Consider the following 57,671-nt stretch of genomic DNA (forward strand, 5'->3'; position numbering starts at 1 on the left):
GATGGACAATACCATATAAAAAGGAGAATTAAAACATGAAGTTAAAAGGTTTATTCATCGCCGCTATCCTTCTTATGATTGTTGTGGCATGCGGGGCGAAAGAAGAGGGAAGCTCCGCACCAGAAAAAGAAGAATTAATACCAATTACGGTCGCCAACTGGAGCCAGCTTATTACTGAACAAACGAATATGCTCGTAGATGAACAAAAAGGTTTTTTTAAAGAGAAAGGGATTGATGTGGAAGTGATACCCGGAGCCGGCGGCGGGGATGCCATCAAAAACATTCTTTCCGGACAAGCCGACATCGCCTTTACCGATCCAGGCTCCATTTACTTTGCCTTGGACCAGGGGGCAAAGCTAAAAGTGATTTACAATATTTATCCGCAAAATGTTTTTAACGTTGTATCGCTGAAAGAAAGCAATATTACCAAGCCGGAAGACCTAAAAGGAAAAACGATTGGCGTTTACAGCCTGTCAAGCGGAACCCGCCAAAATTTATTGGTCCTTCTGCATAATGCAGGGCTTTCTGAAAAAGATGTCAGGATCGTTGAAACCGGCCTCCTGAACTTTGCGCCGCTCATGCAGGGCCAGGTAGATGCAACAGCGGCTACCGATACAGGTTTATTTCTTGGCAAACAAAAAGGACTGGGCGAAGTGAATGTCATGGAGATAAAAGATTACTTGAATGTGCCAAGCGATGTATTTGTTGTCACCGAGGAAACTTACGAAGAAAAAAGAGCCGAGCTCAAGGCATTTTTGTCCGCTTATCGTGACAGTGCACAATGGATGCTTGAAAATCCCGAAGAAGCAGCTGCGCTTGCGAAAAAATATGCGATTGACGGCAAAGACGAAAAACAGAATCTGGAAATCATCAAACTGCGCAATGCTTCCAGTGTTTCACCTGATACAGATAAACGGGGATTAGGTACACTTGATCCAGCCATCTTGCAGGAAGGGGCCGACACATACCAGCAGCTGGGCCTCGTAAAGAATAAGCTTGATCTGGAGAATGTTGTCACGGAAGAGCTGTTGGAGGAAATAAAAAAGTGAAAAAATTTGAAGGAAAAGTGGTTCTGGTAACTGGAGCGAGCCGCGGGATTGGAGCGGCCATTGCTCGAGCTTTTGCCAAAGAGGGCGCCCTTGTCATCGTCAATTACCTCCAAAATGGAGAAAAGGCAAAACAAGTGGCTTCAGAATGCATTGCGCTTGGCGGCGACGGCTGGGCCGTCCAGGGAGATGTGACTTCAGAAGCAGCAGTAAATGAAATGGTGGAACAGGTAGTGCTGGAAACAGGGAAAATAGATGTAGTTGTCAATAACGCCTTTCGCCCTTTTCACTTTGATCCCGAGCAGCGCAAGCTGGCTTCGGAATTAAAGTGGGACGACTACCAGGCGCAAATTGACGGCGCTGTCCGTTCGGCTCATTATATGTGCCAGGCCGTTCTGCCGCTCATGAAAAAGCAAAGCCAGGGAAGCATCGTAAATGTGATCAGCAACCTGGTCGAAAGGCCGATCGTTCCGTATCATGAATACAATACGGCCAAAACTGCTCTTATGGGCTATAGCAGGAATCTGGCTGCAGAAACAGGATCTTTTGGAATAAGGGTCAATTGTGTGGCACCCGGTCTTGTCTATCCTACAGACGCCAGCAGAACGACAAAGGAAGAACTTAAGGAAATGATCATCGCCCAAACCCCTTTGAGAAGAATTGCCAGCCCTGAAGATATCGCTGGACCAGTACTATTTCTTGCCTCCGATTGGAGCCAGTTTATGACAGGGCAGACTTTGTATGTCGATGGAGGGTTTGTGATGTGAGCTGGATAATCAGCGAAGAAGCGACAGGACGGTTTTTATATCGGACATTCGGAAGTTTTGTAAGAAAAAAGGCATAACGAGCTTTAATCAAGCTCGTTGTGCCTTTTTATATTTCTTGGGTTTCCACCCAAACCCGCTAAATTTTTGATTGCCAGAGAAGAAAGAAGTCGCGGTTTTAGCCTATGGGGTTTCAATTTTCCAGTTTTCAATTTGTAAAAAACAGGGGAACGGTCTTCACAACTTCCTTTGGAAACAGAAAAATCTCCTCATGCTTCTTGTTTTATTCAGAAAAATATGTTAATTTTATAAAAAATGAATTTTAAACTTCATAATTGATAAAAATACAGCACAAACTTCATTTTTGTAGGTGAAACCAGATGATTTTAAAAGAAACGATAGAAAAAGAGTTTAATAAGCTCTCTAAAGGCCAGCAGAAGGTAGCTATGTATCTGCTGGATCATTCAAAAGATTTTGCGGTGAAGTCGGCGGGGGAGATTGGGAAGATAATCGGTGTCAGTGAGACAACGGTGATCCGCTTTTGCTATTCGATTCATCTTTCCGGGTTTTCCCAGCTGCAAAAGGTGGTTCGTGAGCAGCTTCTGCAAGGCAATAGCACGCTTGGCCAGTATTTCACAAGCAAGGTGGAACTTGCGGAGAAGCCAAAATTCTTTGCAAGTGTGATGGAGAAGGATTACATCCATATTCAAGAAACCATCCAGAATATCCATGAGGAAGATTTTGAAGCTTTTGTGGATCGTCTGATCGAGACAGATAAAATGTATGTGTCTGGTTTACGGTCGTCTTTTTCGGCAGCAAGCTGGCTCGCGTTTACATTGGGAGTTGTCCGGGGGGATACAAAGCTGATCCGCCCGGATACGGATGATTTGCTGTTAACCATTAATGAAATGGATGAAGGATCGACGTTTATTGCGATTTCATTTGACCGCTATGTGAAGGACACAATCAAGCTTGCGGAATTGGCGAGAAAGCAGGGAGCTTTTGTGATCGGGATAACGGACTCCAGCATTGCGCCGATCAAGGAGCATGCAGACTTGCTTTTTCATATCCATTCATCAGAGAAATCGACAATTGATGCGGCACCAGCACTGTTCTCATTTTTGAATGCGGTCATCGCTGGTGTATCCGTCAAGGATCAGGACCGATTCCAAAAAAGGAAGGAACAATATGAAAGACTGGATAGCAACCACTTTTTTATCAAGCCGGGAGGGAAGATGGATTGAAACACTACATCGAAGAGTTAAAACAGACCATTGACGAAGTCTATAACCATCTGCATGAAAATCCGGAGATCAGCTGGCAGGAATATAAGACGACAGATTATTTACAGGCATTCCTGGAAGGCAGGGGATTTAATGTCCAGCTGTTTGGCGAGTGTCCGGGTCTTGTTGCCGAAATTGGGAAAGGCAGCCCCTGTGTGGCGGTGAGAACAGATATGGATGCACTTTGGCAGGAGGTGGAAGGCAAGTTCCAGGCCAATCATTCCTGCGGGCATGATGCCCATATGAGCATGGTGCTAGGAGCGATACTACTTCTTCAAAAAGCAGGCTTTCCTTCGAAAGGGAAAGTGAAATTCATTTTTCAGCCGGCTGAGGAAAAGGGGACAGGCGCACTGCGGCTGGTTGAGCTTGGCGTTGTGGATGACGTCGATTATCTATACGGTGTTCATCTCAGGCCTATTCAGGAGATGCGGCATGGGGAGGCATCGGCCGCCATATACCACGGAGCCGCCACATTCCTGGCCGGTGAAATCATCGGGGAAGATGCCCATGGAGCTCGTCCGCATCTTGGACAGAATGCGATCGAGATTGGAGCATCGTTTATCCATGAAATGAAGAACATCCATCTGGATCCGATGGTCCCATACACAGCGAAAATGACAAAATTCCATGCAGGCAGTGACTCAGGCAACATCATACCTGGCAAAGCCTCGTTCAGCCTCGATCTGCGGGCTCAAACCAATGAAGTGATCGCTGCACTGACCGAAAAAATCGAGGAGATTGCGGAATACTTGTCAAAATTGCATGGAGTAAAGATTTCGCTGGAGATGAAAGCGCATGTTGCCGCTGCAGAGGTAGACGAGGAAGCACGGCGCTTTATGGAAAACGCCATTATCGATGGTCTTGGTGAAAATCAGCTGAAGGACCCGATCGTTACCTCAGGCGGAGAAGATTTCCATTTTTACACGCTGAAGAAACCGAACATAAAAGCAACGATGCTTGGATTAGGCTGCGATTTGCAGCCAGGGCTTCATCATCCGAACATGACATTCAACCGCGAAGCAATTTACTCGGGAATCGAAATCTTAGCCCGGACGGTAATGTATACACTGGACGGAGAGGAGGCGGAGTGGTGACAAGTGTCATTGAGGTAAGGGTTCTCAAGACAGCTTCAGATCTGAAGTTTATCCAAAAATTGGAGCGGGAAATTTGGAATATGCCTCCGCTTCCCATTCATCAAACCATAACAGCAGCCCAGAACGGCGGCCTGCTGCTGGGGGCTTTTTATGACAATGAACTGATGATTGGCTTCAATTACGGGTTTGCCGGTTTTGACAAAGGCAAAAGCTATCTTTGCTCCCATATGCTTGGCATTCATCCGGACCACAGGGATAAAGGATTGGGCGCACTGCTTAAACAGAAGCAGAAAGAGAGCGCTTCAGAAATGGGCTACGACTTGATCACATGGACATTTGATCCGCTTGAAAGCCGTAATGCCTACTTGAATCTTTCCAAGCTGCACGCCATTTGCTCTACCTATGTCGAAAATTGCTATGGAGATATGGAGGACAGCTTGAACCATGGACTCCCAACAGACCGGTTAAAGGTAGAATGGTGGATTAATAGTTTTCATGTGAAGGAATCATTGCAGGTTGAAGCGGAGTCTGCGCTAAATCCGTTTAAATGGGGCGTGTCGGATGACAGCTTTCCAGTTCTCCTAAGTACAGGTTGGGAGGGAGCAAGTGACCCGGTGCTTGTCCCGATTCCGGCAAACTTCCAAACTATTAAGAGCCAAAATTATGAATTGGCCAGGGACTGGCGCTATAAAACAAGAGAGATCCTCCAGACATTATTTTCCCAAGGCTATGCACTGGTTGATTTTATAAAAGGAAAAGAAGGACTCGTGCATTATTATGTATTGGTTCAAAGACACGAACTTCAACTCAAGCAGAAAAGGTGGGAACAGATTTGAAAGTCACAGAAGTGGTATTGCGCCATATGAAAATGAGAATGAAATCTCCTTTTACAACAAGCTTCGGAACGTTCCAGGATAAGGAGTTTCTCTTATTGGAAGCGAAGGATGAAAATGGAGTGAGCGGGTGGGGCGAATCCGTTGCCTTCCATTCACCCTGGTACAATGAAGAAACATTGAAAACGAACTGGCATATGCTTGAGGATTTCATCATTCCGAATCTATTAAACAAGGAAATGAGCCATCCCGATGAAGTGTCAGAAACACTATCCTACATACGGAAAAATAATATGGCAAAAGCAGCCTTTGAAAGTGCTGTATGGGATTTATATGCCAGGCAAAAGGGCATCCCGCTGGCTGCAGCTTTAGGAGGTACGGGCAGCGAGATTGAGGTGGGAATCAGCATCGGCATCCAGAATACGGTCGTTGATTTGCTCAACCTCATTGATGAGTATGTGACTGAAGGCTATAAGCGAATGAAAGTGAAAATCAAACCAGGCTGGGATGTGGACGTTATAAGGAAAGTCCGAAAGCATTTCCCGGAAGTTCCGCTTATGGCTGATGCCAACTCCGCCTACCGGCTGAAAGATATTGATTTATTAAAGCAGCTGGATCAATTCAACTTGATGATGATTGAACAGCCACTTGCATCAGACGATATTATCGACCATGCCGTGCTACAAAAAGAAATTAAAACCCCAGTTTGTCTGGATGAAAGCATTCATTCCTATGAGGATGCGAGAAAGGCGATCGAGCTGGGAGCCTGCAAGATTATTAATATCAAAATTGGCCGTGTTGGCGGGCTGACAGAGTCGAGGCGAATTCACGACCTTTGTCAGGAGCGCGGTATTCCTGTATGGTGCGGCGGCATGCTTGAATCCGGAATTGGCCGGGCCCACAATATTGCCTTAACGACCTTGTCCAACTTTGTGATGCCAGGCGATACAGCAGCGTCGTCCCGTTATTGGGACAGAGATCTAATTCAACCCGAAGTCACCGTTGACAATGGAATGATTAAAGTTCCAGAGAAACCGGGACTAGGATATGAGCCGAATATGGAAGCAATCAAGCAATTTACGGTTTCGGAAAAAAGCTATTCTTAATGAGAAGAGAGGATTCTCTTTTTCTCTTTTAGGGTGAATTTTTTAAAAATTTTGTATTGACTGAATCCAGCTCGATAGTAGATATGAAAATATTAGGCATCGATTCCATCTAGCCAGAATGAAAGAATTTACTAAATATACATAAGAGGTGAGTGAACAGAATGAAGATTATCGTAGGCCAAGTCACACATGAGACAAATACCTTTGCTTCTGATGAAACAACGAAAGAGACATTCCAGCTATGGGAGTGGTGCAGTGGAGATGAAATCCTCCAAAAGCACCGGAAAGTCAGGGACTATCTGGGAGGCATAATTGACCGGGCTGAAGAACTCGAAATCGGCGTCGTTCCCAGTTTTTCTGCGATGGCCTATCCTTCTGGCCTCATTAACCGCAAAACGTATGAAGAACTAAAGGACGAGCTTTTTAAGCGGATAGAGGGAGAACAAGCTGATGCGATTTGCTTAAGTCTTCATGGTGCAGGCGTTGTCGATGGAAGCGATGATATGGAAGGCGATCTTTTACATGAATTGCGAAAGGTAGTCGGCTATTCCATCCCAATCATTTGTACATTGGACCTGCATGCCAATCTGACTGAAAAGATGGTCAAGGAAGCGGATGTATTATTAGGGGTTAACTACTATCCTCATACTGATTCCTATGAACGCGGAAAGGAAGCTATTGATGTTGCTGTCAGGGTGGTCCAGAAAGAAATTCAGCCTGTTATGAGTCTTGCTAAATTGCCGCTTATCATTCCTACCTCAACCACGAATCTGTCTCCAGCCAAAGATATAAATGAATTATGCTGGCAATGGGAGAAAGATCCGAATGTCATTGACTGTACCTTCTTTCATGGGTTTCCATACACCGATACCGCAGATGTCGGCGTGGGGATTTTAACAATCACCAATAATGACACTGAGCTTGCCGAAAACATTTCTAATAGCATTGCGGAAACGATTATGGAAAGAAAAGAGCAGTTTTTTCCGCCAGCACTCGCTCCAAAAGAAGGCATCGAAAAGGCATTAAGGGTAAACGGAAACCCAATCGTGATCAACGAGACCTCCGATAATCCCGGCGGCGGAACTCCTGGCGATGGGACATACCTGCTAAGAACGATGCTCGAGATGAACTTGGAGAACGCCTGCTTTGGCTACATATATGATAAGGAAGTTGTCCAGATTGCTCATGAAGCTGGAGTGGGTTCAATGATCAAAGTTGAGCTCGGAGGAAAAACCGACTCCTTGCATGGCAAGCCGATTGCAATCACTGCCTATGTGAAAAGTTTGACAGATGGTCAATTTATCCAGTCTTCTCCAATGTGGGGCGGATTACGCGTAAACCTTGGAAAAACGGTAAGGCTGCAAGTCGGCGGAGTGGATATCATTGTCTGTTCCGTAAAATCACAGGTATTGGATGAACAGGTATTTTTGCTTCATGGAATCGATATCTCCAAATATAAAATTGTTGCACTTAAGTCAAGCCAGCACTTCAGAGCAGCCTTTGAGCCTTTAAGCAAGGAGATTATCACAGTAGATTCTCCTGGACTTACGACAATGGACTTTACCACATTCGATTTCAAAAAGCTTCAACGGCCCATTTATCCATTGGATGCCGTTGTGAAAATCTAAAAAAGATTTCAACATGATAATCTGAGGAGGAAGGGTATGTTTACAGCTGCTATATTAATTTATTTAGTGTGTATTGTGGGGATCGGGATCTATTTCAAACGCTATGTCAGTGGGGTGGAAGACTTTGCACTGGCGGGCCGAAGTCTTAGTCTGCCGGTATTAGTCGGTACGTTATTTGCAACTTTCATCGGCGGTGCGACCGTTGTCGGCTGGACGGGAAGTTTTTATCTCATGGGGATTGATTGGTGGTTTAGCGGGATCGGTGCACTATTAGGGATTATGGCAGCAGGTTTAGTGCTGGCAGAAAAATTCCGGAAAGCGGAGCAGTTTACGGTCCCTGATATGCTGGCGATGCGTTACGACCAGCGGTCCCGATATGTAAGTGGATTTATGATCATCATTGGGGATATTGCTGTTATCACGGTGCAAATACTTGCGATGACCGGAATCTTGGTGACGTTCATCGGATTGGACCGGCTGCCTGCGATGCTCATTAGTGTTGTATCCTTTACATTGATTTCCTATTTTGGAGGCAGGAAAGGAGTCGCCATCACGGATAGTCTGCAGGCATTCCTTATCTTTGGCGGCTTGATGACGGGAGTCGGAGTCCTCTATTATACGGGAGGCGGCGTCAGTATGGTTTTTCAATCTCTTCCGGATGACTATTTTCAGGTAATGGCGAAAACAGACGGTTTGGGTGTTTTTAATATGGCGATTGCCACTTTCGGGACATGCGCGGTATCACAATCGATGATATTTTCCAGCATCTTTTCTGCTAAAGACAGCAAGACGGCAAAAAAGGGACTATTTTGGGTCATGCCCCTGGCGTTTTTCGGCTACTTGTGTGCAGCTGGCTTAGGTTACGGGGGAAGAGGAATCCTGGGTCCCGATGTAGTTCCCGATCAAGTGTTTGCTATGATTGTAACATCCGTACTGCCGCCTTTCGTTGGCGGACTGTTGCTGGCTGTTGTCTTAGCTGCAATCGTAACATCTACCAATTCCATCCTGCTAAGTGCCAGTATCAATTTTACCCGGGACTTTTATCAGCAATTGATGAAACGGGAGGTTTCGAGTATAGAGCTTCGCAGGGCAGGCCAAATCGCTGTTGCTGTATTTGCGGCTCTTAGTTTCCTGCTTGCCTTCCTGATGCCAAGTATTGTTACAGCCATTGTGTTTGCCTATACTATGTACACAGCAGGCCTGCTCATTCCAATGTATGTAGGATTCATGTGGAAAGGGGCAACAGCAACAGCCGGATTTTTAAGTATCTTGGGAGGGGGAGGAACTGCCCTTATATGGTATATTTTAAACCAGCCTTTTGGACTACCTCCAATGGTTCCGTCGCTGATAGTCTCATTATTAACGATTACACTAGTCAGTGCTTTCACGAGAAAACCATCAGTGGAACAGTTGCGAGTGTTTGATGCATAAGGGGACGGTTCCCGTTGCTTCCAGAATAAGCTGAAATAAAAAAACCTCCTTTGGTTAGTGCCAAAGGGGGTCTTTTAGTGTATCTTAAGCTTGTACTGGATATGCGTGAATTTTTTAACATCAAATAAGCCCATGTCTGTTAATTTTAGGTCAGGAATAACAGGAAGTGCCAAGAAAGAAAGGGTCAGGAAAGGGTTGAATTCTTTTGATGCCTCTATAAATTTTAATCCTTTTTTCAGTTTGAGTAACTCGCTGTATACCTTTTCGGCTGGCTCACCAGATATTAAGCCTGCAATTGGCAAGGCTAAAGAGGCGATTACTTTTTCACTTTCGACAATTACTAATCCTCCGCCCATCTTTTTTATCGTTTCTATTGCAAATAACATATCCTTGTCATTCGTTCCAGCTGTAATAATATTATGCGAGTCATGAGCAATGGTAGTTGCGAGTGCACCCTTTTGCATACCTAATCCCTTTACGATTCCTAAGCCTATATGTCCGGTCCTGTGATGCCTCTCGATAACGGCGAGCTTCAGCTGGTCCCGCTCGATTGAAGGCTGGAAGCACTTATTTATAACTTCAACCTTTTCTACCAGGTGTTTCGTGACTAAACTATTTGGGATGATTTCAATAACATGAGCCGAGTTACTTTCCTCCAGCTGGATTTGCAGCTGTTCTGAAGTAACCTCCTCCATTTTAATACTGCTCAGTAACGATTGGCCTGGCTTTACTTCATAACCATCCTGATCTAGGTATTTACCGTTTTGGGCAATTATTTTTCCAGCTGAATAGACTTCCTCGATTTCAACCTGAGTTAAATCTGTTAACAGTAAAAAATCTGCATCATACCCTGGAGCAATTGCCCCCTTGTTCTGCAATCCATAACATTCTGCAGCACTAAATGAAGCCATTTGGATCGCGGTAATGGGATCCACTCCATGTTGAATAGCCATTTTTACATTGTGGTTTATACTTCCTTCGTACAGTAAGTCATCTAAATGTTTATCATCTGTTCCAAATAAACAGCGCCGGGCATTTTTATCCGTAACTACATCAATCAATTGTAAGCAAGTCTTTAGCTACTGATCCTTGTCTAATGATCAGGTACATTCCTCTTTGCAGACGGTCCTTGGCTTCACTAACAGATATAGCTTCATGATCCGTTTTGATTCCTGCGGTCGTATAGACATTAATGGCATCTTGATCTAATCCTGCAGCATGACCATCTATTTTAACTCCTCGTGCCCTGGCAGCTTCTAGTTTTTTTAACATACTTTCCTCTGCATGGGAGACAGAAGGAAAATCCATAACCTCACCCAGGCCTAAAACTCTTGGATGGTTATAAAATGGAGCTAAATCTTCTGCAGTTAAAACTGCAACAGCATGTTCAAAAGGTGTTGCTGGTACACATGAAGGTACCATGATGTATAGATTTAGGGGGAGATTTTCCGAACTATCCAACATATATTGAATCCCCTCAGCCCCTGCAACATTCGCGATTTCATGAGGATCGGCGATAATCGTTGTCACACCGTGAGGCAACACGGCCTTAGCAAATTCCTTTGGTGTAACCATGGAGGATTCGATATGTACGTGGCTATCGATAAATGAAGGACAAATATATTTTCCTTTTGCATCAATAATTTGTTCGCCGTCATATTCACCAATGCCTACAAAGACACCGTCTTGGATAGCAATGTCAGCTTCAATTATACCCTGATTGAATACATCGATAATTTTACCGTTCTTAATGACTAATTCTGCTTTTCTTCTTTTGGCTGCAGCTTCTATCCTGCTCTTTAAACGTTCCTTCGATTCCTTCTGAATATATTGGTTTTCATCCATTGAAAAATGTTCCTTTTTATGTGTTATCAAAAAACACTCAGTTATTTCTTCTTTCTTTTAAGTCATAGGATAGTCCAATAAGCTTTTTGACATCTAACGTTGAGTCTAACTAATTTTATTGTCTTAACTTATAGTTCATTTAATCATTATTCATTTAGTAATACAAAAAATAGTATAAAGACAGCTGTTTTAGTTGTCCCCGAGCCTTTTAAGAAAACAATCTTGTTCACTATCCAACGTGTTGATGGATGTGGTGCCGGTCAAGCTGGGAAGCGAAACTTTGAACAAGATTTGCCAGTTGAATGTAACATAAAGGAAAGCTCACGCAATAAGTGAGCTTTCCTTTTTATTTGCCAATATTACTGTCAGATTCAGATAATTTATCACCATTGAACGCTTATGTGCCCCATGCTAAAGGCCTCCATTAAAAGTATAATCATCCAGTAGCATAGGAAACCTATAGAGGGATTGCTCCTGACAATGCTGGTTTCCTCCCCTTTAAGGGATTTGTCTTTTCCAACGCATAGGCCACATTCAATACATTTTCCTCCTTGAAAGCCGGCCCCATGATTTGCAGTCCTACAGGCAGTCCATCCTGGATCCCGCAAGGAATGCTTATAGCCGGAAGCCCGGTCAGATTTCCAGGGCCGGTGAACCGGATAACCTCGTCAAGGAAACTCAATTGTTTGCCATTGATGCTTACCGTACTCTCGCCAATATTATTAGGAAGGAATGGGAGTGTCGGTGTGATCAGCACATCAATGCCCTCAAAAACTTTGGCGAAATCATTGTCCAATTGGCGGCGGATTTGCTGGGCCTTCAGGTAATCTACCGATGAGATCAGCTCGCCGAACTCCAATAGGAAGCGGACATCATCCCCGAAGTTCGCTGGCTGTTTGACCAGGTTGTCATGGTGGATTGCGCTGGCTTCTGAAGTGATCGTGACCAGTTCGGCAAATTCAGAGAATTGCAGAGCCGGAAGTTTGACTGTTTCAATCCTGGCACCTAATCTTTCAAGTACATGTATGGCTCCTCGTACTGTATCCTCGACTTTTTTATCAACGTTTTTGAAGAAATATTCTTCATTGATGCCAATCACGGTGCCGTTTAGGTTTTCGGATAATAAGGATGTAAAGTTCTTTGATGGAGTATTGACTGAAGTCGGGTCTTGAGGGTCATAACCTGAAAGAGTTTCAAGAAGCAAGGCAGCATCGTAAACGGTTTTTGTCATTGGACCAATATGGTCTAGAGACCATGATAAAGGGAAGCAGCCATATTTGCTTATTCTTCCATGAGTCGGCTTCAGGCCGATGATCCCACATGCTGAAGCAGGGATTCGAATGGAGCCTCCCGTGTCTGTTCCAAGGGAAGCGATGGTCATGTCGGCAGCAACTGCAGCACCCGAACCGCCGCTCGAACCGCCTGGAATCTTGGTGAGGTCCCAAGGGTTATGGCAGGCGCCAAAATGGGGATTCGTTGTGGTTGCACCCCAAGCGTATTCATGCATGTTCAGTTTGCCGGTGAAAACAACGCCTTCTTGTTTCAATTTGGATACAACAGTTGCATCATAGTCAGGAACGAAGTCTTGATGGATTTTCGACCCGAGAGTCACTCTCTCTCCCTTGAAGTACAGGATGTCCTTTAAGGCCATTGGGATGCCGTGAAGAGGGCCTCGATAATCGCCATTCATAATCTCGCTTTCTGCCCTAGCGGCTTCCTGGATCGCTTTTTCCCGATCGATTTCAATATACGCGTTGACCTGTTCATTATTTGATTCTGCCTTGGTCAAGACAGCATTGGCAAGTTCGACTGGTGATATCTGCTTATCGCGCAATAAGGGAGATAATTCCTGAATCGATTTTGCTGGCAATTCCTGATTCATGATTGGTCACCTCCGGGTACATGTTTTAGGCCAATGTCATAAGCAGCGCCATTGGCTTGATCCAAATTCTTTTTCATTTGCTGGAAGGCTTCCCACTGTGCTGTTAAAAGGCCAATGTGGTGTTCAGGTACGGTTAAGCCTTTGTCTTTCAAGGTTTTCAGGATATGCTCCGTCATATAAGTGCCTCCTTTGAATTTTATTGTATGCCCACATTCCTTCAATCGGTCTCAGTCCAAAGTAGGTCCCTGCGAAGCTCTTTAGGACCATGTAACACTTTTAATTGTTTTGTGCTTCAAAGCACGATCATTCCTTCTTGCATAATGGATTAGCCTTACGATTTATGTAACAATCTTGCAGCTTTGTATAAGGCTTCAATGTAGTGAATGATTGCCATCGTCACTCAGTGCGTACAGTTTTTTGGACGAAAATTCCCAAAGCGTTAGTTTCAATCAAATGTTGTGAAAAATTTCCACACATTCTTTTGAGTCTGCTCCATGTTTCAGCTATCCCCCCCTTTGATTCCTTCAATTTATCCAAGTTGTAAAAAATAATATGTTTCCATCATGTATTATTTTAACTGAAAATTCTGATTTTTGAAATGATTAGTTCGTTAATATAAAAAAACATTTCTTCGTTCTTAAGAAATTACCGAATGCACTTTGTACTGCTATATACTAAGCGACCGCCTGACTTTCAGTTGATATTATATGCCCACGAATAATAATACTTATTTTGATGGGAAACAAATAGTAAAAGGCCTAACAGCTCCTTTTTTCCGCCAAAGACGAAAAGAGCTACTGTGAATAGGAACTATTTGCTAAGTAAACACTTTGTTAGGGGTTGGAAAATCTGTATTGATAGTAATGTGTCGTTTATATTTATTAATCTTACTAGTAGTAGGAGAAATCGTCTCTTTTATTTAATAAAATCACCCAATAAACTTCCCAATCAGCTCAATCAGCCTCAGCAACTCTCTTCTAAACGTTTAGTAATCATTGTTGTTGACTCAATTATGGATGAAGCGTTACAGTCTATTCTTCAGCAAAATAAGGTACCTGCCTTAAACCTTCTGATACAACTCCACCACCGGTTTTAGGATCATATAAGTTTCTAGTCATAAAATTATCCTCCTAAGATCAAAATACGCCGTTCTGATCACAAATTTGGATTCTAAAAAGTTGAAGAACGCTTGGGGATTCCCCCAAACGGGTTTGGGATTATCTAAACTATCTATTTGAGATTTATATTCGCTCCTTATCGAATGTTTATGGCTAAGGGGCTGTCATTCGACATTTGCAAATGTTTCCTTTTGAAAAGCTATTTACTCACTAGCACGTTAGTTAGTATACTGAGTATATTCCGAAATAAAAAGTACGCACTTGTATCCTATATAGTGCTAAAAAGTATACTATTGGATAAAATAAGAGGGGAGGTGAAGTGAATGCCGAATTTAGGAGAGAAAACTTTCAACTGTGAAAAAGAATTAACACTTTCAGTGATTGGTGGTAAATGGAAATTGTTGATTTTATGGCATCTAGGCAAAGAAGGAACAAAACGATTTGGTGAATTAAAATCCCTTATGCCGGGTATTACCCAAAGAATGCTTGTTAATCAATTACGCGAACTTGAAGATCATTTAATAGTACATCGTGAAGTTTACCCTGTAGTTCCGCCGAAAGTTGAATATTCACTGACTGAGCATGGAAAAAGACTTTTACCGATTATAGAGGCTATGTATGAATGGGGAAAAGATTATATTGAGAATGTATTGGAAAAGGAATCTGAGGATCGATCAGCTGTTAAGTAGAAAAAAGTTTCTTTTCATCCTGTACGACAATCATAACTTGGGTGTGAAAAGGAAACAGTGACAGCCGGCTTTTCTTCTTCAACTGAAGGGCAGGTTGAAAATCTTCCTGTGTAATATATTGAAGTGAAAAATCAGCTGTTTAATTGCAGTTGATTTTTTATTGCATTAAACATACGATACAACCACTGTTGATTCTCTCCTATGAGGCGTTCAAATGTATCAGTGACAAACAAAAACCCAGCCATTAACTTTAAAGTACTTGAACTGGGTATTTGTTTTATTATGGTTTTAACACAACTTTAATACAGTCTTCCATTTTTGTATCAAAAACTTCATAACCATGCTTGGCCTGATCTAATGGAAGAACATGGGTGACAACGTCACTAGGGTCGACTTTGCCAGAAGAAAATAAATCGTATAGGAAAGGCATATAAGGAATAACTGGGGCCTGACCTGATTTAATGTCGACATTTCGCTGGAATATATCACCTAATGGGAAACCGTTATAGCGGCCGCCGTATACGCCGGTAATTTGAATGGTACCGCCTTTCCGGACTGCCTGACTGGCGATTACAATGGCTCCCATTGCTCCGCCATGAAGCTTTAGGCCGCTTGCCAGAAACTCCATGGGTGTCCACTTGCCATCCATTCCTACTGCATCAATAACAATATCGGCTCCGCCTTTGGTGATTTCTTTCAGGTATTGACCCGTGTTTTCATGCTGTTCAAAATTGACAATTTCAACCTTGTTTGTGCGTTTCGCATGCTGTAAACGGTAATCAATATAATCAACAGCAATAACCCGCTTAGCGCCTTTATACCAGGCAAATTTTTGTGCCAGTAAGCCCACTGGGCCACAGCCTAGTATAATGACAGTATCACCCTCCTTCACCCCCGCATGGTCAACAGACCAGTAGGCGGTTGAAGCAGCATCAGCCATTAGTACAAGTTTCTCATCTTCTACTTCACAGTTTTCCGGAATCTTAAATGGGGTGAAATTCCCGTAAGGGACCCTCATATATTCGGCCTGTCCGCCAGCATAACCACCTGTGGTTTCTGAATATCCAAAAAACCCACCCATGTCGCCATGAGGATTGGAGTTGTCGCATTGGCTTGTCAGCTCATGCTGACAATACCAGCAGGAGCCACAGCTCACATTAAAAGGAATGATTACGCGATCCCCTTTTTTCAGGTTTCTTACATCTGGTCCAACTTCCTCCACTACTCCCATCGGCTCGTGTCCAATAACGAAGTCTGTTGGCATATTGGGAATCATTCCGTGAATTAAATGCAGGTCAGAACCGCAAATAGCAGAGGATGTAATTTTTACGATAATATCATCAGAGTTCTTAATTGAAGGATCCTTTACCTCTCTTACTTCTACATTTTTTATCCCTTGGTAAGTAACAGCTTTCATCTCATATCCCTCCTTTTATTGATTTGGTGTTGCAAACATTCCGCCCCGGTCCGTATCGTTAGGGAAGAGAGTCATCTGCCCAATTTGAACTGCTGTCTCTGCCCCTTTTAGGTCAATAGGGACCTGATCTTTAAAGTTATATGGATGAAGCCATTTATTTTTTATCATGAGCTCGGAAATCTCTCCATGCAAGTCGATGGCGGCTTCCAGTTGTTTCGTTAATACTCTTCTTAGTTCAGGACTTGCTGTTTCTGTAATAGCAAATCCGTAATTGCGTATCCCATTTTTTACAGATAATAAAAAATCCATAGCAAATGTTGAATCTGCTAAATTTGGCATGCCCTCTGAATTTCTTGGATCAAGGTAATCCTGCATTTATTTCACCTCCACTTAATGTATTACATCGCTTTGCTTATAAAAAGGCAGCAGTTCATTGATATCTTGAATGTTTTGCTTCACATCTTTTTCCATAAGCTGTTTAAGCTCATTATTGAAGCAAATTCCCGTCATCAATTTCGATCTAAGCAAACAAACGGTTTTAAAGTTCAGGATTTCATGTGTTTCCAATGTTTCATGCAGCGCTAACTTTTCCTGGTCCACATACTCACCTCCATTAACTTGACAAATGTATTATGGCGAAAACCTCTTTCATCTATGCAATGTTTTAACTATCCATGAATCCAAGAAAAGTGATGAATATAGAGCCAACCTATTTGAAAACATAAGAGGGTAAAATACCAAAATAAATGGAGTGACGAAAATGGTAAAGTATTTAGGATTGCACGAGACTCTTGACGTACATGAATTATTGACCTTTAAAAACATATGCTTGACCAAATCATCTACGATGAGCGCATTGGCACAGGACGAGGAATTGAAAACCATACTTGCAACTGATGTTACGGCTGGACAAACCCATATTGCGCAATTGCAAACATTTATAACGAATCGGGAGGCAGAATAATGAACCAATTTGTTCAAAATATGGTGGGGATGGGCGGAATGACCGATCAGGTGATCGCAACGGACTTTTTAATGTCGACAAAGGCTGGAGTCAGAAACTATACCATTGCTATCACAGAATCGGCTACTCCAGAATTGCGTACAGCGTTAAGAGAACAATTGCGCGCTGCCATTCAAACTCACGAAAACATCACTAATTATATGATTGCAAAAGGATATTACCATCCACATGAATTGAAGGAACAGCTGCAGGTTGATTTAACTGCTTCCAACACCGCCCTTAACATCGCACAACAATCAAACAGTTAAATAAGAATTAAGGGGTTAGGCTAACAAAAGCTAGGAGTTAACAGTAAAAAAGGCAATCCCCAACTTAAATATGGGGTTTGCCTTCATTATAAGACATTCTTTTTTCATGAAATTTTTCATATCATCTGGCATTCAAAAAGGGGAGCAGGTCATATTTATTGAGAATGAAAAAATTTTTTCTAAGCTATTAAAGAGTTTTCTAAGATCCTCACAAAAAATAATTGGCTACGTCCAATTCATCAATAATTTTGATTATTACTTCAGCGGTGGTCGATAGAATTTTACAATGAAAAAGACATTCTGTTTTAAAGAATGCCTTTGTTATAATTGATTTATTTCCAATTTCTCTTTTCCGGCAATATCCTGCACGATATCCTTAATGCTTACATTTCCTAATACCTTTTCCATAGCCAATTGAGCTGCTGACAATACAGGGGCGATGGAATCCTGAATATTCCTTCCCACAGGGCAATCTGGGTGCGGATTTTCATGCACGCTGAATAATTCTTTTTCCTGGACAACGTCGACGGCCCTATAAACATCAAGCAATGTTATATGTGAGGGGTCCTTTGCCAGTTTTGCCCCTGCAATGCCAGGCTGGACTTGAAGCAATCCTGCCTTTTTTAGCATCCCCATTATTTTCCTTATTAAGGTAGGGTTGGTGTTTACGCTTCCTGCTAAAAATTCCGAAGAGCTTACCCCATCCTTATTTAAATCAATCAGAGCTAATATATGAACACCAACGGTAAATCGGCTGCTAATAGATATTTCAATCACCTGCCTTATTTTTGATAACAAGATATATCATCCAAGCTGTATTATTTAATTTGGTTACCAGGTATTATACAGCAAAATACGTAGAAAATAAAAAAGGTTTATCAAATTTGTTGACAAAACTACATCAAGTATCTATGATGAATACAGGTATTCAAAATTAATACAAGTTAGGAATGGAATTTTTTTAAATATAATTTGGAGGAACAACCAATGAAAATTTTAGTTACGGGAGCAACAGGAAAGCTTGGAACAAAAGTGGTGGAAGCATTACTGAAAACTGTCCCATCTGAACAATTAGCTGTCAGTGTTCGTAACCCAGAGAAGGCAGAAGCTATGAAGGATCGTGGAGTAGAAGTCCGTCAAGGAGATTTTGATCGTCCGGAAACATTGGAGGCGGCTTTTGCAGGAATTGACCGACTTTTAATTATTTCAGCAGACGGTGATAATGAAACAAGAATTCGCCAGCATAGCAATGCAGTGGCTGCCGCAGAACGTGCGGGAGTGAAATATATTGCCTATACCAGCATCGCAAACGCACAGGAAAGCAATAACTTCCTGGCGCCGACACATAAGGCAACAGAAGAAGCAATCCTTAATACAGGCATACCTTATTCCTTCCTCCGCAACAACTGGTACTTGGAGAATGAAATCCCAAGTATTCAGGGGGTAATGGCAGGAGCACCGTGGGTGACTTCTGCAGGAGGCGGAAAAGTTGGCTGGGCTCTGCAGCAGGATTATGCAGATGCTGCTGCGGCAGTTCTATCCAGCAGCGGGCATGAAAACACAATCTACGAGCTCTCCGGCAAGCTGTTGACCCAGGAGGAATTTGCATCCGCTCTTGGAAATGTATTGGGCAAAGAAGTGCAAGTACAACAAGTCAACGACGCTGCCTACGCTAAAATTATGAAAGATGCCGGCCTGCCGGAATTCCTCATTCCTATGCTTGTCTCCATCCAAAAAGACATTCGTGAAGGTACACTGGAAATCGAAAACAGTGATTTCGAGAAACTTCTTGGCCGTCCAGCGACATCAATTAGTGAGGGATTGGCTCAAATCGTAAAAACTATTTCTTAAAACAGTTCATTTTAATAAAACCGGCTTTCTTTCATAGGAAGGCCGGTATTATTAGGAAGCAGAACATTCGCCCTCTGATTTTATGTTGTTAGCGGTTCAAGCTCTATACTGCAGTCTACTTTGATTTTTGCACTCTTCCAGAATGTTAGCCACTCTTCCGCTGACATGGACTTTGAAGCCGGTGTCAACGTCTGCCGCCCAATTTCAAGGGGGTCCACTCCTAACTCCTGAAATGTATTCAGCAAACTAACTGTGCCCTCTTCCAAATAATCTTTTATCTCGTCTGTCAACTCGTAAAAATCGGCCTGCGAGTTCAGGTCTTTGGATCCCCGGTATTCATCAATTCTTCCCTGATACTGAATTTTTAAAACAACAGTATGATCCTTCAAATTTACGTGTTTCTTCACTAAGAGAAGGAAAGGAGCTTAACGGGTGGACGAACCTGCAGCTTTGGTCCGGTGCGCTCACTTATTTGCTCATTCCATCGCTCCTCCTTGCTGCGGTGTGCCGTAAAAGAACAGGCATGCCATATTCAGATCCCTATATGCCGTTATTTAATATAGAAAATAATAGCTTCAGCTATGAGGGAACTGGATTTTTCAGGAACGGAAAGCTAGAAGGGCAGACGGAAAAGAACAAGATCAATTTTTCCTGCTTCTAAGCAAGTCCAAATTTCTTAAAAACGTCGTTATTGAACCATTGGATGTATCCCTGGGGGAGGTTCATGCAATGGCAAAAGGCGAAAAGCCCGTTAAAAAACAAAGGCAGCGGTTTGGGCAGCTCCGGATGCTGTTTATTGATGAACAGATTGCAAAAACTGGAATTATAAACTTGTTGGACACGCTCCTAACCGATCCGGAAGTTTCCCCACGGCTTTTTCTCGTATTGTTCAAGGGGGATTTCGAGGCGTACGCCAAAAATCAGATGCAAAAGCAAAAAGACCTGGATTACTATCTTTACAGGATGTTTAAACATTACGAAAAAGAGAACCAAGGAGAGATTACGGTCACTAATATTCATGAGTTTATTGAAAAAACGTATACTTATTTCCCTGTAATATTTCAAATTAAATTGCCTTCATTGAGATATTTATCCACTGCAAATGGTATTTCGGTTTTCTTGTATATTGTATTATTTATTACTTGGGAAAAATCAGTTTTCCGGTTCTCAATATGATCCGATACCCTCAGACACCTGTCTTTGAAAGAATAGAAATTGTGATGATATCCATGCAAATGTTCCAATATGTTTTCCTGGCATCCTTTTTGCTGCTCAGCTTATATGGCGCCATTCGGATTTCTGCACGCTCAGTACATAAAGAGACATCCCGGAAGGACAAAAAAGCTTACTCCATATAAACCTTTGTCTTCTGTCTGGGATTAATCCATGGCAATGCGAGAATTATATACTCCGGCCCTGATAAAGATGACCAGATCATTAACATCCCTTTCCAGGCGGGCTCTTCCCGACCAGCAGCAGGAATAAGCGGATATAAATCACGCACATCAGCTTCTGGAGGAATGAAATATGGAATGTACAGCAAGATCATTCAAAACGTACAAAAAAATGCGATAATACCGAAACGCAGAGTTTTTTCCATCCCCTGACTGGCTATATAAGTGCATATAAGCATTATGAACAGAAACAGCCATGAGGGCTGCATGGATGGAAAAATAAATTGATGGACGATTTCAGCGTATCCAAGAACAATAAAGCAGAGTTTGATTAAAATGACGGCAATTCCCGCAAAGGCGATGATGCGAAGATTACGATGTCCAAACAGCTTGGCGAACCCATTGTAGCCTTGCTTTGAATCCATATAAGACAAGCTCTTTGATAAAATAAGCAAATTAAGTTGGGAAAGGATGCCTACTGCCAATATTCCAAATAATAAATACGACTGCTGCAACATCTTGGGCAGGAACAAGACAAAATAGAGCAGCTGGGATTGATGTACAAAAGCGATGATAAAGCCGTTTCCGAGCTCAGCTGTCTTGTCAAACAATTTATAATCCCCCATTTACCCGTCTCCCCGGTTATATCTCGATTTAAAGAGAGCATCTGCCTGTTTTGGACGCTTTTTCATCCATGAAATTGGCGCCCGGAAAAAAAAATCCATCCAATCTCTCCAGTAGAGCGGTGCAATCGGAGCAAAATATGGCTGCTTCAGGCTTGTGAGGCCGTTAAGGTGGGCCAGCATGTGGATTAAGCCTAACACAATTCCTGGTATGCCAAGCAAGGAAGCTAAAATCAAATAGGCAAATTGAATGAGAGTGTTTGTTTTGCTTAATAAATAGTTGGGAACTAAAAAAGATGCAACGGCAGCTACCCCTACTAACACAATTAATATCTTGCTGACAAAACCAGCTTCGACGGCTGCCTGGCCAATCACAATACCAGCAATCGTCCCCAGGGTAGTGCTCGTTTTATTAGGCATCCTTAAACTCGCTTCCTTAATGATCTCCAATACAACCAGCATTAACAGCCCCTCCCAGAAAGGACTAAAGGGCAGTTTGCTCCTGGATTCCAATAAAACAAATAAAATCTGAAGTGGAATGATGTGATAATGATAGGTGGTTAAAGCCACATAGAGAGGAATCAACAAAATTGAAACCATGTAGCTGACATACCGGAGGCTGCGAAGGAAACTCGCAACAATCCATCGATGGATATAGTCTTCCGGTGATTGAAATAGATGGAAAAATGTGATTGGAGCAATTAATGCAAACGGTGTATTCGCTACAAGAATGACAATTTTGCCGAGTCCGAGAGAATATGCACATTGATCCGGGCGGTCTGTCTGCTGAAACTGCGGAAAAACGGAATGAATATGATCCTCCATGAATGCGGCCAAATTGGACTGTTCAATAATCATGTCGAAATTGATTTTAGATATTTTTTTACGGGCAATATCCACAATATCCGGATTGGCTATTCCCTCTACATACAGCATGACAACCTTCGTTTTAGTAAGGTACCCTGCAGAAAATTTTTCCGTCTTAAGTTCTGTCAGCGGAAGCCTCCTCCTAAGCAAGGTTATGTTTTGGTCGATCTGTTCCGTAAAGCTGTCCTTGGGACCATACAAAATGGTCTCCGATTGAGATTCTTCAACGCTTCTCGCTAAAGGATTTTCCAGCGGAACAGCCCATAGGTGCCCCTTATCGTCATAAATAAGAACATGTCCCTGCATCATCAACTTCTGGGCATTATCAAGCGTGGTAACGGCGACAGTCTTTTCAGAGGAAAGGCAGGTATGGATCATTTATTCCGAACAATTTTTCACTGGCTGAATAATGGATTCATTTAATCTTTCCGGGTTGATCAACGTTTTGATGTAAACAATCGTGATTTTTCGGTTTCTGCTGATACTGTGTTCGATTAATTCTCCATCGTCCATATTTGAAATGATTACCTTAAGTGATTCAATCGATAAATCCTCATTTTTTTGAGAAAGCTCGTTGCCGTCTTTTTTTTCGTAGCGGATTTTTTTAATCCTCTTATTCCAAAACATATTCCTCAAAACGCCTCATCCTTTTTACTCTTATTGTTGGTTAAAAGCCTCCATCTAGGAAAAATCGTATTTATTATTGAAGAGACGTCTTATAATAGACATTGAAAACCTGACCAATAAAAAGGAAAAAGAAAGCGAATAAAAAGTGGTTTTCCAATTCCACCCCTTTTTATATTTAACAAGCTGTGTATTTTTTTCTAGCCATAACTCAGTAATAGTCATCGGCACACTGAAATATAGAACTTTTAAAAGGCACTGAAGGATGCGGGAATCCTTAGTCAGTTGATTATAAAAGACACATGTAATTGGGAAAAGTATATAATCAAACAACACGCTTGTATTAACTTGTTTTGGAAATTTTGTGGGATATTGAACATAACCTTTATTTACAACCAGTTTATCGACCAATGATGCATAATAACCTTTTATAAAGAAAACAAGGAGCCAGTCCTTTGCAAGTGGTTTTTTAATTAAGTAAATAAAGGAACTAATACCAAAGAAATAAAGCAATTTTATAATGTTTTTTTCAAATTTTCGACCCATGTTTAACGCCTCCATAAGATAGGATATCTCTGATGCAGGTGGTTATACTTAGGAAATTTGAAAAATAGATAAGTAAACAGATAACCAGGCCTTAATACCTGGAGGTTATCTAACACATACCTTTCTGTTCTAGATATTTTAAGCCTTAATCGTCTATCACAGCTTTTCCTTGTTCACGCAACTTTTTCAGGGATGCACACATATGATTTATTTCATCATCGGAATGTCTTTCCCATGAACTTAATTCTGCGACTATTTTCAATGGAGACATAGACCTGTAAGAACGTGTTGGGTTTCCAGGGAATCTTTTGTCAGTTAAGTTCGGATCATTTTCAAAATCACGTAATGGTTCTACAATGAAGATTCTTTCTTTTGACGTTGATGCAGCTAATTCAGCACCCCATTTAGCTGCATCCAATGTGGCAGTAAAGCTCTGCCTTCGTACCGTGAAAAAAAGGACCTTTATCCAAGACATTTTTTTTGTCATTCATACTTGGTACACTCCTTAAATTGTTGATTTTTGTATTACAGTATAGTATGGGATTGGCTAAAAGAGTAGTCTATAAATGAATTACAAATCGTTGTATAATATAAGTAGAGGGAAGGATCGATCGAGAATCCGTATTTTACGACATAGTAAAGAATCCATTTTGATAAGGCTAATCAAAATGGATTCTTTTTTCTCATTTAAGTTATTTTTTGTTTAATCGTGTGCTAAGCAGTTGTCCATATTAGGGAGCAACAATACACCGCGCAGGTAGTACATAATCAATATTAATTGAAATGGAGGGAAAAACATGTCAGAGATAATGAGGCCACGAAGAATTCTTTTAGATTTAGCCGCTACTTTGGACGGATTTATAGAAGGGAAGAATGGAGAAATTGACTGGTGCATATGGACTCCGAGATGGACTTTATCCATTTTCTAAATCGAATCGATACGATATTATACGGAAGAAAAAGCTATGATTTATAGGGCCAATATGCTGCGGAAAACGATGATGTGGATGACATGTGGAACATCATCCACCAAAAAGAAAAGTATGTGTTTTCCCGAACCCAACAGGGAAGTGGATAGGGAGCACACTTCGTTAATGGAAACGTGGTTGAAGAAGTTATTAAATTAAAGAATCAGCCTGGTATAGATATTTGGCTCTACGGCGGAGCGAGCCTTATAACAACTTTTATCAAGTACAATCTTGTCGATGAATTTAGATTATTGTTCACCCTGTTATTTTAGGAGAAGGAAAACCATTGTTTATTGATGTAAAACAGAGGGTGAATTTAGAACATGTTGACACAAGAACGTTTTCCTCTGGAATTGTTCAATTATGCTACAGGCTGAAAAATTGATGATTACAAAACTAGTTTAAAATTTAACGTCAAAGGCACGCCCCGAATTTTCTCGTTTCACAAAATATGTTCCAAAAGAATAGGGAGGAGCTCTCTTATTCAAATGTGGAATCACCCTACATTATTTTGAACAGTACATTCCACTGCTCTGCCAAAAAGAACCAATCACGATGACAGTTTTCATCGTTTAACTTGATGCCAATTTAGTCAAGGAATTCGTACCGAAGATGACCATACAGGAAGTATGTCTCATTGTGTTTGGTATTCTATTCCGCGGGGATTCAGTGGTTAGCAAAAGCGATACCGCTCACCTGTTAATCGACTGAGGACATCGAATGGTTGCAGCTGATCTTGTCTCGTTAAAAAGGCTAAGAGCCACGGAGATGTGACGAAAAACTAAAGAATTCTTGGCTCTTGACAGCTTGGTTTGTTGAATATCGTTCACTCCTATGGGCAAAAACTTTTCTCATTATTGTAAAAGGGATTCATTTAAAAAGAATACAGATAGGTATACTAAAAGAAAAAAGTTAGGAGGGATATATATGGGTTTATTCGGTAATCGAAGAGAAAAAAGACGAGAGAAAAAGATTCAAAGGGGAATATGTCCTGACTGCTCAGGAAGGGGATTTTTTTCTTCAGGATTGGAATCCGTTCATGTCCATGATTGTGATTCTTGTAAAGGAACAGGAAAAGCCAAGTAGTGCAAGGAAGATAGAGCGAGTGTTAGACTCATATGAGTTGTTAAGCTAAATGCTGCAAGAGTTGAAGTAAGGAGCTGTCATTTATGGCAGCTTTTCTTATTGTGCAAACGAAGCAGAATTGTTGTCTAAAATTTTGGAAAGGTTTTTCCTATCAGAATTAGCTTTATCCTTATACAAAAAGTAAAAATTTTTTAAGCTTTAGGATGGAAGACTTAATTTATGAAAAATTTACAGAAACTATCTCGCGAACTAATATTCTCCTATGTAATTTAATCGTAAGAACAATGGAAATATGCTTCTACTATTATTTTGATGAATGCACTGCATTTAGTACCTGAGTATAGTAAACAAGAGATGATTTTTATGACACTGAAGTTGATTCCGTATTTAGTAATGAATGGGAACGCCAGGGAAAAGACTAAATATAAATATATGAAGGCAATCTTGAAAAAACGTTGACGAATGCTCAGGAAGCAAAGGGACGACCATTTGCTTCTTTTAATAAGTGTAGGTTAACGGACTGTTCGATCTTATTGGGAAAACGTAAGCATAGGATACGTCCCCACGCTTCTCATGTTTGAAGCCAACATGTCATTATCTTGGCCATAATCACACACATTTTTTTCAGTCATTCATTTTATCTTAAGGAGTATCCTATTTAGGTTTGTGTGGAGTGGTTATAACTGTGCTCTCATTCAACATTTTTTGTATTTGGTTATTCAATTTTTTCTCGGGCATTGGACAGGAAAGACATGATGCAGAATTTTCTTCTTTCACATAGGATTATAAAAACCGCTTTCTTTTAGCTTTAAATAAACTCTTGTTTGGTGGAAATCGATGAATATTGAGGACATGGTTGCAGATGAATTGCAGTGTATGTTTTTAGAAGAGAAGCTATGTGGAGTAAAGGAAGAGGAGTTAAATAGGATAACCAGAAAAATAAGAAGGCGAGAAATAACGATAAGTGAATTAATAAGACAACATCCTATGATGAAAGAAAAGGTCAAAGATGCCATGCTTCGAATAGCTGCCTATGCTCCACTTCATTTAAGCTGAAAGTTTAAAAATGGATTTTTGTTAACAATATGAATTAGTTTAAGCAAAAATCCTATAGAATGGTACGATTTTATATGTGATAAGTTAAAGCTAACCGACGTATAGGTTAGCTTTAACTCTAAAAATGGGATTGAAAATTTCATGTATATCATTATTAACGCCCTATATCCATCCAGTAGAAGTCCCGAATAGCATTATAAAGAAGATTAACCTATACAAACATCTGAAAGGTTCAAGTGATTGATTAATGACAGGCAATGACAATAATTTTTCTGCTAAAAAACCATGGATATTTATAAGTTCCAAAGGTCTTTATTTAAAGGGACATATACTTTTTCCCCTTGGATTTCTCTATGGATAATCAAATTTTGGTTGTGGTCATTTCCTGTTTTCAATTCTCTTGGCCGTGCTCTAAAGCTAATCCCTAGAATTTCCTCTATTTGTTTTTTTCCAATAGATATAACACATTCCCCCAATAGATTTTGATATCAATATTATGGCTTTTGTCTCTTTTTTAATGTATGTAAAATCAAAAGGGACTACTCCTGCTTAAAAGGTGTTTTAATGAGTGAATATCCATAAGTAAAAAGCTAACGCAAATGAGGTTAGAGTTTTACAGTAAGTTCAATTCATGACTTTTTTATAGTCAATTAAAAATTTTATATGGATTTTTTTAAAAGTTATACATTTTAGGCTCTATTAGGGAAAAATGAATGGTAAAAGGTGGGAATCCTATGAAAATCCATCGTAATATTTTGTTTTTACTTGTTAATCTTAGCGAGATGTTGAGCCAGCTTGTCCTGTTAATCCAGTTAATTGCTGTTGAGCTGTAGCAACAAGGCGCTTCGTGATCTCTCCACCTACTGAACCATTTGCACGAGCCGTTTGGTCAGCACCCAGTTGTACACCAAATTCAGAAGCGATTTCATATTTTAACTGCTGAAGTGCTTGATCTGCACCTGGCACTAATAGACGGTTACGTCCACCACTACGGTTTGACATATGTTTTCACCTCCTTGTGTATATAATCTGTTTTTATTAAAAAATGATTCATCACAAATTTTGGAAACATAATGTATCGGAAACGCCCTTAATAAGTTTTGTTGAGAGTGGCAAACAAGTTCTCACAGCAACTCCTGGTAAAAAATTATTTGTTTAGCGGGTTTGACATCCAGTCAAGTCCTTTTTTTCATTAGGTAAAATACCTTTAAAAAGCCGCCCTGTATTTAGTTCACGCGCAAATTCAGTTTTAACCTGCATGGCCGCAATAACCGACCACATTCATGCCCGCACACTGCGTCCATGCTACTTCAAACTCCATGTATGGATTCAATCCCTTTTTTATTTATGCGCCCAGGCAAGCATTGATTACTAATTGGTGAAAGTTCAATCTGAGTAACAGTAGCTGACAGGCAGCTGGTAGAGAAATCATAAGGTTGAAGTCCTGTGCCAGTAACCTTGTGGGGGCAAGCAAAAGGAAGGCAGCTTCCACCCGAGCCCGGTCCGAAGGGTCCGCATCCCGAAATCAGACCGCTTGGCAACCCGACCATCAAAGACCGTGTTGCCCAAATGGCAGTCAAAATGGTCAATGAGCCTCTTTTTGAGATTTCCAACTGTTCCTACGGATTCAAACCAAAAAGGAATGGACATTAGCCAATGACATAATAAGGAAAGCCAGCAGGAAGTCAAACGGGGTGCTTGATGTGGACATCAAAAGTTTAATCAACTAAATGGCGCTATTCTGTAAAAAGAAGAATAAAGCGCTTATTTTTCATTTTAAAACTAGGGAGGGTAGGCGTTCCTATAGATTTACAATGATAACAAAGAAAAAGTATTCATCATAGATTCTACGGGTATAGTTTGCGCGTGTTTTTGCCTACATGGATATCATTGGGATTTAGAGAGGATACGGATAACGGAGGCTTTCCTATGGCCAGGTTACTTGAATAAATTTGTCCCTTAAATGAAATGGGTATCTACCATGCTGAAAAGGAAAAGATAAATTAAAGTAAAAGAACGGTAAATAGCTACCTAAAAAAGAAAAATCACTTTAACACCAGTGACTTTTCTTTTTCTTTTTTATACCATATTTCATTATTATTCCTTGTATTCTCAAAACATAATTCATGCTCCACATAAAAAACCAAGGATATAACAGCAACACATCTTTCATAGATTCCTTCCCACTTTTTCTCTTAGCATCTGAAATCCGTACAAAAGCAAAGACTTTACAAAGAATAAAAGCGATAATTGATATTTCTTCAAACGTACTAACGAGGCTATTCCAAGTCCAAGGTCTTTCAGCATATCCACAAATTTATAGGTGAAAACTGTATCAACAACAAGGTTCAACAGCAAATACAACATGAATTTACCGTAAGTAAACCGCAAAATCCATATGGAGCCGATTAAAAATGGTCCCCAAGTTAAAGGAAAACGGCCTGATAACTTAGGCTGGATTTTAACATAATACCACCACCATTTTCGCTTTTTAGCTAATTCACCTTCAAACCAAACTACAATTGCCATCAAAAAACTTGCAGGCAAAAAACGTTTAATGGCTTTTTTTTTCAAGCAAGGGAATCGTAAACCAGGATAACACCATCATCGCCGGCAATAATGCTTTCGCAACGTTGAGCTTTCTCATATGCAACCTCCAAACCCAAACGATCAGGAATATTTTCTCCAAAATAGGTGATTTTATTTATAGCAATAAAAATATCCTTCTTAAAAATTTCCTTTTATCATTCCATTCAATGGTTTTATATAATCAAAATTGTTGGGGGAATGCTCCTGACTTTTAATGTTTGTAAAGCAATTTTTTCCGTTATCCATTTCAACTCTTGTTATGCCCTATATCATAATCCAAGTATGCTTTGGTTTCTTTGTCAGATCATTTATTGCAGAAAATACTCATCAAACCGATTTGAACTTTTCAGACAAATTCATAGATTTACCAATAGAGCGATGCTAAGAAAGTATCGCCTTTTTTAGGGTTAAGTAACAAAAAAGAATACAGTAATTTACTAAGCGAAAGGGTCAAAAGATGAAATAGGAGTTGTCATTTATGGTGGCTTTTCTTATTGCGCTAACGAAGCAGGTTATTTTAATCAGAACAGTAGCTTAATTCTCAAGAACAAAGAAAAAATCTACCCCGGATTTGGAAAGGATAGATTTTTTCCTGCTTATTCAAATTTTTGCTAATGCTGCGCAACATCAAACTTAATTTGTACAATAATGACGTTAATTATGCGATTATTTTTTAATTATTGGACTGTCAGGCTAGCATTAAAAAACTGTTCCTTGCTAAAAGGGACACCAAATAGTGGGATATCTTTATACAAGGTATAATAGTAGTGTTTACCAACTATAGATTTATACGCGTAACAATTCACAATTTATGCCTTTTTCTGTGGAACATACTATTTTTATGAAAAAAGGGTGCTCTTTCGTTGCAATATCATTACAATACATACCAAAAGGAGCTTGAAGATCCAGCTCCTTTTATTGTGTCTCCTCTTGATAAAACCCTTATAAGGATCTTGTTTAAATAGTATTTAGGTTTTTTATTTACATCATTTGTATTTGAAATGACCAATTCATATGGTAGCCTGAATTGGCAAAATTCAATGTTAGCGTTATATGGAGGTGAATAAAATTCTATCGAGAAAAATTATTTCGGCATCTATTTCAGGTTCTTTGTTTGCTATTTTGTTAGGTTTAATCGTGCCAAATCCATTTGGTGAAGCTATTACATCAATATCAGATTATTTATTTGCTGTTGTATTAACCACACCTCTTTATTTGATGTATAGTTTTCCAGCTATTTTAATTTATGGAGTGTTAACTTCTATCATTAGTGATAAAGTCAGCCAAATGATTTCAACAAAAATAGGGAATGAAAAGTCTGAAATCATTATTTCAGCTATTTTGCACGGTGTTTTTGGTCTTATCCTATTATTGTATAGTTTAGGTGCTTCGATGTTGTTCTTTATTACCGATCGACTTCTACAAAAGAAAAACAACAATTATAAATGGTTCCTAGCCATTAAGAGTTTGGCCATTCCATTGGCGGTTTGGCTCATTTTTATGGGGATTGTCTATTTAGAGCATATTGTAGTAGGCGGATAAAATCGATTGGGGAACCATCATTAAAGGAACGAGGCAGTTTAGTTTAATAATTGTCATTACCTTATTTTCAACAACCGGGCCAGATTGTGGAGTAACTCATGTATTAGGTAGTAGACACAAACTATGTAATGAGATTCACTATTTTTTGAGAAGGGATGTACTTAAGTTAACCGTAGTAAAATTTAATCGAAACACTGGATTTTAATAGTAAAATGTAAAGGACAGTAGAGAAAAAAGTGAGTTTTAAAGATAATTAGTTGATAAAGAAGTGTTATCTATATAATTTAAAATGCTAAGGAAAGCATCACTATAGGTAGATTGATGTTAAAGATGATTAGTGCAATTAATGACTTTGAATGTGAAAATATGCTTACGAGACAATGTTAAGGCATTGCAGTAGCTAAAGCAGAAGGGAAGTATAAAGGAAGAAAAGAAGTAACAATCCCAGAGACTTCGACAAGCAGCGGTAGATGAAACGAGAAGTGTCCAAGACTAAGCTAGCAAAGGAACTAGGATTATCAAGACCAACACTAGATAAACTAATAAAAGAGCATATAGCAGTTGGTTGATAAGGGATCCCTCAAGGGGTCTCTTTTTTAGTTCGAGGGGTATGGGGCGTAATTCCCACATTCTAATGTGGGTCATTAGCGGTGATTACCCTATGTCGCTTCAGCAACACATCACTAAAAAATTGAGACTTAACGGGATTCCCCCCTTAGGTATAAAGAAGTTAAATTACGAAAAAAATTCAGTTTTCATTCTAAGAATGTCGAATTACTTTATGTACTTATTAGGTATTTATATTAAATATAAGCATTTGTATTTGTTTGTCGAAACTTAAGGAACTAAATTCCTGATTATGATATAATTGGAATAGTTGGAATATTGGGTTTTTGTGGAGGGAATTGAATGGCTAGGCTGAGTATTACAAGTTATTTAATCAAAGAAGAATACTATGATTTTAGAGATGTAGTAAGAGAAGACATAGAAGTAGAATATTATCAATTAAATGAAGAATTTAACCTAGATGGTTTAATTGTTGTAGGATACACTTCAAAAAATTCCCCTCAATGGTTACAGTTATTGCAAAGTGGTTCAAATAGTGATTTGCCTGAGTTACTTAATAGCTCGTCAAGAGCAATATTATTTGTTAGAAGTAATAATCGTATTTTTGCATTTCCTTTTGGATTTGGAAGATACCTATTAAAAGATGAAGCAATTGTTAAGGATTTTGGAATAAAAGTTGTATTGAACAGCGTTGATCCTCAAAAATTGAGAAGTATTGATACAGCGACTATAAGTGAAATGACAATACACTCAAGAACACAAACCAGCAGAACTACAAATGTTAATACATTTGGAATCGATGTTGTCAAAGACTTTCTGAAATCGGTTACTGGTGAGCCAACCAATGAAGACTTTGGAACAGTAATTACTGGTAGAGAATCCGTCCAGTTCAGCTATGACTTTGAAGATAACTTCAGGAAATTTGGAGTAATATGTACCATTTTAGAAGAAAAGTATAACAGTAATAGTTATAGAGAGAATTTTAGCTGGGTTGATAATTTACAAATAGTAAATGATAGCGTTTTGAAGGGACAACTTGATCAGAAGTTGATTAATAATATTAATGGTCGAGAAGAGAACAAATTGCATCTAGCACCACCAGAAATTATTGACTGGAACGATATTGGAGGTTTTTCATTTACTGAACATGGTAATAAAATAAATGACTTGAGTATTGAAGAATATTTCAATTACATCACTAAATTTGACGAATTTGATTTAGAAAAGTTAAAGCGTCACTCTGTCTATACTTGGGATAACATTAATGAAAATAGAGTAGCAAAATGGAAGCTATATGACTGTGTAGTATTTGAAACAGTTTATGAAGATGAAACATATGTCCTTACTGTAGGAAATTGGTTCAAGATAAATCATGACTTTGCAAATTCAGTAGACGAATATGTTAGGAATATACCAACTTCTTCAATTGACTTACCTCCTTGTAAACAAGAGGAAAAAGAAGGGGAATATAATCTTAGAGTTGGACAAGAAGTCACAAATATGATTACCCTCGATACAAAGAATGTTATGTATCAAGGAAGTAAAATTGAAATCTGTGATTTAATGAGTAAAGAAAAGCATCTCATTCATGTAAAACCTTGGAAAAGCTCTTCAACATTAAGTCATTTGTTTTCTCAAGGTAAGGTATCTAGTGAGAGTTTGTTTCAAGACGTTGATTTTAGAAAAGCAAGCAGAGAAAAAATATCAGAAATTAATGAGGACTATGTTGAATACATTAGTGAGGATCAATATGATCCTTCTGAGATTGAAGTTGTTTATGCAATTATTGATTCTAGTGATAGAGAACTTCATGAAAGGTTACCATTTTTCTCTAAATTAAATATGATACAATCTGTAAAGCACTTGCGCAATATAAGATACAAAGTAACTCAATTAAAAATCAGAAGAGAAATAGAAGATAGTGTTGATACAAACAATGAAGAAGTTGTCGTTGGATAGTAAAATCCCTTTAACAAAAACGTTTGTATACACCAGATTCTCCACCCAATGTGATTTTTCTAGAACTTTCATTTCTACTTTTAGTATTGACTTGTCAACTGAATGTACTGTTGAACACGCATCTAACCAAGTTATGATTAGATGCTTTTTTTATGGGGAAAGTTGAACCCTGCATATTTAATGAAATATCGATATTATTACCTTTTTTTAATATGAATTACTAATTAGCGACAATGTCATTCGAGATGATTAATTCATTCCAGTGAATAACGCCGTCGCCATTGCCATCCGCCATCTGCAGAGTATTAGGATGGCTGCAACTAAGCTTGCACAGTCGCCAGCTTTCGTTTAATCCCACATCTGGGTAAACGGAAAAATTCCGGCTAAATTGGGAAATATCCATATTTCCTTAAAAATAAGAGGAGTTTTTCCGGTTATATGATCCAAATCCTTGGATTTTTATATGATTTAGTGCAGTTAATCGGAATATTTCCGCCTATCTCCTCTTATTAAGCATCCCCTAAATACAATAGCAGGAAATTCACCGCCTATGAATTCTCATAGGGGGAGCAGTTTGCAATCTGAAGAGAGCAAATAGCAAGGGATCACCCCACGGGGCGTTGGTCTAGGCAGGATTCACCGCCTTTTTTGTAGAAGTCTTTATTGAACGAACAGGCAGGTTAGCGGATATAGAACTTGTAAAATTAAAAACGTGTGACTTATAGAAAAAAAGAGATATTAGGAGGTTGGTAATGACTCTACTTATCATGGCAAGTAGGTTTATTTGCGAAATCTTAGCTCTCATCATTTTTGGTATCTGGGGCTTTCAGCAAGGGAAAATGATTGGAGCTATTGGAGTACCCTTAGTGGTAGCAGTTATTTGGTCTATGTTGGGTTCCCCCAATGCACCTTATAAACTGCAAGGTTTTTATGGTTCTATTTTAGAGTTAGTCCTTTTTTCAGCAGCAAGTTTTCTCCTATATAGTCTGGGACATACATACTTAGCTTTCATCTACTTCATCATTGCATTTGGAGTATCGATGCTTATTCATTTTATGGATATATAGTATAAAAGGGCCTTTATCCACGATAGGGGGATCACTTCTGTATTAATGGATGTACATCAACTTTTTTTGTTTTTATAAAAGAAAGCATTGATTAAAGAAAGATTTATGCCTATTAATGTTGAATTTCTTATGGAATAAACGGGGCAGTATAGGGAGCGAATCTAGGAAGATATTTTATAAAAGCTAAATACATGTCATCGAATTTATTACAAGATAACAAGAAAATAACAAAAAAAGCAGTAAACAAAAATGAGGAGGTATTGTAGTGAACCAACCCCAAATCCTAATTACTCAGTATAATCCAAAGTACGCTGAACAAACAGTGAAAATGTGGCGAAATAGTAAGGAACGGGCAATTGGTCAGAAAGAAATTCATAGTTTTGCAATCACGTTCATTTTTTAAATAAAATATTACCTGAACAGTTTCAAATAACTTTAGCGTTAATTGACGATAGAGTAGTTGGAATGATTGCTTCTAATGAAACGGAAATAAGCCAACTTTATATATATAGATTATCAAGGAATGGATATAGGTCAAACAACTAGATAAAGTAAAAGCAAAATCAAGTGGGAGATTAACATTATATACATTTGAAGTAAATGAGAATGCACAACGATTTTATGAAAAGAATGGATTTAAAATCATTGGTAGAGGCCACGAAAATGAAGAAAATTTACCTGATATTCACTATGAATGGATATCAAAATAAACAATCCTAACGGAGACTACAGGTATTAAAAAGCTATAGGAAAAGCAATGACTTAACGAATGAATGTCGGTTCTTTTTGGTGTTGGTTGAAACACTAGCCCAAATTGTGGAGTGATGTACTTAAACGAACGGGTACAAGAGTTGAAGAATGGAGCTGGCTGTCATATTGGCGGCTTTTTTATTGTGGTAACGGGCAGGATTGTTTAATCTAACAATTATATATAATTTTCGGATAAACGAGAGGAGGTGAATAAAAGAGATAAAATGGATATTAGGAAACTTAATAAAACTGATAAAGTTCCAATAGAAATTGTTGTTAGTGGCGGATCCCTCAAGAGCGATTGTTGAGGAATATGTTAATAGCAGCGAATGTTTTGTAGCTGAAAATTGGACAGCAAATTATTGGAGTTAATGTATTACTTCCAACAAGACCAGAGACAGTGGAACTTGTGAATATTGCAGTGGTAGAAGAGCAGCATCAGACAGGAGTTAGGTATTTTGATATCGTCTAAAAGATGACCATAGGGCCAGCCTAATAATGAATAATTTGAATAATCAGAAATTATGTGTATTTTACGATCTTGTTGGTTATAATAAAACTTGGAGTACTTACTCCAACGAAATCAGAGGAGCTGATAAAACGCAATTTATTCCTTATTTACAGTTGAACGGAAATACAAGAGAAGCCATTGGATTTTATGAAAAGGTATTCCATGCAGAAACTTTAGGAGTTATTACATTTGGAGAAATGCCTACTTCCCCAGATTTTCCTTTACCTGAGGATGCAAAAGACCTTGTTGCACACGCTACGATTAAGGTTGGAGAGTCAGTCATTATGTTTTCAGATACATTCCCTGGTCAACCAGCTCAAGAGGGAAACCTGGTAACCATTTGCATTACGTTTGACAATACAGACAAAGCTCGACAAGTGTTTGATGCATTACAAGATGGCGGACAAGTTGAAATGCCACTTTCAGAAACAAGTTTTAATCCTGCTTACGGGGTCATTAAAGATAAATTCGGTGTAACATTTCAATTTTACAATGAAGGATCTCAAGGTTAGTACATACGATGATAGTAAAAAAAACGGCTTTGTACGGATGACAAAGTCGTTTTTTAATGGTTCCCTTACTCACAAAACTGACCGTAAAAGTTTGGGAGTATAACAGGGAGCAATAGGTATCCTTTACTATCTGCTAATGTTCATGAAGGAGTTTCATTTCTAAAAGAGAATAAAGTACCTTATCATTTTTATTAGAGGAGATTTGATGGATGTTAGAAACGCTACAATAAACGATGTTCCTATATTGGTTCCTTTGATGGAGCAACTTGGTTATCCAACCTCTGTTGAAAAGTTTGCAATTAAGCAGAAAGTTAACAAGGTGCCATTTCAATTGTTTGAATAGCGGAAATCGGTCAGAGAGAAAAGATGCCCACCAATTCTATTCAAGTATGGGCTATAAAGCTAAAAGTATCGGATTCGATGTAATTCAGGCTATGTTTTCAGTAAAACAGTTCAGTCTCGGATTTACTAAACATATCTAGATGAGAATATTAGTAATCATAACACTTTAGTCCAAGCCGAAATGCAAAAAATCAAATAAGCCTGAATAAATTTGAAAAGGCCAAAAGAATTTGGTGATCATTCAGTTACCTAGTTAACTACCATGAAAATAAACTTCTGTAACTAAAGGAAAAAGGCAATACTTAAGAAGACGCAGCTCATTCATTTTTTTAAAAAGGGGAGAGCGCCTGATTTATTGATCTATTGTAGGAATACGGACTGGATTATGATGCTTCAGGTTCTTGTAATGTTACTGAGTATCCCAAACTTTCAAGTCTGCGTAGGGAATGCCGAACAATTGACTGTTGTCTCTGTTTATCAAAGTAGTCTTCGCCTAAGTCTACATATATTTTTTTACGCGTTAAGAGATAATAAGCAATTCTCAACATGGCATGAGCCACTACTATTCCTGCACGTTTCTTTCCCTTTCGTGATGCTGTACGCCGATACAGTGCTCCGAGATAGTTTTTAGATCCTCTGACAGAATGAGCTGCTTCTGTTAATGCTGACCTCAAATATTTGTTTCCTTTTTTAGTTTTAGATGATTTTCTTTTTCCCGCACTTTCGTTATGTCCAGGAACCAATCCTGCCCAAGAACACATATGAGCTGCACTTGGAAATTGATTTTTAACATCTGTTCCGATTTCGGATAAAATTTGCTCAGCCATTCTGGTAGCTATGCCCGGGATAGAGTCTAAGCGTTCAACGTCTTCTTGATGGGAGCTAACTCTTCCTGCTACTTCGTGATCGAGCATCTCGATTTGTTCAGTTAAAAAATCAATATGCTTCAAAATTGTTTTCAACATTAGTCGTTGATGTGAATTGATATAACCTTTAAGGGCAAGCATTAGTTCATCTTTTTTCTTTTTCATTGTACGTCGAGCGAAGTTTGCTAGTTTTTCAGGGTCCTCTTCTCCTTCGGCAATAGCGTTAAGCATATCCCGAGCTGAAACGCCCATAACGTCTGAAACCACAGAGCCTAGCTTAATATTTGCACCCTCTAATACCTTTTGAATGCGATTATGTTGCCTAGCTCGTTCTTCAATAATACTCCTGCGATATCGAACCAGTTCACGTAATTCTCGTTGATTACGATCAGGGATATAACTAGCTTTTAAGAGTCCATGACGAAGAAGTTTGGCAATCCATTCTGCATCTTTGACATCAGTTTTACGTCCTGGGACTGCCTTCATATGTTGGGCATTCACAACAAGAAACTCAATATCTTCCGCTTCTAGTAAATTAACAATAGGCTTCCAGTAAACACTTGTACTTTCCATTGCAACATGGGTACAATTATGCTCTTTAATCCAGTCAACCAACTGTATTAGAAATACAGTTTTAGTTGAAAAAGTTTGAATCTCCTTTCCTTCTGGTGTCATAATACAAGCAGTAATATTGTCCTTATGAACATCCATACCGCATGCTCTTTCAATGACTACATCCATTGAAAACATCCTTCCTACGGCTCTGAATATAATTGGAGGCTGGTGCAGCAACCAGAATGGGATTAATCTACCATGTGTGCTTCCCGTAAGGGAGCGACAGTCAGTGGTGCACCGTGGTCGTTGGAGTCAGACTAACGGATGGGCTCTAACGCACCATAGTTAAGCGACCTTCCTCTCCCAGCCGTAGAATCAGTATTGACGGTTCTTAACCATTTTCATTCTCTGTGGTGAAGCGCTGATTTTTGCGCTTCATGGATGGCTAACGGGTGCAAGAGTTAAAGTTTCAGCTGCCATTAACTGGGCAGCTTTTTCTTGTTGGGCCAATGAAGCTTGTAGTTTAGAGCGAAAAATGCCGTATGCGGTACACTCTTCAAAAAGGGATTAATAATGGATGAAAGTTCAAGGTGTTTTAAGAATATCGATGTATTATATTTGTTCTGTCGTTGCAATGGAAAGTAACTGTATAATATATTAGTGAATAATTTAGTTCCTTTTTTAGGTACTGACGAAAGGAGATCACCATTGAGTTTTATATACAATACTAAGGATATTCTAGAACGAGTATCCGATGGATTTTATTCGTTAAATAATGAATTAAAATTTGAATATATAAATAATGTTACAGAAAAACTTTTACAAATAAAACGAGAAAATGCGATTGGACAATATATTTGTGATGTATTACCACACAGTGACTTGCATAAATTTGTATTACACTATAAAAGGGCATTGTCCGAACAAGTACCTGTAGAATTTGAAGAGTTTTTTAATAATAGATGGTATGAAATAAGGGCATTTCCTTCGAAGGAAGGCTTGTCTGTACTTTTTAGAGATATTACAGAAAAAAAGAAAGAGTTTCAAGACATTAATTTTCTAGCTAATTACGATGTTATAACAGAAATACCGAACCGTATTTACTTTTATAAATACTTAAAACGCAGGTTACAATCACAATCTATTGTTGGTTCATTTGCTGTTTTATTTATAGATATAAATAATTTTAAAAATGTAAATGATACATATGGTCATGGAGTAGGCGATTTGGTATTAAAACAAATCTCAAGGCAAATTGAGAAAAAAATAAATCAATTTGGTTGCATAGCTCGATACTCTGGAGATGAATTTCTTCTAACGTTGGAAAACCTTGACGATAATGAAATTTCATCTGTGATTAAACGAATAATTGATTCATTTTCAAGTCCATTTTGTATAAATGGGTTTGACATAAGAATTTCAATCTCTGTTGGGGTTAGCCAGTTTCCTAAAGATGGACAAAGTGAAGAGTTATTAATAAAACATTCAGAAAACGCAATGTATCAGGCGAAAAAAGAGGGGAGAAATAAATATAAGTTCTACGCCTTTGAAGAAAATGAAGGAAGAGTAGATGCTTTAAAATTAGAGTTAGAGCTCCACAAGGCGATAGAAAATAATCAGTTATTACTTCACTATCAACCTAAAATCAATTTAACTACTGGGAAAATTGTGGGTGTTGAGGCATTACTTCGTTGGGACCATCCAGAATGGGGAATGGTATCGCCAGAAACATTTATACCTATTGCTGAAGAGACAGGTTTAATTTTACCTATTGGAGAATGGGTTTTGAATGCTGCCTGTAAACAAAATAAAACTTGGCAGCAACAAGGGTTTTCAACAGTTGTTTCCGTCAATTTATCAGCTATACAATTTAATCAGACAAATATTATTAATACCATTGAATCCATTCTTCAAAAAACAGGAGTAGAACCACACTTTTTAGAAATTGAGATTACTGAAAGTATGACAGTGGATATTGACCGTACAATATTATTATTACAACAGCTTAAAAAGATTGGAGTCCATGTTAGTATCGATGATTTTGGTACAGGTTTCAGTTCATTAAGTTACTTAAAAAATTTTCCTGTTGATACCTTAAAAATCGACCAGTCTTTTGTTAAAGAACTTCGAAACAACCCAAATGGTGAAACCATAGTTAAAACCATTATCTCAATGGCTCATAATTTGAATTTGATTGTAGTGGCAGAAGGAATAGAAACAAAAGAACAACTAGTTTTTCTACAACAACATTTATGTGATGAAGGACAGGGATATTTTTTAAGTAAGCCTTTAACAGCATTCCAATTACAAGAAAAACGGTTTGAAATAGAAAAAATAGTTGAAAAACATGGAATCCCTAAAGATATTAATGAACAATTGTTAATGAAAGAATTATTGGAATCAGCCCAAAGAGAGTTACACGATACGATTCGTTTGCAGCAAGGGATGATATTTAAGTATAAGAATATTAATGAACGATTTATTCATACACAATGTGACGGGGAATTATTATACCGACTTGGAATGATTCCTTCTCAAGTTATAGGAAAAGAATTAGCTGATTTTCTTCCTTATAGAACTGCCCTCGATAAAACTGCCTACTATAAGATGGCATGGGAAGGAGAGGAATTTGTTACATATGAGGAAGAGTTAAATGGAATTAATTATCTTACAACTTTGCGTCCTATTAAAAAAGCTGGAGAAGTAGTACAAGTCATAGGTTCATGTATAGATATAACGAAACGTAAAAAAGCGGAGAAAGCATTACAAGAAAGCGAGGCTAAATATCGGCTGATTTCGGAAAACATGACGGACATAATCATGTTATTGGATATATTTGGAACGATACAGTATGCATCACCTTCCCTTGGAAAAGTAATGGGTAACCCATTAGAATCCTATATAGGTAAAAGTTCGTTTGATTTAATACATCCTGATGACAAGCAAAGCGTAATAATGGGATTTAAAAAAGTACTAAACACTATGAATCCATTAAGGCTGGAAGCTCGTTTTGTGAACATTGTTGGGAAATCGTTATTATTTGAAGGACTAGGTACCCCAGTCCTTGGAGAAAATGGCGATCCTGAACATTTTATAGTAGTGGGGAGAGACATTACTGAAAAAAGGGAAATGGAAGAACAACTCTCAAAATCAGAGAAATTATCAGTTGTGGGTCAACTTGCTGCAGGTGTTGCACATGAAATCAGAAACCCTATAACTTCCATAAAAGGATTTATTAAGCTTTTAGAGGAAGGAATCATGAAGAAAGAATTTTTCGAAGTAATTTCCAAAGATTTTAAACAAGTTGAGGAAATTCTTGAAGAATTTATTAATCTTGCCAAACCAAAAGAAATTCAATTAAAAAAGGTTAATATTAAAAATATACTTAAAGAAGTTGTGACATTAATAAAACCAGAAGCAAATTTGAAAAGCGTAGAAATTTTCCAAGAGTATAAACAAAATCTTCCTCAGATTATGTGTGATTCAAACCAAATAAAACAAGTTTTCCTAAATATAATAAAAAATAGCATTGAAGCCATTCCTAAAAATGGGTTTGTAGAAATCCAAGGGAGTATAGAAGGAAAAAATGTCCTGATAAAAATAATCGATAATGGAATAGGGATAAGTGAGGAGCGAGTTCAGAAATTAGGTGAGCCCTTCTATAGTAATAAAGAAAAAGGTACAGGTTTAGGTTTAATGATATGTTTTAGAATTGTTCGGGAACATAACGGGTCAATAAAAGTAAATAGTAAAGAAAATGAAGGTACCACGGTTGAAATTCGGTTACCAATAAAAACTTGTTAAAAGGAAGAAACCTGATGAATTAAACCATATTATAGCTAGATAGGAAAAGAATATGCAAGAAGGTAATGCAACGCCATTAAAAACAAACAGAAAAACTCCCAATGTGCTTATTCGTTTGTTATGAAATTAATTTGCCCTTTTAACAGTTATCTAAACTCAATCCCCATCTTACATACAGGTGGGGATTATTTGCCGTTTACCATCAAACAGTTAAATAAAAAGCCTTTTTCAGAAAATGCGGATTCTATCCACATTTTTAGCTGAACAAAATCAAACCAGTATAATTCATCTCACTTCTGGAAAACTATACCACGAGAGGAGATGACTGGTCATGAAATTACTTCTAAACTTAAGAAAAAGAAAAAAATTTAAGCTATCAGAAATGCTTGATTCTTTTTCTAATGAAGAACCAGATAAATTAATTAGTTCAGACCTTTCAGCCAATGAACGATTTTTGCGAGACATTTTTCATCAATGTTCTGATGTTGTGTTTCGTGTTGTACCTATAAACGATAAAACAAGATTACTTTTTGTCTATATTGATGGTTTATGTGACACAAAACCTCTCGATGAGATGGTGTTATGTCCTGTTAGGGCATCTGAAAAAAAATGTGAAGTATTTATATTTGAAGAATTTGTTGCAAATCAGCTTCGAGCGGTTGCTCAGATAAAATCAACCAAGAATGTAAATGAATTAATTAATGGGATATTAACGGCAAATGTCGCCGTTCTTGTCGAGGGAGAAACAACTGCTTTACTTGCAGATTTAAAAGGTTTTGAAAAACGGTCAATTGAAGAGCCTTCCTCCGAAACCGTCATACGTGGTCCAAGAGACGGGTTTACAGAAACATTACGTGTGAATACAAGCTTAATCCGTAGACGAATTAGGAGCTCTAGATTGAAGATAGAGTCATTTACAATTGGTAAACTTTCAAAAACAGATGTAGCAATTATATATATTGAAAACATTGCAAGTGATTCTGTTATTGAGAAAGTACGTAAGAGACTTGAGTCAATTGAAATTGATGGAGTTATCGAGACTGGTTTTATTGAAGAGTTTGTTGAAGATTTTCCTTTTTCTCCATTTCCGCAAGTTCAAAACACCGAACGCCCTGATATTGTTTGCGGCAGTTTACTGGAAGGGAAAGTATCCATATTGGTGGACAATACTCCATTTGTTCTAATTGTTCCCATGACCTTTTGGTCGGGGTTGCAGGCCGCTGAAGACTACTATGAACGGTTTATTTATGTAACCTTTATTCGCTGGATTCGCTATACTTTATTCAATATTTCATTACTGCTTCCCTCTATATACGTTGCAGTAACAACTTTTCACCCACAGTTAATTCCAACAAATTTGTTAATAAGTATAGCATCTGCACGAGAGGACGTCCCATTTCCAGTGCTGTTTGAAGCTTTTATGATGGAGCTGATGTTCGAAGCTTTACGTGAAGCGGGGATACGGCTTCCAAAGTCAATTGGTTCAGCTGTTAGTATTGTAGGAGCCCTTGTTATTGGGGAAGCTGCTGTACAGGCTGGTATTATCTCTGCTCCCATGGTTATTGTGGTAGCAGCTACAGGAATAGCATCATTCGCGATACCGCGCTATAATTTCGGCACTGCATACAGGATCCTTCGCTTTCCTATACTTATCCTAGCAGGACTATTTGGTCTCTATGGAGTTATTCTGGGAATGATTGCCATCCTCATTCACCTTGTTCATCTTCAATCCTTTGGGGTTCCCTATTTAAGTCCCATTGCCCCGCAAAATCCAAAATATCTTAAGGATGTTTTGGTCCGAGCACCTAGATGGAGCATGCATCGTCGACCTATAAGAGTAGCTGGTCAAGATAAAACTCGTATTCCTAAAGGGCGATGGAGGAAAAACTGAAGGAAGGAATGAATGATGAGATGATCAAAAGACTAAAAATATGTCTTATTCTACTAGTTTGTATGTTTTTAACTACCGGATGCTGGGATGAAAGAGAAATAAATGATCGGGCCATCATATTGGGGTGGGGTTTCGACCAAAATGAAGAAGGAGATTATATTGGCAGTGCTCAGATTGTTGTTCCAGGGGAAGTTGGTGAGAGAAGTAGTGGTCAAGGCAAAGGATATATAGTTGAAACTGCTACAGGGAAAAGTCTTTTGGATGTAACTCAGAATTTGCAAAGAAAGCTCTCAAGGGAAGTTTTTCTAAGTCATCAGAAGGTCATAGTAATAGGGGAACGCTTAGCCAGAAATGGGATATCGAACATCCTTGATGTATACAGTCGAGAACCTGAACTTCCCATACGAACGAACTTTTTTGTTTTAAAAAACGGTGAAGCATTTGATTTTCTGGAGGTACCTTATAAGATGGAAGACATGCCTTCAACTGCTGCACTGAAAATGTTCCAAAGTACAGCAGGACCAGAAAGCACTACGTTTAAGGATTTTTTGGAAGGTGCGAGTTCAGAGGGAATTAGTCCTACAGTACCGATTCTTGAAATTATTAATTCTAAAAAGGAGAAAGAAAAGGATACCGAGACCTTCCGGCTTGGGGGGAGAGCTATTTTCAATCAGGATCTTGAGTTGGTTGGATTTTTATCCTATCGAGAGTCAGTTGATAGATTGTGGATTATTAACAAGTTAAATACTCATAAATTAACCACAAATTTATTAGGGGAAGAAGGAAATGTAGGTATAATGGGTATGAATTTTAAAAGTAAAATCCAACCCATTATACAAAATGATCAAGTGGAATTTCATATAACGCTTTCCGGAACAGGGGTGGTTCGTGAAAATAATACAGCATTAGATCTAAAGCAGCCAAAGAACCTTCAAATAATAGAACGTACATTTAATAAGAATTTACAAGATCATATGATAAGTACCATTACAAAAGTTCAAAAAGAATATAAAACAGATATTTTGGGTTTTGGACAATCCATTCATAAGAAATACCCTCGAAAATGGAAAATTTGGAAAAAGGATTGGAGTAAGAAATTCTCGGATGCAGATATTACAGTTAAAGTGGATATAAATATTGAGCGAACTGGGGTAACTGGTTCTCCATTACATTTGAAAGAAAGTGAGATCCAGAAATGAAAATTTCCAAGTACCAAATATTTTGGATCATTGCATCTCTAGAAATTGGAATGGTTTTGTTACTGACACAATCCCCTGCTATCGAGGAAGCAAAGCAGGACGCTTGGATCTCATTTGTTATTGCTGGGTTTGCAGGAATAGGAATCACCTTTGCTGCAGGAAAACTAAGTCTTCTCTATCCTAACAAAACATTCATTCAGTATAGTCAAAGCATATTAGGGAAATGGTTAGGGAGAATAATAGTGATTCCATATTTTATCCATTGGCTTTCTGTGATTGGAGTTATTTTTCGTCAATCATCAGAAATAATCCAAATGACTTTATTTACACAAACCCCAATATTTATTTTAATTGTACTTTTATTACTTTTAGTCATTTATGTGAATTATATAGGGGGGATTGAAAGCATTGGGCGGTGTAGTGAAATCATGGGCCCGTTGATATTATTAATGGTTATTATTACTTTGGTCCTTAATTTTAATAATTTAGAATGGGATAAGATTCTGCCCGTTTATACTGACTCAGGATTAAAATCTATTTTAAAAGGAGGTTTAACGCCTGTATCGTTTTATGGTGAGTCGGTTTTAATAATGATGCTACTCTCTTTTACAGAAGAACCGAAAAAAGGAGTAACTTGTGCTATATGGGGTGTAGGAGTTGTTGCTCTTTTAGTGACTATTTCAACTCTAGAAATTCTAATGGTATTTGGAGCAAATTTGTCTTCAAGACTATGGTACCCATTTTTTGAGATGGCGAGATACATATCGCTTATGCGGTTTATACAAAATTTGGAAATAATTGTGACTGTTATATGGATCTTCAGTATATTTATAAAATTGTCCATTTATCTATTCGTATCTAGTTATGGGATAGCTCAATGGTTAAATATAAAGAATTGGCGAAAAGTTATTTGGTTTGTAGCAATAGCTTCAATAGTACTTTCTTTGATTTATCCTAATAATAACGTAGCGTCTGTTTCTTATCTTGAACAATATTGGCTTCCATTTGTTCTCCCTGTAAATATGATACTGATTCCCTTGCTCCTTTGGGGGATTGGGGTTATTCGTAAAAATTCAAAACAGATTGATAAGTAATCATACAGCAAGTGTAAAATAGGCTCCATCTTATAAAGAGATGGGACCTATTTTATCCTTACTTATAAATCCACGGCCAGGAGACTCTTTAAGACCTTAACTTTTAAACTAAGGCTTTCTTCTCTTTTTCTCCCTCATAATGAAAAGCCAATGCTCTTCTGTCCTTATCCGCTACCCAAGCTAACTTTTCTTTAATTTTGTGAAGAAACTAAAATAAAATTCCATGGTTGCTAAAACCCTAATGAGGGTACATGATGAGCAGCATTTAGTATTTTATGTATTGTATTTTCTGGGGTAGGACAAAAAACTCCGAATGTCTTTTCTATGAAAAATAACCTAATATCCTTCTTATTCTTCCTTAGAAATCATATTTTCTCTTTCTTGTAAAAAATTAAAATGTTATTGTTAATTCATATATTAACAATAAAAACTATTGCTATCCGTCTCTTAATCAAATGTTTTTATTTTTTTATTGCTCCTTTTATTTTACTTAAAACTCATGTATACTAAAATCAAACTAAATAGAAATAACTAGGGGAGTCCAATAAGTTGGGCTGAGAGAGAAACACGTTAAAGTTTCTTGACCCTTTGGACCTGATCTAGATCATACTAGCGTGGGGAAGTTAGAAAATTTGAATAAACTTCTACATACTAAGCCGGTCCATGCTTTTTGGATTCGGCTTTTTTATTTAATTCATTTCTATAAGTCCTCTTATATTGTCTAGAACTCGTCCTTTAATTTAAAAAAAGGGAGAGATTTACTCTATGTCAACAACTTCATTAAACGAAAAAAACATTTCCATCATGTCTAGTTTTTCAGGTAGTAAAAAAGTTTATGTTGAAGGCTCAAGACCCGATATCAAGGTCCCAATGCGTGAAATTGAACTAAGTCCAACAACGGGTACCTTCGGTGAAGAAGAAAATCCACCAGTACGTGTCTATGATACAAGCGGACCTTATACGGATACTAATTATGCAGTTGATATAACAAAAGGTCTTCCTCGTCTTCGAAGCACATGGATTCTTGAACGAGGAGATGTTGAGGAATATGAAGGAAGAGAAGTTAAGGCTGAAGACAATGGATACAAGAATGAGAATGACCCTCGTGCGAATCAGAATGTGTTCCCGGGTTTAAAGCGTAAACCATTACGTGCAAAGAAAGGTGGAAATGTCACACAGCTTCATTATGCAAAGAAGGGCATCGTCACTCCTGAGATGGAATTTATCGCAATAAGGGAAAATATGAAACCTGAATTTGTGCGCGAAGAAGTTGCAAGAGGTCGAGCAATTATCCCTTCTAATATCAATCATCCAGAGGGAGAGCCTATGATTATAGGACGTAATTTCCATGTTAAAATTAACGCAAATATTGGGAATTCTGCTGTTTCATCCTCCATCGAAGAAGAGGTCGAAAAAATGACATGGGCCACACGTTGGGGTGCTGATAGTATTATGGACCTATCAACGGGTAAAAACATTCATTCAACAAGGGAATGGATTATTCGCAATTCAGCTGTTCCTATAGGAACCGTTCCTATCTACCAAGCTCTTGAAAAAGTAAATGGTGTTGCCGAAGATCTTACATGGGAGGTTTACCGAGATACTTTGATTGAACAAGCCGAGCAAGGCGTGGATTACTTCACCATTCATGCTGGTGTTCTATTGCGATATGTTCCGTTAACAGCAAAACGTTTAACAGGTATTGTATCCCGGGGTGGATCTATTATGGCTCAATGGTGTCTTCACCACCACAAAGAAAACTTTTTATATACTCATTTTGAAGAAATCTGTGAGATTATGAAAACTTATGATGTCGCATTCTCTTTAGGAGATGGTCTACGTCCAGGTTCAATTGCTGATGCTAATGATGAAGCACAATTTGCGGAATTAGAAACTCTTGGAGAACTAACAAAAATTGCTTGGCAGCATGATGTACAGGTAATGGTTGAAGGTCCAGGTCACGTACCTATGCATCTTATTAAAGAAAACATGGACAAACAACTTGAGGTTTGTAAGGAAGCGCCTTTCTATACTCTAGGTCCACTTACAACTGACATAGCTCCTGGTTATGATCATATTACATCTGCGATAGGTGCAGCCTTGATTGGTTGGTACGGTACGGCTATGCTATGTTATGTTACACCAAAAGAACATTTAGGTTTACCAAACCGAGATGATGTCCGTGAAGGTGTTATAACTTATAAAATAGCTGCACATGCTGCTGATCTAGCAAAAGGGCATCCAGGCGCACAAAAAAGAGATGATGCCTTATCAAAAGCTCGTTTCGAATTCCGATGGAGAGATCAGTTTAATTTATCATTGGATCCTGAACGCGCTTTAGAATATCATGATGAAACGTTACCCGCAGAAGGTGCAAAAACAGCACATTTCTGCTCAATGTGTGGACCAAAGTTTTGTAGCATGAGGATCTCTCAAGATATTCGTAATTACGCGAAAGAAAACAGGCTTGATACAAAAGAAGCAATAGAAAAAGGAATGAAGGAAAAAGCAGAAGAGTTTAAGGAATCTGGTGGTAAATTATATCAATAACCTGCTGTAGGAGGTTTACGTTGGTGTTTCAAATAATTGTATAGAAATGTTATTTTATATAAATTCCATTAAAGGACTAGTTTAATTGAAGATAAAGAAACCTTGCCTCTTTAAAAGAGATAGTATTAGGGGTAAGGTTTTTTTTAGCTTTATTAGATTTCTACTGCTAATAGAATAAAACATTTACTTTATTCACTTGATACATGTTCATAATATTGATTTCCTTGATCCCTCTAAATAGTAACTTATGCCCTTCATGATAGAAATCATGTTGCTGTAATAGTTCGCACTTCAGAGAAGATAAAAATAAATAGTGAAAATTAAAAATTATTCAAGGGAATGTTTTAATAAAAATGATTAGTGCGTGCAATGAGTGGGATTGTTGTAGTTAAGTGCACTAAATACTGATGGTACAACCTCTTTAACAGAAAGTATGCCACTTATTATCGAAGCGCTGGGTAACGAAGATATGAAACGAATAATAACAATAGGAACTGCGGGTATTCTGCAAAGTAGAATCACGCCAAAATTTTTCGTTATCAATCAGTAATCAAAGCAGAAGTCAACCCGTCCAGCGAAAGGACATCATAAGGTTTATGATCTGCTTAAACAATCAACCTGAATGGACCATTATATGTCCAACGTATTTAACTGATGGACAAAGGTAAGGTAAATACCACGTAGAAAGTGATCTTTTGTCAGTAGATGGAGTTAAAATAAATGTATCAGATTTAGGACAATTTACTTTTAAACAGATAAAATCAAGTATTATATAAAACCACGAGTAGGTATCGCCTACTAATAATATTCTCTTGCATTATTACTTGCTGTCAAAAGGTTAAATTTATAGTTTGTGAAAAATTGTACTGTGCGAAACGTTTCCTTATAAGTGCCGAAGCACGAAATAGGAGGATTGCCGAAAGGCAACTACAACTGATTTACTGAAATTCGGAATGAAAGCCGTCATGTTGAGCTGAAACGAATTGTCTGATACTCCTGCATGCACAGAACGGTAGTAGCCCGACGTGTATGAAGCCAGGTGAAGTCGGCTGAAATGTGCCTAAGTTCTTAAACGGGATATGGTGCCTGATAGGTCGGGATGCTACAAAATATCTATGGTGAGAATGTCCAACTGGACTGACGAACTTGCGAATGTACGGGTCTAGAAATTAATACGCTCGAAAGACGTATGCTGTAAATGCAGTGTCAAACACCGAAAAGTACGATTAGTACATAGGAACCTCGGAATATCTAACTAATGAGGATATAGAATTGACAGGCTTAAAGTAAGCACCTACGGATATATGTTAAAGCTAGGTTAATCTGAACGTTGTAAGTAAGAAACATCCACTAACGACTACTATCGGGATGGTGTCTATAAGATATGTAAATATCGAAGTGGCTTTATTCTTATGAAAGTAGGGACGTAGTACCGTTGAAGCGAGTAATGATCGTGGAGGGATGGTCCCAAGTCTTTTTCTTTGAAACTAAGTCACTTAAATGAAACTCACAGGGTCGAGTAAGATGATGGGACTTTCCTCAAGGAAGGAGAAACAATCCATCGGTGAGTACAGCTTTACGACATGCAGAATATTATGGCATGCAAGACATATTTGATGACCTTTATGAGCGAAGTAAAAACAATGCCACAAAAGGTTCAAGGCTATATGAACATATCATATAGACAATATCTTATTAGCCTTTCGGAATATTAAAGCGAACACAGGCTCAAAAACAGCTGGAACTGATGGAATCACGATTGGCCAATACAAGATTGAAAACGCTGATGAATTTATTGAAGAAATTCGAAAAACCTTAAGGAATTACAAACCTCAAACGGTACGAAGGGTTGAGATACCCAAAACAAATGGAAAGAAACGTCCGTTAGGCATCCCAACTATGAGAGATAGACTAATTCAACAGATGTTCAAACAAGTATTAGAGCCAATTTGTGAAGCTAAATTTTACAAACATTCATACGGGTTTAGACCAAACAGGTCAACTCATCATGTAATGGCGAGATGTCAGTTCTTAGTCAATAATGTGAAGTTGCATCATGTAGTAGACATTGATATACAAGGTTTCTTTGACAACGTGAGCCATTCAAGGTTAATTAAACAAATGTACAGTATAGGCATACGGGACAAGAGAGTCTTAACGATTGTCTCGAAAATGCTAAAAGCACCAATAAAAGGCATAGGTGTTCCAACCATAGGAACTCCGCAAGGAGGAATCCTATCACCTCTTTTATCAAACATTGTTTTAAATGATTTAGACTGGTGGATAGCCAATCAATGGGAATGCTTAAAAACAAAGCATACTTATGCAACCAATAGTAGGACTAGAGCGTTAAGGAAAACGAACCTGAAACAAATGTATATCGTTAGATATGCCGACGACTTTAAAATCTTCACAAATTCTCATGAATCAGCCAGTAAAATATTTCATGCCACCAAAGAATACCTGAAAAATCAACTCAACCTTGATATATCTTCCGAGAAATCAACGATTACCAATCTAAGAAAGAGAAAATCCGATTTTCTAGGCTTTTCTCTCAAAGCAGTATCCAAGCGTAATAAATATGTTGCCAATACGCACATTATGGATAAGAAGAAGATTAATATATTTGAAAAACTTAGAAATTTAATCGGTGAAATTCAAAATAAACCAACCCCAAAAACGGTCTTGGATTATAACGCTTATATTCTTGGAATTAAAAATTACTTTAAGGTCGCTACTCATGTCAATATAGACCTTGGAAAAATAGCCTATCATCTTACGAAAATCATGTACAATCGTCTTAAATCAATTGGGAAGTATGGAAAACCGATTAATCCATCCGAATCATACAAGAGACTTCATAAGAATAATTTTAAAACATATAAAATTGCTGGTTTGTATTTATTTCCCTTAGGAGATATTCAAACAAGCAACGCTATGAACTTCAGTCAGGATATATGTGACTATACAAAAGAGGGAAGGTTTAAACTTCATCAAAATCTTAGGGCTGACATTGCCATAGAAATAAACAGGATGTTACAAATACCTTACGGTAAAGACAAACTGGATTTTGTAGATAACAAAATATCAAGGTACTCTATGCAACTGGGCAAATGTGCAGTAACAGGGGTATTTTTGACATCCGATAAGCTGCACTGTCACCATAAGTTACCCCGACATATGGGCGGAACCGATGAATTTAGCAATCTTGTAATTGTGCACGAAGGTGTACATAGGTTAATCCATGCCACTAATGAAAAGACGATTGAACGATATAGGAACATTCTTCAATTAGATGGAAAACAATTGAAGAAGCTAAACCAATACCGTAAGGTTTGTAATTTAATTGCTTTAGTCTAAAAGAATAAGATGGAACGCCTAATGCGGTGAAAATCGCACGTTGGGTGTGGAGCAGGGGAAAAGAAGGCGATTACATCAAGTTCTTACCTATTGCTATTAAACTAAAGGGGCAAGAGTTGAAGAATGGAGCTGTCATTTTGGCAGCTTTTCTTATTGTACGAACGTGCAGGTTTGTTCAATAAGAAATCACAAAAGGAAGAGCATTTACGATAAAATAAGATTTGGCGTATTCATGTCTAATAAAAAAGTAATGCCAAAAATTGAGAAGATGTACACGACAAAAATACTAATAGTTGGAGGTTAGGAATGTTTATCCTATTTGGTGTTATTGCAATAGTAGCAACTTTTATAAATCTATATATGTATAAAGCAGGAAAGGATTATAAGCTTGCTATGGCAATAGGACTATCATTTACAGCGTTAACACTATGTTCAGAATATAGTCTTGTTTCTCGGTGGGTAAAAGTGGGAGATTGGTCAGCTTTAATGGATGTAGTCCCTGGTATGGAAAGGGCATTATGGTTTTTGACCATTGTTTCTATCTTACTAAATATCGCACCTATACTTTTAGAACGAAAAGGGAAGATTAATTCGTTTTTTTAGAAAAGCTATGTTAAATAATATTGTTGTTACATGCAAACAGATAAGGGAACCATAGAAAGGTTCCCTGTAGTAAAGACATTACGATATAGTTTAATAACCAAGTTCTTTTTCTTCGTATTCTTTCTTCATTTTTTTAATACAACGTGTAAGAGTGTATATGAATGCAAAAATAATTATGATAGATGAAAAAAGTTTCCAATCAATATCGGGTAGAATAAAAAACGCCCTAAATATAACACTACTTCCAAATATCATTAAAAACAAAGTTAGAAAATAATAAATGCGCACATAACTACTATATTTTAGTAGACTTATGTTCCACCATTTTCTTCTTTTTTCCATAGAGAGATCACCTTCAAAAAATTTTTTATTATCTATTAAACTCATTTAGTAAATTCTGACAGTGTCATTTTATCATATGTTACATTTATAGAACATAAGCTACTTTCATTTTTCTAATTAGTAAAAATCTCTTACAAACGGTATTGCTCTGTTGTACTTAGTTTGCTAATTACATCTATGATTTCCTTATGTTTACCTATATTAAAGAACGTAATTTCGCACATATTAAATACCAACAGAGTTCTTTAACATAGCTTTTAGTAAAAATAGAGGTGGTGTGTCCAAAATATAGGGAATATATTCATAATTTTTAATATTTTGGAAACCAAATCCAATCGTAATCGTATTATTTAAATTAAGGCTATTTTCGTAAAGATTGTTGTTAAAATCCTAAATCTGATTTTAACGCAGGATAAGCCATTTTGTGCGTTTATAATAAGTTTACTGGCTCTTTTCTCCTGATTTAAAGTTGATGTCCAGTGAAAACAAAGCTAATTTTTTTCTCTTTATATCTAAAAGCAACAAAGTTTGAGAAAAGAGCCAAATATAAAGAAAAATAAAGGAGGGGAAGTTCCTATTGGTGAAAAAGATATTGGCAATTGTTCTTACATTATTCATATTAATAGGTTTAAGTTTCGGATTATCCCATTATCTTCAATCGAATTTCTTTGATTATTCATTTTTTGTAGGTTTAATTGTTACCGTAGTTATTTGGTTTTTCAGTTCAAAGGGAGGGGTTACCTCTCGGAATCTTGATATGAGAGTTCAAAGTACAATGGGGATGAAAACCTCACAAGAAAAATTTGAATTTTCACCAAACCTTGCTTTCGTCACTTCGTTGTTATATACCATTTTTACCTTTGCTGCAACTCTCTTTCAATACAAAGACTACTTCTAAAACAGGAATAGATATTAACAGAGCTTGGGAATCTAAACTCTTTTCTTGTTAAACGACCGGGCAGAATAGTGGTAGAAGCAACCGCGTTTTTACTAGAACGATATAAAATAAGATATAAAATAAATAGATGTAAATTTGTATTTATGTAATTTGTAACTTTTGATAAAATATTGATATATTTAATGAAAAATGGTGGTTTACTTGAATCTGAAAATCCAGTCCCTAGACATAGACTTTCACCAACTAATTGAAAACTCTCTTAATGCTATTTTGATTCTTGGAAAAGAAGGAGAAATTCTCTACTGTAATAAAGCTTGTTTGAAATTGCTCAAGGTAGCTTCTCCTGATGATATTTTATATAAAAATTTGTGCGTTTTTCTCCCTCTTGACTTCCATCCAATTTGTAAAGAACGGTTAAGAAAGGTAATGAAAGAACAGGAAATCTTAAAAAGTATAGAAGCAAAAATGATTAAAAGTGATGCGGAGATTATTGATGTTGAAGTAAAGACTGCACCTTATCTTCTGAAGGGGAAAGTCTATGCTCAAGTCATTATCCAAGACATTTCAGATCGCAAATTAACAGAAAAGCTTTTGTATGATAGGGAAAAATTAGCTTCACTCGGTCAAATAGCAGCTAGTATCGTTCATGAAGTAAAAAACCCTCTTACAGCCGTGAAAGGATATTTACAATTATTAAAGGAATCCCAATCACATAACTATTTAGATACGATGGAAACTGAATTGGAAAAAGCACTAGAGACTTTACAAAATTTATTACAGGTTTCCAAGCCTGATTTACATGATGAACCGTTTGTTTCCGTTGATTTATGTAAGGAATTAGAATCTCTATTGTTCTTATTTCAAGAAAAACTATATAAGGTGAAAGTAGAATTGGACTTAAAAGATCCAGAAAGAAAAGTAGTTGGCAAAAGAAATTTATTACTTAAAGCTTTTTTTAACTTGATAAAGAACTCAATTGAAGCCATTCCTGACAAGGGGAAAATAAGAATTGAACATTATTATGATAACGGGTCGATTCATATAAAAGTGAGTGATACTGGGGTAGGAATATCTGAAGACAAAGTAAAAATGCTGGGAACACCGTTCTTTTCTACGAAGAGTGATGGAACGGGTTTGGGTCTAACTCAAGTGTTTACGACAATACATGAACATGGTGGCGATGTCTCTATTCAAAGCTCAATTGGAGAAGGTACTGTATTTCATGTCCGACTACCTACTAAATAAAAATTGTTGATAGATGTAATAACTTTTCTTATCCTAGCATAGAAAGTGTTTTTTAATATTTGTCTCTTTTCTCAAACATTGAAGAGAAATCACTCTATTTTCACTTGAAGAGACTTTTTAGATTAGGAGAATAGTGCCAGCAAATTTATACGAACACATAAAAATGGCTTATTCTGGGTTAAAATCGGCTAAAGGATTTTAACAACAATTGTTACGAAAACAGCCTAATATTTAAATCTTCCACAATCGGGCACTTTTCTTTAGTAAGAAGGCGCCTTTTTATATGTTTCTAAACAAAATTTTGTGAGTATGATCACTTAAACTATAGAGTGCATTAATCCAAGAAGGATTAATGCACTTTTTGTTGAACACCTTATTGTACAAACGGGCATACTTTTTTGAACAAATACCGTGGTAATGATAATTCTTTTGTTTAATACAAATTCAAGAGAGCACGTTGCAGAAGCTCGATAAGCCGTCGGGAAGCGTGATGGAGAACCTTTTAGACTTCTGGGAGATGCTGGAGTCCGCCCCTTAAATATGCCCTGAACTGATAACAATAATTCCATCCATACGTTAAACGATGTCCTTATCAAACATTAAAAAGGCTTCACTGCGTATAAATAAACGGAAAAATTCCGGTTAAATTGGGAAATACCCATATTTCCTATAAAATAAGAGGAGTTTTTCCGGTTATATGATCCAAATCTATGGATTTTTGATTATTTAGAGCAGTTTAATCGGAATATTTCCGCTTATATCCTCTTTTAAAGCTGGCCCTATATACAATAGCAGGAAATTCTCCGCTTATAACTTCTCATACTGATACAGAGGAATCGAAATGAAGAGAGCAATTAAAAGCAAAATAGCAAGGGATTAACAAACAGTGTTGGTCCGGGTAGGATTCACCACTTTTTTGTTGAAGTCTTATTTTAACAACGAAGCAGGTTATCGAATTAAAACTTGATTAATTAGATACGTGTCTTGAGTTTGTCCAACTAATTGCTAAAAATATGGATGATACATCAAAGGAAACGGAGCAGTAGAGTTTAAAAAAGAACTGGTTTTATATCGCAAAACAGTTTAGTGGGAGGAAGTTTGTTGTGAAGAAATTGTTCTTGTTATTTCTTTTAGCTTGTTGTAGTTTTATCTTCATTGCTTGTCAATCCCAGATGGATAAGATGACATTATTAGATACTGTATCTGATTTTTCAATTTCCAAATCTAAAGGTTATGGGGGATTAAATGAAGATTATTTCGTTTCCATTCACCAAGCAGAAGATCTATCGACTTTTGAGGGGATTTTAAAAAATGCAAAAGGAGTAAAGAGTGACGTTGATGTGAATAACGAGAAACCTGACTACGATCTATTCGTACGTTATAAAAATGGGGAAACTCACGGATTACATCTCGTGCTTGGAAACGAAGGGGAAGAAAGCATATTTATGTATATTGGACACGAGAAGAATGGATATACTATTTCTTCAGAAGAGACAAAACTGCTAAAAAGCATCATTGATGTTCAATAAACTCTATTAAGCGGGGCTTTTGATCAGGATGATGATCGCTGCGGTGGTTATTTTTCTTTTTGAACGAACGGAGCAGGTTAATTTAACATATGCATATAAGCTCAGTGATTTTAATCACCGAGCTTTTCGTCTGTAATGATTTTATATAAAGTTTTTGAATCTTTTTCAGATAGAAAAGTGTTCTTATCTAAACGTTCAATTCTCACTTTAATTCGATTATCGGGCGAAAGTATCCAAATTGCATATTTATCGTTGATTCTAAAGTCAGGATATGTGCTCTTATCACTAGTTCCTTCCCATCTTGCATTCTTGAAAATCCTATATACAATATCAACTTTTTCTTTGTCTGTTATCTCGTTCGTTTGTTCATATTGACCTTCTGTTCCAGTATCTTTTTGAACGATTAATTTATTTTCCGATTTATTATTAACGTGTTCCCCTTCCCAATAACTACATCCAACAATAGAAACGAATGCAAGAAATAGGTTAAATAATAGTCTTTTTTTCATTAGAACATCTTCCCCTTAATAGCTTTTCTGTGTTTGACAATAATTCTTTATGAAAGTCACAAATTCCTTTAGCGTATAACCAAAACTCATATAAACATTGTGAACAAATGTATACTAACTAACTGGGTGCTATAGTCAAAGTAGTATTATTGCTAAATTTTGTTGAACAAATTGAACTAGCGGTGCAAAAGGTCTGATTTGTTTGAATTAAATTTTTTCCAATGGTAATCATAAGGGAAAGTGTGGAAAAGGAGATTGGTTATGACCACTGATAAAGATTTAAATCCTATGAATGTGATGAATCCACTAAATATCAATCCCAAACTATTAGATGAGAGCAAACCTTTTACGACTTTTGAAATGGGTAAACTTTGGGCTACCTATATGGGAAACAGTATGTCTATCCAAATCTTAAGTTATTTTCTTCAGCATTGCGAAGATGAGAATATTAAGACGCTATTGAAAAATGGATTAGCGCTATCAAAGGATTTCACTCAAAGGATAGAAGGATTTTTAAAACGTGAAAATTTTCCTATCCCCATTGGATTTACAAAAGATGATGTAAATCTGGGTGCCCCCCGTTTATACGCAGATGAATTTTATGTTCACTATTTAAAATATGCTGCGAAGGCAGGTATGAGCCTTTACGCAGTGGCAGTTCCATTGGTTATGCGTGAGGATATAAGGGAGTTTTTTATTTATTGTAATCAATGTACGACCGTCTTTTTAGGACAAATTAATAATATACTAACGGAACAAAAATACATTTTAGAACCTCCTATCATTCCAACACCAGATAGCATTGAAAAAGTTGAGAAACAAAGTTACTTAAATGGTTTTTTGGGAGATGTCCGACCATTACAGGCAATGGAAATCATACATCTTTGGGATAACATCGAGAATAACGTAACAAGTATGGCATTATTATTGGGATTTCATCAGAGCGTTCAGGATCAAAAGATAA

At 37.8% G+C, this 57,671-nt stretch carries 45 protein-coding genes, 6 pseudogenes and 1 riboswitch (2 of these 52 cut by a window edge); of the genes and pseudogenes, 35 read left to right on the forward strand and 16 right to left on the reverse strand.

The features are described 5' to 3' along the window. From M3182_RS18835 to M3182_RS18875, 9 genes are all read left to right on the forward strand, one after another. On the forward strand, positions 1–32 hold the 3' end of the coding sequence (locus tag M3182_RS18835) for an ABC transporter permease (protein ID WP_251559556.1). It extends 718 nt beyond the left edge of the window; only the last 32 of its 750 coding nucleotides appear in the window; the start codon falls outside the window, past its left edge; the stop codon is at positions 30–32. A gap of 3 nt (positions 33–35) precedes the next feature. Further along, positions 36–1,049, forward strand: coding sequence for an ABC transporter substrate-binding protein (locus M3182_RS18840; protein WP_251559558.1), 1,014 nt, complete (start codon positions 36–38; stop codon positions 1,047–1,049). After that, positions 1,046–1,813: an SDR family oxidoreductase gene (locus tag M3182_RS18845; protein ID WP_251559559.1), complete on the forward strand. Its 768-nt coding sequence runs from the start codon at positions 1,046–1,048 to the stop codon at positions 1,811–1,813. Before M3182_RS18840 ends, M3182_RS18845 begins: the two co-directional genes overlap by 4 nt. Positions 1,814–2,190: 377 nt before the next feature. Further along, positions 2,191–3,054 (forward strand): MurR/RpiR family transcriptional regulator, encoded by an 864-nt coding sequence (locus M3182_RS18850; protein WP_251559561.1) that lies wholly within the window; start codon positions 2,191–2,193, stop codon positions 3,052–3,054. Next, positions 3,051–4,187 (forward strand): M20 peptidase aminoacylase family protein, encoded by a 1,137-nt coding sequence (locus tag M3182_RS18855; protein WP_251559563.1) that lies wholly within the window; start codon positions 3,051–3,053, stop codon positions 4,185–4,187. Before M3182_RS18850 ends, M3182_RS18855 begins: the two co-directional genes overlap by 4 nt. Beyond that, a complete protein-coding gene (locus M3182_RS18860) occupies positions 4,184–5,023 on the forward strand; it encodes a GNAT family N-acetyltransferase (RefSeq protein WP_251559564.1) in 840 nt (279 codons plus the stop codon). The genes M3182_RS18855 and M3182_RS18860 overlap by 4 nt, the downstream gene beginning before the upstream one ends. Continuing rightward, positions 5,020–6,126 carry an o-succinylbenzoate synthase gene (gene menC, locus M3182_RS18865; protein WP_251559566.1) on the forward strand — a complete coding sequence of 369 codons (1,107 nt, stop codon included), beginning with the start codon at positions 5,020–5,022 and terminating at the stop codon, positions 6,124–6,126. Before M3182_RS18860 ends, menC begins: the two co-directional genes overlap by 4 nt. Positions 6,127–6,287: 161 nt before the next feature. Beyond that, positions 6,288–7,754 (forward strand): M81 family metallopeptidase, encoded by a 1,467-nt coding sequence (locus M3182_RS18870; protein ID WP_251559568.1) that lies wholly within the window; start codon positions 6,288–6,290, stop codon positions 7,752–7,754. Positions 7,755–7,790: 36 nt separating this feature from the next. Then, positions 7,791–9,185, forward strand: coding sequence for a sodium:solute symporter family protein (locus M3182_RS18875; protein WP_251559570.1), 1,395 nt, complete (start codon positions 7,791–7,793; stop codon positions 9,183–9,185). 74 nt (positions 9,186–9,259) lie between these two features. On the opposite strand, the pseudogene ade reads toward M3182_RS18875, so the two are convergent. From ade to M3182_RS18890, 3 genes and pseudogenes are all read right to left on the reverse strand, one after another. Beyond that, positions 9,260–11,030, reverse strand: a pseudogene (gene ade, locus M3182_RS18880) (adenine deaminase). Positions 11,031–11,487: 457 nt separating this feature from the next. Continuing rightward, positions 11,488–12,912, reverse strand: a complete 1,425-nt coding sequence (locus tag M3182_RS18885; protein WP_251559572.1) for an amidase — start codon at positions 12,910–12,912, stop codon at positions 11,488–11,490. Then, the gene (locus M3182_RS18890; RefSeq protein ID WP_251559573.1) at positions 12,909–13,088 is read right to left on the reverse strand and encodes a hypothetical protein; all 180 of its coding nucleotides are present in this window, start codon (positions 13,086–13,088) and stop codon (positions 12,909–12,911) included. The genes M3182_RS18885 and M3182_RS18890 overlap by 4 nt, the downstream gene beginning before the upstream one ends. Positions 13,089–14,353: 1,265 nt before the next feature. Between M3182_RS18890 and M3182_RS18895 the strand changes: the two genes are divergently transcribed. Continuing rightward, positions 14,354–14,719: a winged helix-turn-helix transcriptional regulator gene (locus M3182_RS18895; RefSeq protein WP_251559575.1), complete on the forward strand. Its 366-nt coding sequence runs from the start codon at positions 14,354–14,356 to the stop codon at positions 14,717–14,719. Between the two features lie 280 nt (positions 14,720–14,999). On the opposite strand, the gene M3182_RS18900 is transcribed toward M3182_RS18895, so the two are convergent. Genes M3182_RS18900 through M3182_RS18910 form a run of 3 tightly spaced genes read right to left on the reverse strand, consistent with a single transcriptional unit; the run spans position 15,000 to position 16,736 of the window. Further along, positions 15,000–16,136 carry a zinc-dependent alcohol dehydrogenase gene (locus M3182_RS18900; RefSeq protein WP_046524574.1) on the reverse strand — a complete coding sequence of 379 codons (1,137 nt, stop codon included), beginning with the start codon at positions 16,134–16,136 and terminating at the stop codon, positions 15,000–15,002. Positions 16,137–16,151: 15 nt separating this feature from the next. Beyond that, positions 16,152–16,511, reverse strand: a complete 360-nt coding sequence (locus tag M3182_RS18905; protein ID WP_251559577.1) for a spore coat protein — start codon at positions 16,509–16,511, stop codon at positions 16,152–16,154. 15 nt (positions 16,512–16,526) lie between these two features. After that, the gene (locus tag M3182_RS18910) at positions 16,527–16,736 is read right to left on the reverse strand and encodes a hypothetical protein (RefSeq protein WP_046524576.1); all 210 of its coding nucleotides are present in this window, start codon (positions 16,734–16,736) and stop codon (positions 16,527–16,529) included. A 160-nt stretch (positions 16,737–16,896) separates the two neighbouring features. Between M3182_RS18910 and M3182_RS18915 the strand changes: the two genes are divergently transcribed. Continuing rightward, entirely contained in the window at positions 16,897–17,100 is a 204-nt protein-coding gene (locus tag M3182_RS18915; RefSeq protein WP_251559579.1) for a hypothetical protein, read from the forward strand. Then, the gene (locus M3182_RS18920; protein ID WP_046524578.1) at positions 17,100–17,408 is read left to right on the forward strand and encodes a spore coat protein; all 309 of its coding nucleotides are present in this window, start codon (positions 17,100–17,102) and stop codon (positions 17,406–17,408) included. The genes M3182_RS18915 and M3182_RS18920 overlap by 1 nt, the downstream gene beginning before the upstream one ends. A gap of 321 nt (positions 17,409–17,729) precedes the next feature. On the opposite strand, the gene M3182_RS18925 is transcribed toward M3182_RS18920, so the two are convergent. Further along, positions 17,730–18,176 (reverse strand): Rrf2 family transcriptional regulator, encoded by a 447-nt coding sequence (locus tag M3182_RS18925; RefSeq protein WP_251559679.1) that lies wholly within the window; start codon positions 18,174–18,176, stop codon positions 17,730–17,732. A 219-nt stretch (positions 18,177–18,395) separates the two neighbouring features. Between M3182_RS18925 and M3182_RS18930 the strand changes: the two genes are divergently transcribed. Then, entirely contained in the window at positions 18,396–19,259 is an 864-nt protein-coding gene (locus tag M3182_RS18930) for an SDR family oxidoreductase (protein ID WP_251559581.1), read from the forward strand. 80 nt (positions 19,260–19,339) lie between these two features. On the opposite strand, the gene M3182_RS18935 is transcribed toward M3182_RS18930, so the two are convergent. Further along, positions 19,340–19,648, reverse strand: a complete 309-nt coding sequence (locus tag M3182_RS18935) for a Ger(x)C family spore germination C-terminal domain-containing protein (protein WP_251559583.1) — start codon at positions 19,646–19,648, stop codon at positions 19,340–19,342. Positions 19,649–19,988: 340 nt separating this feature from the next. Between M3182_RS18935 and M3182_RS18940 the strand changes: the two genes are divergently transcribed. Next, positions 19,989–20,435, forward strand: a complete 447-nt coding sequence (locus M3182_RS18940) for a Ger(x)C family spore germination protein (RefSeq protein WP_251559585.1) — start codon at positions 19,989–19,991, stop codon at positions 20,433–20,435. Between the two features lie 373 nt (positions 20,436–20,808). On the opposite strand, the gene M3182_RS18945 is transcribed toward M3182_RS18940, so the two are convergent. The 4 genes and pseudogenes from M3182_RS18945 to arr all read right to left on the reverse strand — a co-directional run bounded on the left by M3182_RS18945 (position 20,809) and on the right by arr (position 23,804). Then, on the reverse strand, positions 20,809–21,279 hold the full coding sequence (locus M3182_RS18945; protein WP_251559587.1) for a hypothetical protein: 471 nt from the start codon (positions 21,277–21,279) through the stop codon (positions 20,809–20,811). Next, positions 21,280–22,770 (reverse strand): annotated as a pseudogene (locus tag M3182_RS18950) (spore germination protein). It lies immediately after the preceding gene. A 54-nt stretch (positions 22,771–22,824) separates the two neighbouring features. Then, a complete protein-coding gene (locus tag M3182_RS26240; RefSeq protein WP_349775465.1) occupies positions 22,825–23,328 on the reverse strand; it encodes a CBO0543 family protein in 504 nt (167 codons plus the stop codon). A gap of 130 nt (positions 23,329–23,458) precedes the next feature. Beyond that, positions 23,459–23,804, reverse strand: a pseudogene (gene arr, locus M3182_RS18955) (NAD(+)--rifampin ADP-ribosyltransferase). Positions 23,805–24,110: 306 nt separating this feature from the next. On the opposite strand from arr, the pseudogene M3182_RS18960 reads away from it, so the two are divergent. Continuing rightward, positions 24,111–24,666: pseudogene (locus tag M3182_RS18960) on the forward strand (dihydrofolate reductase family protein). A 1,538-nt stretch (positions 24,667–26,204) separates the two neighbouring features. Continuing rightward, positions 26,205–26,423, forward strand: coding sequence for a hypothetical protein (locus tag M3182_RS18965; protein ID WP_251559588.1), 219 nt, complete (start codon positions 26,205–26,207; stop codon positions 26,421–26,423). Between the two features lie 774 nt (positions 26,424–27,197). Here M3182_RS18965 and M3182_RS18970 read toward each other — a convergent pair. Continuing rightward, entirely contained in the window at positions 27,198–27,425 is a 228-nt protein-coding gene (locus M3182_RS18970; RefSeq protein WP_251559590.1) for an alpha/beta-type small acid-soluble spore protein, read from the reverse strand. 444 nt (positions 27,426–27,869) lie between these two features. On the opposite strand from M3182_RS18970, the gene M3182_RS18975 reads away from it, so the two are divergent. Then, positions 27,870–28,076, forward strand: coding sequence for a hypothetical protein (locus M3182_RS18975; protein WP_251559592.1), 207 nt, complete (start codon positions 27,870–27,872; stop codon positions 28,074–28,076). Between the two features lie 516 nt (positions 28,077–28,592). On the opposite strand, the gene M3182_RS18980 is transcribed toward M3182_RS18975, so the two are convergent. After that, on the reverse strand, positions 28,593–28,952 hold the full coding sequence (locus tag M3182_RS18980) for a hypothetical protein (RefSeq protein ID WP_251559594.1): 360 nt from the start codon (positions 28,950–28,952) through the stop codon (positions 28,593–28,595). 1,113 nt (positions 28,953–30,065) lie between these two features. On the opposite strand from M3182_RS18980, the gene M3182_RS18985 reads away from it, so the two are divergent. The 7 genes and pseudogenes from M3182_RS18985 (at position 30,066) to M3182_RS19020 (ending at position 36,263) form a co-directional block, all read left to right on the forward strand. Continuing rightward, positions 30,066–30,554, forward strand: a complete 489-nt coding sequence (locus tag M3182_RS18985; protein WP_251559596.1) for a hypothetical protein — start codon at positions 30,066–30,068, stop codon at positions 30,552–30,554. 470 nt (positions 30,555–31,024) lie between these two features. Beyond that, entirely contained in the window at positions 31,025–31,123 is a 99-nt protein-coding gene (locus M3182_RS18990) for a helix-turn-helix domain-containing protein (RefSeq protein WP_251559598.1), read from the forward strand. 340 nt (positions 31,124–31,463) lie between these two features. Beyond that, positions 31,464–33,080, forward strand: coding sequence for a DUF6119 family protein (locus tag M3182_RS18995; RefSeq protein ID WP_251559601.1), 1,617 nt, complete (start codon positions 31,464–31,466; stop codon positions 33,078–33,080). Between the two features lie 752 nt (positions 33,081–33,832). Next, positions 33,833–34,147 (forward strand): YrdB family protein, encoded by a 315-nt coding sequence (locus M3182_RS19000; protein WP_251559603.1) that lies wholly within the window; start codon positions 33,833–33,835, stop codon positions 34,145–34,147. Between the two features lie 328 nt (positions 34,148–34,475). Next, positions 34,476–34,857, forward strand: a pseudogene (locus M3182_RS19005) (GNAT family N-acetyltransferase). A 538-nt stretch (positions 34,858–35,395) separates the two neighbouring features. Beyond that, positions 35,396–35,920: a VOC family protein gene (locus tag M3182_RS19015; RefSeq protein ID WP_251559605.1), complete on the forward strand. Its 525-nt coding sequence runs from the start codon at positions 35,396–35,398 to the stop codon at positions 35,918–35,920. 205 nt (positions 35,921–36,125) lie between these two features. Next, the gene (locus M3182_RS19020) at positions 36,126–36,263 is read left to right on the forward strand and encodes a hypothetical protein (protein ID WP_251437704.1); all 138 of its coding nucleotides are present in this window, start codon (positions 36,126–36,128) and stop codon (positions 36,261–36,263) included. Positions 36,264–36,645: 382 nt separating this feature from the next. Here the strand turns inward: M3182_RS19020 and M3182_RS19025 are convergent, their stop codons facing one another. Further along, positions 36,646–37,869 carry an IS110 family RNA-guided transposase gene (locus tag M3182_RS19025; RefSeq protein ID WP_251559607.1) on the reverse strand — a complete coding sequence of 408 codons (1,224 nt, stop codon included), beginning with the start codon at positions 37,867–37,869 and terminating at the stop codon, positions 36,646–36,648. A 522-nt stretch (positions 37,870–38,391) separates the two neighbouring features. Between M3182_RS19025 and M3182_RS19030 the strand changes: the two genes are divergently transcribed. From M3182_RS19030 to M3182_RS19075, 10 genes and pseudogenes are all read left to right on the forward strand, one after another. Further along, positions 38,392–41,487, forward strand: a complete 3,096-nt coding sequence (locus tag M3182_RS19030) for an EAL domain-containing protein (RefSeq protein WP_251559609.1) — start codon at positions 38,392–38,394, stop codon at positions 41,485–41,487. 331 nt (positions 41,488–41,818) lie between these two features. Next, positions 41,819–43,378: a spore germination protein gene (locus M3182_RS19035; protein ID WP_432806724.1), complete on the forward strand. Its 1,560-nt coding sequence runs from the start codon at positions 41,819–41,821 to the stop codon at positions 43,376–43,378. Between the two features lie 8 nt (positions 43,379–43,386). Then, positions 43,387–44,577 (forward strand): Ger(x)C family spore germination protein, encoded by a 1,191-nt coding sequence (locus M3182_RS19040; protein ID WP_251559611.1) that lies wholly within the window; start codon positions 43,387–43,389, stop codon positions 44,575–44,577. Next, positions 44,574–45,671 (forward strand): GerAB/ArcD/ProY family transporter, encoded by a 1,098-nt coding sequence (locus M3182_RS19045; RefSeq protein WP_251559613.1) that lies wholly within the window; start codon positions 44,574–44,576, stop codon positions 45,669–45,671. The genes M3182_RS19040 and M3182_RS19045 overlap by 4 nt, the downstream gene beginning before the upstream one ends. 523 nt (positions 45,672–46,194) lie before the next feature. Then, positions 46,195–46,309: riboswitch (TPP riboswitch) on the forward strand. A gap of 127 nt (positions 46,310–46,436) precedes the next feature. Beyond that, a complete protein-coding gene (gene thiC, locus M3182_RS19050; RefSeq protein ID WP_251559614.1) occupies positions 46,437–48,221 on the forward strand; it encodes a phosphomethylpyrimidine synthase ThiC in 1,785 nt (594 codons plus the stop codon). A gap of 1,564 nt (positions 48,222–49,785) precedes the next feature. Next, positions 49,786–51,581: pseudogene (gene ltrA, locus M3182_RS19055) on the forward strand (group II intron reverse transcriptase/maturase). A 306-nt stretch (positions 51,582–51,887) separates the two neighbouring features. Continuing rightward, a complete protein-coding gene (locus M3182_RS19060; protein WP_251559616.1) occupies positions 51,888–52,184 on the forward strand; it encodes a hypothetical protein in 297 nt (98 codons plus the stop codon). A 919-nt stretch (positions 52,185–53,103) separates the two neighbouring features. After that, positions 53,104–53,424 (forward strand): hypothetical protein, encoded by a 321-nt coding sequence (locus M3182_RS19065; protein ID WP_251559618.1) that lies wholly within the window; start codon positions 53,104–53,106, stop codon positions 53,422–53,424. A gap of 201 nt (positions 53,425–53,625) precedes the next feature. Continuing rightward, positions 53,626–54,669, forward strand: a complete 1,044-nt coding sequence (locus M3182_RS19070) for a two-component system sensor histidine kinase NtrB (protein ID WP_251559620.1) — start codon at positions 53,626–53,628, stop codon at positions 54,667–54,669. Between the two features lie 1,103 nt (positions 54,670–55,772). Then, a complete protein-coding gene (locus M3182_RS19075; protein WP_251559622.1) occupies positions 55,773–56,198 on the forward strand; it encodes a YhfM domain-containing protein in 426 nt (141 codons plus the stop codon). 110 nt (positions 56,199–56,308) lie between these two features. On the opposite strand, the gene M3182_RS19080 is transcribed toward M3182_RS19075, so the two are convergent. Continuing rightward, positions 56,309–56,707 (reverse strand): hypothetical protein, encoded by a 399-nt coding sequence (locus M3182_RS19080; protein ID WP_251559624.1) that lies wholly within the window; start codon positions 56,705–56,707, stop codon positions 56,309–56,311. A 261-nt stretch (positions 56,708–56,968) separates the two neighbouring features. Here M3182_RS19080 and M3182_RS19085 point away from each other — a divergent pair, with 261 nt between their 5' ends. Beyond that, on the forward strand, positions 56,969–57,671 hold the 5' portion of the coding sequence (locus M3182_RS19085; RefSeq protein WP_251559626.1) for a DUF3231 family protein. 347 nt of this gene lie beyond the right edge of the window; 703 of the gene's 1,050 nt are visible here — the first part of the coding sequence; the start codon lies at positions 56,969–56,971; the stop codon falls past the right edge of the window.

This window comes from Mesobacillus maritimus, assembly GCF_023715205.1.
GTDB classification, from domain to species: Bacteria; Bacillota; Bacilli; order Bacillales; family Cytobacillaceae; genus Mesobacillus_B; species Mesobacillus_B maritimus_C.

What these genes read in the sequence shown, in the direction of transcription:
- M3182_RS18840 (WP_251559558.1), top strand. Translation starts at nt 36, where the DNA reads ATGAAGTTAAAAGGTTTATTCATCGCCGCTATCCTTCTTATGATTGTT.
- M3182_RS18850 (WP_251559561.1), top strand. Translation starts at nt 2,191, where the DNA reads ATGATTTTAAAAGAAACGATAGAAAAAGAGTTTAATAAGCTCTCTAAA.
- M3182_RS18870 (WP_251559568.1), top strand. Translation starts at nt 6,288, where the DNA reads ATGAAGATTATCGTAGGCCAAGTCACACATGAGACAAATACCTTTGCT.
- M3182_RS18875 (WP_251559570.1), top strand. Translation starts at nt 7,791, where the DNA reads ATGTTTACAGCTGCTATATTAATTTATTTAGTGTGTATTGTGGGGATC.
- M3182_RS18885 (WP_251559572.1), bottom strand. Translation starts at nt 12,912, where the DNA reads ATGAATCAGGAATTGCCAGCAAAATCGATTCAGGAATTATCTCCCTTA.
- M3182_RS18890 (WP_251559573.1), bottom strand. Translation starts at nt 13,088, where the DNA reads ATGACGGAGCATATCCTGAAAACCTTGAAAGACAAAGGCTTAACCGTA.
- M3182_RS18895 (WP_251559575.1), top strand. Translation starts at nt 14,354, where the DNA reads ATGCCGAATTTAGGAGAGAAAACTTTCAACTGTGAAAAAGAATTAACA.
- M3182_RS18900 (WP_046524574.1), bottom strand. Translation starts at nt 16,136, where the DNA reads ATGAAAGCTGTTACTTACCAAGGGATAAAAAATGTAGAAGTAAGAGAG.
- M3182_RS18905 (WP_251559577.1), bottom strand. Translation starts at nt 16,511, where the DNA reads ATGCAGGATTACCTTGATCCAAGAAATTCAGAGGGCATGCCAAATTTA.
- M3182_RS18915 (WP_251559579.1), top strand. Translation starts at nt 16,897, where the DNA reads ATGGTAAAGTATTTAGGATTGCACGAGACTCTTGACGTACATGAATTA.
- M3182_RS18920 (WP_046524578.1), top strand. Translation starts at nt 17,100, where the DNA reads ATGAACCAATTTGTTCAAAATATGGTGGGGATGGGCGGAATGACCGAT.
- M3182_RS18930 (WP_251559581.1), top strand. Translation starts at nt 18,396, where the DNA reads ATGAAAATTTTAGTTACGGGAGCAACAGGAAAGCTTGGAACAAAAGTG.
- M3182_RS18940 (WP_251559585.1), top strand. Translation starts at nt 19,989, where the DNA reads ATGGCAAAAGGCGAAAAGCCCGTTAAAAAACAAAGGCAGCGGTTTGGG.
- M3182_RS18945 (WP_251559587.1), bottom strand. Translation starts at nt 21,279, where the DNA reads ATGGGGGATTATAAATTGTTTGACAAGACAGCTGAGCTCGGAAACGGC.
- M3182_RS26240 (WP_349775465.1), bottom strand. Translation starts at nt 23,328, where the DNA reads ATGGAGGCGTTAAACATGGGTCGAAAATTTGAAAAAAACATTATAAAA.
- M3182_RS18965 (WP_251559588.1), top strand. Translation starts at nt 26,205, where the DNA reads ATGAATATTGAGGACATGGTTGCAGATGAATTGCAGTGTATGTTTTTA.
- M3182_RS18970 (WP_251559590.1), bottom strand. Translation starts at nt 27,425, where the DNA reads ATGTCAAACCGTAGTGGTGGACGTAACCGTCTATTAGTGCCAGGTGCA.
- M3182_RS18980 (WP_251559594.1), bottom strand. Translation starts at nt 28,952, where the DNA reads ATGGCAATTGTAGTTTGGTTTGAAGGTGAATTAGCTAAAAAGCGAAAA.
- M3182_RS18985 (WP_251559596.1), top strand. Translation starts at nt 30,066, where the DNA reads ATGGAGGTGAATAAAATTCTATCGAGAAAAATTATTTCGGCATCTATT.
- M3182_RS18990 (WP_251559598.1), top strand. Translation starts at nt 31,025, where the DNA reads ATGAAACGAGAAGTGTCCAAGACTAAGCTAGCAAAGGAACTAGGATTA.
- M3182_RS18995 (WP_251559601.1), top strand. Translation starts at nt 31,464, where the DNA reads ATGGCTAGGCTGAGTATTACAAGTTATTTAATCAAAGAAGAATACTAT.
- M3182_RS19000 (WP_251559603.1), top strand. Translation starts at nt 33,833, where the DNA reads ATGACTCTACTTATCATGGCAAGTAGGTTTATTTGCGAAATCTTAGCT.
- M3182_RS19015 (WP_251559605.1), top strand. Translation starts at nt 35,396, where the DNA reads ATGAATAATTTGAATAATCAGAAATTATGTGTATTTTACGATCTTGTT.
- M3182_RS19020 (WP_251437704.1), top strand. Translation starts at nt 36,126, where the DNA reads ATGGATGTTAGAAACGCTACAATAAACGATGTTCCTATATTGGTTCCT.
- M3182_RS19025 (WP_251559607.1), bottom strand. Translation starts at nt 37,869, where the DNA reads ATGGATGTAGTCATTGAAAGAGCATGCGGTATGGATGTTCATAAGGAC.
- M3182_RS19035 (WP_432806724.1), top strand. Translation starts at nt 41,819, where the DNA reads ATGAAATTACTTCTAAACTTAAGAAAAAGAAAAAAATTTAAGCTATCA.
- M3182_RS19040 (WP_251559611.1), top strand. Translation starts at nt 43,387, where the DNA reads ATGAATGATGAGATGATCAAAAGACTAAAAATATGTCTTATTCTACTA.
- M3182_RS19045 (WP_251559613.1), top strand. Translation starts at nt 44,574, where the DNA reads ATGAAAATTTCCAAGTACCAAATATTTTGGATCATTGCATCTCTAGAA.
- thiC (WP_251559614.1), top strand. Translation starts at nt 46,437, where the DNA reads ATGTCAACAACTTCATTAAACGAAAAAAACATTTCCATCATGTCTAGT.
- M3182_RS19060 (WP_251559616.1), top strand. Translation starts at nt 51,888, where the DNA reads ATGTTTATCCTATTTGGTGTTATTGCAATAGTAGCAACTTTTATAAAT.
- M3182_RS19080 (WP_251559624.1), bottom strand. Translation starts at nt 56,707, where the DNA reads ATGAAAAAAAGACTATTATTTAACCTATTTCTTGCATTCGTTTCTATT.